Source organism: Amycolatopsis acidiphila, from assembly GCF_021391495.1.
GTDB lineage: Bacteria > Actinomycetota > Actinomycetes > Mycobacteriales > Pseudonocardiaceae > Amycolatopsis_E > Amycolatopsis_E acidiphila.
On record NZ_CP090063.1, the window covers coordinates 6,932,194 to 6,988,636 of the forward strand.

The 56,443-nt window shown below is 67.5% G+C and carries 53 protein-coding genes, 2 tRNA genes and 4 pseudogenes (1 of these 59 cut by a window edge); 28 read left to right on the forward strand and 31 right to left on the reverse strand.

The features are described 5' to 3' along the window. Positions 1-193: 193 nt before the first annotated feature. A complete protein-coding gene (locus LWP59_RS33865; protein WP_144640745.1) occupies positions 194-1,852 on the reverse strand; it encodes a hypothetical protein in 1,659 nt (552 codons plus the stop codon). Between the two features lie 242 nt (positions 1,853-2,094). Between LWP59_RS33865 and LWP59_RS33870 the strand changes: the two genes are divergently transcribed. Continuing rightward, entirely contained in the window at positions 2,095-2,502 is a 408-nt protein-coding gene (locus LWP59_RS33870) for a hypothetical protein (protein WP_144640748.1), read from the forward strand. A gap of 522 nt (positions 2,503-3,024) precedes the next feature. On the opposite strand, the gene LWP59_RS33875 is transcribed toward LWP59_RS33870, so the two are convergent. Both LWP59_RS33875 and LWP59_RS33880 read right to left on the reverse strand, forming a co-directional pair. After that, positions 3,025-3,294, reverse strand: a complete 270-nt coding sequence (locus LWP59_RS33875) for a hypothetical protein (protein ID WP_144640750.1) — start codon at positions 3,292-3,294, stop codon at positions 3,025-3,027. A 32-nt stretch (positions 3,295-3,326) separates the two neighbouring features. After that, positions 3,327-4,889, reverse strand: a complete 1,563-nt coding sequence (locus tag LWP59_RS33880; protein WP_144640753.1) for a hypothetical protein — start codon at positions 4,887-4,889, stop codon at positions 3,327-3,329. Positions 4,890-5,100: 211 nt separating this feature from the next. Between LWP59_RS33880 and LWP59_RS33885 the strand changes: the two genes are divergently transcribed. Then, a complete protein-coding gene (locus LWP59_RS33885; protein WP_144640756.1) occupies positions 5,101-5,922 on the forward strand; it encodes an alpha/beta hydrolase in 822 nt (273 codons plus the stop codon). A 6-nt stretch (positions 5,923-5,928) separates the two neighbouring features. On the opposite strand, the gene LWP59_RS33890 is transcribed toward LWP59_RS33885, so the two are convergent. Then, positions 5,929-7,320: a helix-turn-helix domain-containing protein gene (locus LWP59_RS33890; protein ID WP_144640864.1), complete on the reverse strand. Its 1,392-nt coding sequence runs from the start codon at positions 7,318-7,320 to the stop codon at positions 5,929-5,931. A gap of 277 nt (positions 7,321-7,597) precedes the next feature. On the opposite strand from LWP59_RS33890, the gene LWP59_RS33895 reads away from it, so the two are divergent. From LWP59_RS33895 to LWP59_RS33915, 5 genes are all read left to right on the forward strand, one after another. After that, the gene (locus LWP59_RS33895) at positions 7,598-7,891 is read left to right on the forward strand and encodes a hypothetical protein (protein ID WP_144640758.1); all 294 of its coding nucleotides are present in this window, start codon (positions 7,598-7,600) and stop codon (positions 7,889-7,891) included. Between the two features lie 262 nt (positions 7,892-8,153). Further along, positions 8,154-8,453, forward strand: a complete 300-nt coding sequence (locus LWP59_RS33900; protein WP_144640761.1) for a winged helix-turn-helix domain-containing protein — start codon at positions 8,154-8,156, stop codon at positions 8,451-8,453. Then, entirely contained in the window at positions 8,450-8,782 is a 333-nt protein-coding gene (locus LWP59_RS33905) for a hypothetical protein (RefSeq protein ID WP_144640763.1), read from the forward strand. The genes LWP59_RS33900 and LWP59_RS33905 overlap by 4 nt, the downstream gene beginning before the upstream one ends. 437 nt (positions 8,783-9,219) lie before the next feature. Then, a complete protein-coding gene (locus LWP59_RS33910; RefSeq protein WP_144640766.1) occupies positions 9,220-9,570 on the forward strand; it encodes a hypothetical protein in 351 nt (116 codons plus the stop codon). 9 nt (positions 9,571-9,579) lie between these two features. Beyond that, positions 9,580-10,239: a pentapeptide repeat-containing protein gene (locus LWP59_RS33915; RefSeq protein ID WP_144640769.1), complete on the forward strand. Its 660-nt coding sequence runs from the start codon at positions 9,580-9,582 to the stop codon at positions 10,237-10,239. Here LWP59_RS33915 and amcA read toward each other — a convergent pair. The 3 genes from amcA to LWP59_RS33925 form a co-directional block, all read right to left on the reverse strand. Then, a complete protein-coding gene (gene amcA / locus LWP59_RS41265) occupies positions 10,236-10,436 on the reverse strand; it encodes a multiple cyclophane-containing RiPP AmcA (protein ID WP_144640772.1) in 201 nt (66 codons plus the stop codon). The genes LWP59_RS33915 and amcA overlap by 4 nt on opposite strands. After that, positions 10,390-11,499, reverse strand: a complete 1,110-nt coding sequence (amcB, locus tag LWP59_RS33920; protein WP_144640775.1) for a cyclophane-forming radical SAM peptide maturase AmcB — start codon at positions 11,497-11,499, stop codon at positions 10,390-10,392. The genes amcA and amcB overlap by 47 nt, the downstream gene beginning before the upstream one ends. Positions 11,500-11,655: 156 nt before the next feature. Beyond that, on the reverse strand, positions 11,656-14,643 hold the full coding sequence (locus LWP59_RS33925) for a hypothetical protein (RefSeq protein ID WP_144640778.1): 2,988 nt from the start codon (positions 14,641-14,643) through the stop codon (positions 11,656-11,658). Positions 14,644-14,761: 118 nt separating this feature from the next. Between LWP59_RS33925 and LWP59_RS33930 the strand changes: the two genes are divergently transcribed. The 5 genes and pseudogenes from LWP59_RS33930 to LWP59_RS33950 form a co-directional block, all read left to right on the forward strand. Further along, complete coding sequence (locus LWP59_RS33930; RefSeq protein ID WP_144640781.1) at positions 14,762-15,136, forward strand: hypothetical protein; 375 nt, start codon at positions 14,762-14,764, stop codon at positions 15,134-15,136. Positions 15,137-15,672: 536 nt separating this feature from the next. Then, the gene (locus LWP59_RS33935; protein WP_191334827.1) at positions 15,673-15,975 is read left to right on the forward strand and encodes a hypothetical protein; all 303 of its coding nucleotides are present in this window, start codon (positions 15,673-15,675) and stop codon (positions 15,973-15,975) included. Further along, positions 15,972-16,484, forward strand: a complete 513-nt coding sequence (locus LWP59_RS33940) for a DNA methyltransferase (RefSeq protein WP_144640787.1) — start codon at positions 15,972-15,974, stop codon at positions 16,482-16,484. The genes LWP59_RS33935 and LWP59_RS33940 overlap by 4 nt, the downstream gene beginning before the upstream one ends. Positions 16,485-16,614: 130 nt before the next feature. Further along, positions 16,615-16,935, forward strand: a complete 321-nt coding sequence (locus LWP59_RS33945; protein ID WP_144640789.1) for a hypothetical protein — start codon at positions 16,615-16,617, stop codon at positions 16,933-16,935. 151 nt (positions 16,936-17,086) lie between these two features. Then, a pseudogene (locus LWP59_RS33950) lies at positions 17,087-18,244 on the forward strand (recombinase family protein); the annotation flags it as partial. A gap of 9 nt (positions 18,245-18,253) precedes the next feature. Here LWP59_RS33950 and LWP59_RS33955 read toward each other — a convergent pair. From LWP59_RS33955 to LWP59_RS33970, 4 genes are all read right to left on the reverse strand, one after another. Next, on the reverse strand, positions 18,254-18,577 hold the full coding sequence (locus tag LWP59_RS33955; RefSeq protein WP_229857680.1) for a hypothetical protein: 324 nt from the start codon (positions 18,575-18,577) through the stop codon (positions 18,254-18,256). Between the two features lie 343 nt (positions 18,578-18,920). Beyond that, a tRNA-Leu gene (locus LWP59_RS33960) sits at positions 18,921-18,997 on the reverse strand. 68 nt (positions 18,998-19,065) lie between these two features. Beyond that, the gene (locus LWP59_RS33965; RefSeq protein WP_144640792.1) at positions 19,066-20,391 is read right to left on the reverse strand and encodes an NAD(P)/FAD-dependent oxidoreductase; all 1,326 of its coding nucleotides are present in this window, start codon (positions 20,389-20,391) and stop codon (positions 19,066-19,068) included. Positions 20,392-20,465: 74 nt separating this feature from the next. Further along, on the reverse strand, positions 20,466-21,164 hold the full coding sequence (locus LWP59_RS33970; RefSeq protein ID WP_308431731.1) for a uracil-DNA glycosylase: 699 nt from the start codon (positions 21,162-21,164) through the stop codon (positions 20,466-20,468). A 22-nt stretch (positions 21,165-21,186) separates the two neighbouring features. Between LWP59_RS33970 and LWP59_RS33975 the strand changes: the two genes are divergently transcribed. Continuing rightward, positions 21,187-22,659 carry a S10 family peptidase gene (locus tag LWP59_RS33975; RefSeq protein WP_144640795.1) on the forward strand — a complete coding sequence of 491 codons (1,473 nt, stop codon included), beginning with the start codon at positions 21,187-21,189 and terminating at the stop codon, positions 22,657-22,659. Here LWP59_RS33975 and LWP59_RS33980 read toward each other — a convergent pair. From LWP59_RS33980 to LWP59_RS34015, 8 genes are all read right to left on the reverse strand, one after another. Beyond that, on the reverse strand, positions 22,656-23,108 hold the full coding sequence (locus tag LWP59_RS33980) for a hypothetical protein (RefSeq protein WP_144640798.1): 453 nt from the start codon (positions 23,106-23,108) through the stop codon (positions 22,656-22,658). The genes LWP59_RS33975 and LWP59_RS33980 overlap by 4 nt on opposite strands. 37 nt (positions 23,109-23,145) lie before the next feature. Continuing rightward, positions 23,146-24,864, reverse strand: coding sequence for a S8 family peptidase (locus tag LWP59_RS33985; RefSeq protein ID WP_144640801.1), 1,719 nt, complete (start codon positions 24,862-24,864; stop codon positions 23,146-23,148). Between the two features lie 77 nt (positions 24,865-24,941). Beyond that, the gene (locus LWP59_RS33990; RefSeq protein ID WP_144640804.1) at positions 24,942-25,904 is read right to left on the reverse strand and encodes a Ppx/GppA phosphatase family protein; all 963 of its coding nucleotides are present in this window, start codon (positions 25,902-25,904) and stop codon (positions 24,942-24,944) included. Positions 25,905-25,914: 10 nt separating this feature from the next. Then, positions 25,915-27,039, reverse strand: a complete 1,125-nt coding sequence (locus tag LWP59_RS33995) for a lytic transglycosylase domain-containing protein (protein WP_144640874.1) — start codon at positions 27,037-27,039, stop codon at positions 25,915-25,917. A gap of 107 nt (positions 27,040-27,146) precedes the next feature. Continuing rightward, positions 27,147-27,647: a DUF501 domain-containing protein gene (locus LWP59_RS34000; protein ID WP_144640807.1), complete on the reverse strand. Its 501-nt coding sequence runs from the start codon at positions 27,645-27,647 to the stop codon at positions 27,147-27,149. Positions 27,648-27,670: 23 nt separating this feature from the next. Further along, positions 27,671-28,231: an FtsB family cell division protein gene (locus tag LWP59_RS34005; protein WP_144640810.1), complete on the reverse strand. Its 561-nt coding sequence runs from the start codon at positions 28,229-28,231 to the stop codon at positions 27,671-27,673. Positions 28,232-28,243: 12 nt separating this feature from the next. Next, positions 28,244-29,530 (reverse strand): phosphopyruvate hydratase, encoded by a 1,287-nt coding sequence (gene eno / locus LWP59_RS34010; protein ID WP_144640813.1) that lies wholly within the window; start codon positions 29,528-29,530, stop codon positions 28,244-28,246. A 37-nt stretch (positions 29,531-29,567) separates the two neighbouring features. Continuing rightward, positions 29,568-30,053 carry a VOC family protein gene (locus LWP59_RS34015; protein ID WP_144640816.1) on the reverse strand — a complete coding sequence of 162 codons (486 nt, stop codon included), beginning with the start codon at positions 30,051-30,053 and terminating at the stop codon, positions 29,568-29,570. A gap of 86 nt (positions 30,054-30,139) precedes the next feature. Here LWP59_RS34015 and LWP59_RS34020 point away from each other — a divergent pair, with 86 nt between their 5' ends. Then, positions 30,140-30,544 (forward strand): tetratricopeptide repeat protein, encoded by a 405-nt coding sequence (locus LWP59_RS34020; protein WP_144640819.1) that lies wholly within the window; start codon positions 30,140-30,142, stop codon positions 30,542-30,544. Here the strand turns inward: LWP59_RS34020 and LWP59_RS34025 are convergent. Further along, positions 30,541-30,972, reverse strand: a complete 432-nt coding sequence (locus LWP59_RS34025; protein ID WP_222425587.1) for a MarR family winged helix-turn-helix transcriptional regulator — start codon at positions 30,970-30,972, stop codon at positions 30,541-30,543. The two genes, LWP59_RS34020 and LWP59_RS34025, sit on opposite strands and share 4 nt — an antisense overlap. Before the next feature lie 50 nt (positions 30,973-31,022). On the opposite strand from LWP59_RS34025, the gene LWP59_RS34030 reads away from it, so the two are divergent. After that, complete coding sequence (locus LWP59_RS34030) at positions 31,023-31,355, forward strand: antibiotic biosynthesis monooxygenase family protein (RefSeq protein WP_144640825.1); 333 nt, start codon at positions 31,023-31,025, stop codon at positions 31,353-31,355. Between the two features lie 4 nt (positions 31,356-31,359). Here LWP59_RS34030 and LWP59_RS34035 read toward each other — a convergent pair whose 3' ends face one another. After that, positions 31,360-32,019: a lysozyme family protein gene (locus LWP59_RS34035; protein ID WP_229857682.1), complete on the reverse strand. Its 660-nt coding sequence runs from the start codon at positions 32,017-32,019 to the stop codon at positions 31,360-31,362. Between the two features lie 214 nt (positions 32,020-32,233). On the opposite strand from LWP59_RS34035, the gene efeU reads away from it, so the two are divergent. From efeU to efeB, 3 genes are read left to right on the forward strand one after another with little or no spacing between them, the layout of a single operon-like run. Next, on the forward strand, positions 32,234-33,067 hold the full coding sequence (gene efeU / locus LWP59_RS34040; RefSeq protein WP_144640834.1) for an iron uptake transporter permease EfeU: 834 nt from the start codon (positions 32,234-32,236) through the stop codon (positions 33,065-33,067). Further along, positions 33,064-34,200 (forward strand): iron uptake system protein EfeO, encoded by a 1,137-nt coding sequence (efeO, locus tag LWP59_RS34045; protein ID WP_144640837.1) that lies wholly within the window; start codon positions 33,064-33,066, stop codon positions 34,198-34,200. The genes efeU and efeO overlap by 4 nt, the downstream gene beginning before the upstream one ends. After that, positions 34,197-35,444, forward strand: coding sequence for an iron uptake transporter deferrochelatase/peroxidase subunit (efeB, locus tag LWP59_RS34050; RefSeq protein WP_144640841.1), 1,248 nt, complete (start codon positions 34,197-34,199; stop codon positions 35,442-35,444). The genes efeO and efeB overlap by 4 nt, the downstream gene beginning before the upstream one ends. 79 nt (positions 35,445-35,523) lie before the next feature. On the opposite strand, the pseudogene LWP59_RS34055 reads toward efeB, so the two are convergent. The 5 genes and pseudogenes from LWP59_RS34055 to LWP59_RS34075 all read right to left on the reverse strand — a co-directional run. Further along, positions 35,524-36,123 (reverse strand): annotated as a pseudogene (locus LWP59_RS34055) (class I SAM-dependent methyltransferase); the annotation flags it as partial. 321 nt (positions 36,124-36,444) lie between these two features. Continuing rightward, on the reverse strand, positions 36,445-37,392 hold the full coding sequence (locus tag LWP59_RS34060; protein ID WP_144640844.1) for a MazG family protein: 948 nt from the start codon (positions 37,390-37,392) through the stop codon (positions 36,445-36,447). Beyond that, positions 37,389-38,369, reverse strand: a complete 981-nt coding sequence (locus LWP59_RS34065) for a SurA N-terminal domain-containing protein (RefSeq protein WP_308431732.1) — start codon at positions 38,367-38,369, stop codon at positions 37,389-37,391. Before LWP59_RS34065 ends, LWP59_RS34060 begins: the two co-directional genes overlap by 4 nt. Positions 38,370-38,447: 78 nt before the next feature. Then, entirely contained in the window at positions 38,448-41,996 is a 3,549-nt protein-coding gene (gene mfd / locus LWP59_RS34070; RefSeq protein WP_144640877.1) for a transcription-repair coupling factor, read from the reverse strand. Positions 41,997-42,065: 69 nt separating this feature from the next. Then, a complete protein-coding gene (locus tag LWP59_RS34075; RefSeq protein WP_144640850.1) occupies positions 42,066-42,980 on the reverse strand; it encodes an LLM class flavin-dependent oxidoreductase in 915 nt (304 codons plus the stop codon). Between the two features lie 73 nt (positions 42,981-43,053). Between LWP59_RS34075 and LWP59_RS34080 the strand changes: the two are divergent. Both LWP59_RS34080 and LWP59_RS34085 read left to right on the forward strand, forming a co-directional pair. Further along, positions 43,054-43,822, forward strand: a pseudogene (locus LWP59_RS34080) (MmyB family transcriptional regulator). Positions 43,823-43,826: 4 nt separating this feature from the next. Further along, positions 43,827-44,981 (forward strand): PQQ-dependent sugar dehydrogenase, encoded by a 1,155-nt coding sequence (locus tag LWP59_RS34085; protein ID WP_144640853.1) that lies wholly within the window; start codon positions 43,827-43,829, stop codon positions 44,979-44,981. A 310-nt stretch (positions 44,982-45,291) separates the two neighbouring features. On the opposite strand, the gene LWP59_RS41385 is transcribed toward LWP59_RS34085, so the two are convergent. Both LWP59_RS41385 and LWP59_RS41390 read right to left on the reverse strand, forming a co-directional pair. Continuing rightward, a complete protein-coding gene (locus LWP59_RS41385; RefSeq protein WP_444541908.1) occupies positions 45,292-45,489 on the reverse strand; it encodes a hypothetical protein in 198 nt (65 codons plus the stop codon). Positions 45,490-45,658: 169 nt separating this feature from the next. Next, positions 45,659-45,730: pseudogene (locus tag LWP59_RS41390) on the reverse strand (3-oxoacyl-ACP reductase); the annotation flags it as partial. Positions 45,731-45,782: 52 nt separating this feature from the next. Here LWP59_RS41390 and LWP59_RS34095 point away from each other — a divergent pair. Continuing rightward, on the forward strand, positions 45,783-46,331 hold the full coding sequence (locus LWP59_RS34095; protein ID WP_144646402.1) for a MarR family winged helix-turn-helix transcriptional regulator: 549 nt from the start codon (positions 45,783-45,785) through the stop codon (positions 46,329-46,331). 146 nt (positions 46,332-46,477) lie between these two features. Beyond that, entirely contained in the window at positions 46,478-47,737 is a 1,260-nt protein-coding gene (locus LWP59_RS34100; protein WP_233921949.1) for an IS701 family transposase, read from the forward strand. A 24-nt stretch (positions 47,738-47,761) separates the two neighbouring features. Here the strand turns inward: LWP59_RS34100 and LWP59_RS34105 are convergent, their stop codons facing one another. Beyond that, on the reverse strand, positions 47,762-48,355 hold the full coding sequence (locus tag LWP59_RS34105) for a TetR/AcrR family transcriptional regulator (protein WP_144643405.1): 594 nt from the start codon (positions 48,353-48,355) through the stop codon (positions 47,762-47,764). A gap of 131 nt (positions 48,356-48,486) precedes the next feature. Continuing rightward, the gene (locus LWP59_RS34110) at positions 48,487-49,431 is read right to left on the reverse strand and encodes an acyl-CoA desaturase (RefSeq protein WP_144643380.1); all 945 of its coding nucleotides are present in this window, start codon (positions 49,429-49,431) and stop codon (positions 48,487-48,489) included. A 164-nt stretch (positions 49,432-49,595) separates the two neighbouring features. On the opposite strand from LWP59_RS34110, the gene LWP59_RS34115 reads away from it, so the two are divergent. The 5 genes from LWP59_RS34115 to LWP59_RS34135 all read left to right on the forward strand — a co-directional run bounded on the left by LWP59_RS34115 (position 49,596) and on the right by LWP59_RS34135 (position 54,837). Next, a tRNA-Gln gene (locus LWP59_RS34115) sits at positions 49,596-49,667 on the forward strand. 82 nt (positions 49,668-49,749) lie between these two features. After that, positions 49,750-51,423 carry a GGDEF domain-containing protein gene (locus LWP59_RS34120; RefSeq protein WP_186383485.1) on the forward strand — a complete coding sequence of 558 codons (1,674 nt, stop codon included), beginning with the start codon at positions 49,750-49,752 and terminating at the stop codon, positions 51,421-51,423. Between the two features lie 67 nt (positions 51,424-51,490). Continuing rightward, the gene (gene glmU / locus LWP59_RS34125; protein ID WP_144643381.1) at positions 51,491-52,963 is read left to right on the forward strand and encodes a bifunctional UDP-N-acetylglucosamine diphosphorylase/glucosamine-1-phosphate N-acetyltransferase GlmU; all 1,473 of its coding nucleotides are present in this window, start codon (positions 51,491-51,493) and stop codon (positions 52,961-52,963) included. Next, entirely contained in the window at positions 52,960-53,940 is a 981-nt protein-coding gene (locus tag LWP59_RS34130) for a ribose-phosphate diphosphokinase (protein ID WP_144643382.1), read from the forward strand. Before glmU ends, LWP59_RS34130 begins: the two co-directional genes overlap by 4 nt. Positions 53,941-54,000: 60 nt before the next feature. Further along, on the forward strand, positions 54,001-54,837 hold the full coding sequence (locus tag LWP59_RS34135) for a TIGR03621 family F420-dependent LLM class oxidoreductase (RefSeq protein ID WP_144643383.1): 837 nt from the start codon (positions 54,001-54,003) through the stop codon (positions 54,835-54,837). On the opposite strand, the gene LWP59_RS34140 is transcribed toward LWP59_RS34135, so the two are convergent. Then, positions 54,803-55,831: a hypothetical protein gene (locus LWP59_RS34140; RefSeq protein WP_229858492.1), complete on the reverse strand. Its 1,029-nt coding sequence runs from the start codon at positions 55,829-55,831 to the stop codon at positions 54,803-54,805. The two genes, LWP59_RS34135 and LWP59_RS34140, sit on opposite strands and share 35 nt — an antisense overlap. A gap of 248 nt (positions 55,832-56,079) precedes the next feature. Between LWP59_RS34140 and LWP59_RS34145 the strand changes: the two genes are divergently transcribed. Further along, on the forward strand, positions 56,080-56,443 hold the 5' portion of the coding sequence (locus LWP59_RS34145; protein WP_144643384.1) for a 50S ribosomal protein L25/general stress protein Ctc. The gene runs 248 nt beyond the window's last position; the window shows 364 of its 612 coding nt (coding positions 1-364); it begins with the start codon at positions 56,080-56,082; its stop codon lies beyond the right edge, outside the window.

A 56,443-nucleotide genomic window follows, 5' to 3' on the forward strand; every position in this document is an offset into this window, starting at 1 on the left:
CGCAACCACAAGACCAGCGAAAATCTAGGCTCCTTGACGTGATGTTGTTAGCAAAACACTAGCTTCGATAGAAATCGGTCAAGAACAGACGCTTGTCTCAGTAGTCGGTAGGATTCGATCAAGTATGAGGCGGGAGTACCTGCTTGCGGACGGCGTGGAGTTACGACCGCGAGGGCGAGCCAGGCTACCTAACTTAGTCGACTGCCGTGAGCACGAACGACTCATCGCGCCAGTGCAACGCTGTCCTGTATGCCTTCTCGACTACCCGGACGATCTCGGGTATCGGAGCTTCCTCATCTTCACGGCAGCGATCGATCTTCTGCTTGAGCACTGGCCATAGCTGCTCTGCCAAGTTCACCTTGCTCGGCTCGTAGTTCCAGTCCCACCACACGTTCTTGATATCGACGTTGTGGTGTCCACTCCGCGCCCGCTTGCGCAACGCCGCCAGAGCACCGATGAGATCGTCACGGCTAAGACCGTTCACGGTCTTGTGGATCGCCATGAGAGCGTCCGCCAGCTCGTCGTCCGTGAAGTGCGCAAACTCGTAGCACGACGCTGACCAGCGGTGGATATCGACAAGCAGGCTCAGCTCTTCTTCGGTGGTCTTGGCACCTTGGGCACGCAGTACCTGTCGAATCTCGTCGAGGATGCCTTCGCGAGTCCGCTCCCACTTGTCCGCGGCGAACTTGCCCTCTGGGTCTACGGCAACCATCAAGCAAGTCGGCGGCTTGAGTAGTTCCCAGTGGTCATCGGTCTTGCGCCCAGCGATCAACGGTGCCACTGCCAGAGCGGCGACCTTCTGGAGATCCTTGGTCGTCCCGCCGAGATGGAGCACGCGGACCAACTCCGGCGCGTCCCGGTAGCCCAGCTCGGCCGCGATTTTCGGGACGTGGAGCTGTTCGCTTTCGCCTTCGACGGCCAGCACGACGCGAGGATGGGGCGACAAACCAAGACTCATTAGGTCCTGGTCCAAGCGGCTGTCTCGGCGGCTCAACCGCTCGCGCATCGGGTGCGTTGACATCGACGAAGGCTCTGCGAGGGGCTCGGCCAAGCCCCGGCCGGCCAAGTCTTCGTAGAAGAGCAGCAGAATCTCAGCCGTCTGTCGCATGTCCATCGCCGCGAGCGCAGGTCCCTTGAGCTGCTCCCATGCCTTCCTCGGCGCCCGGCGGGCGAGCCTTCCCCACGCGCGCCCCAGAGGATCAATCTGGGCAGCCCACGTGAGCAACGACTCGGCGTCTTCGGCAGCCTGCTCTGCGGAGTAGCCCAGAGCGTCACCTACGGCCAGGGGGTCGAATGAGGCTCGGTACGCCGACCACTGCTCGAATGTCGTGTTCGACAGGTGCACAAAGTCTGGGTCGAGCTTCGTCCCGTACCGCGCGTCAAGCGCAGTCGCTGCGATGGCAATACGCCGAAAGCCAGCTGCTTCGTCAACCAGGTACGGACCTGGAGCAGGCAAGGCCACCCGCCACTTGCCGTCGCGCCGAGTCTCCCGGCGGCCATCCAGCACCCACGCGATCGCCGACAAGACGTGCAATTGGTGCCAAGAGTAGATCAAACCGTCCCACCATCGACGAGTGAACCGAGCCTGCCGGGCGAACGGGAGTTGCGGCCGAAACGGCATGGCCGCAAGGTCGCGCAGCTTTCCCGCCTCGCGCGCTAGGCGTAGCTCGATAAGCAAGGTGCCATTCGGATGAGGCTCATCGCTGTTAGACGCCGCCAGACAACGATCTGGCTCGTTCTGCACCCAGACGAAGGGAATCAGCAGGCGATGCCGGTACAGCTTGCGCATGGTTTGTGGGTTGAGATCAAAACCGCGACGCTTGGCCTCCGAGATGAACTTTTCCGGACTCAACGGCGGTCGCTGAGTGAAGGCCCATGACATAGACGCGACAGCGAGTGATGAGGGGCAACCTCCCACGGCCGCGCTGCCGCTAGAAGAAACTTGCACCATAGAATGGCTCTATTCTATTCAATGAGGTGATCTCAGCAAGATCGAGTCTGTGCGCGTGCGGAGCGTCGGATCGGTTGGTGGGACATGAGGATCTGGCTGACGAGGGGCGTGGAGTCCCTGGTACAAGAAGCTCTCGCCAAAAGATGCTCGTCACCGAGGGACTCCACGTGATTGCCTATCGTGCCATGCTCGACGTTCCACTCGAACTGGCCCAGTACCTCAGCCGACTGCTGCGGGAGGAGCGCAGTCGGCGGGGAACTCGCCGCGCTAGCCGGGCGCTGACGTGTTTCCGGCAGGCCGTGTTCGGGCTTCGCTGGTTCCGCGAACATCGGGACATCGGTGCGCTCGCGCGTGATCACGGCATCTCGCGGGCGACCGGTTACCGCTACCTCGACGAGGTCATCGACGTACTCGCCGCGCAGGCGCCGGAGTTGCACGATGCGCTTCAACAGGCAAAAGCCGACGGCGCAACACATGTGGTGTTGGACGGCAAGGTGTTCGCCTCCGACCGGCTCGGCGAGAAGACCCTCAACCGCGCGGGGACCAGTTAAGGTTAGCGAGGTAAGGAACCTCATAAAGAAGCGTGTGTACGAGAAAGACCAGCCGGAAAACGGCGCGCTCCTGATAACAACGAGGATGCCCGACTATACCGGGAACGTCTGCCCTTTGGACTTCTGGCTAACAGATGCGCCTCTGGCAGCACGGCCTGGGCGGACGACCAGAGCCTGAGTACTTAGACGTCGTCCGACTTCACCATTGGGGCACTCTTTCGGTTGCCGAGCTATACAGGCGACCGAGAAGTGATGTTGCCTTGGCCGAGGCCGCCTGTGACAGTAAGGCACGATGAATTGGCTTCAGCGTAGGCGGAGCCAAGTAATCGACCGAGATCAACGCCAGCAATTCTCCTGTTGAAACGACTGATTCTTGTATAGTCGATGCCAGCAACGAAGTCGGCGGGCAACCTGGCGAACATCACTTATCATTTCCGATCACGAGCTTTATCGAAAGTGATAGTAAAACCAGCCATCTGAATAATGGCTGGATACGGATCACGAAAACCATGAGGCCTTCGTCTATTTGTACTTCTTCAGCGCTTCGTCAACGTCAATCTTCTCGAGCCTCTTATCAAGCTCCACTGCCGCTAAGGCACGTTCACCGAACGAGCGTTCCGACTCTTCCGACATTATACCTCCGGGTATACGTTCGACACTTTCTGGCGATAGCATGACCAACGTCCCGCCAATAGTAGGATTAGCGAAAAGGCTATCACGCATTCCAGCGTCCATTTCACGCTGCTCATCATCCGACAAGTACTTTCGATAGAACTCCTCTACCGTTCCCACGTTCCTCATTGATTGCGACACAAGTAAGCCCTTCATCGTCCATACTTATTGTTTACAATACGCTGACAGCGTCTGTAGTCAAGATGAATAAGAATTCGCGTAACAAGGGCTATCAGAGCTGCGAGGCTCAATGCTATCGCGACACATAGAAGAAACGGCCTGGAACAAAGGTCTTCTATCCATCTAGGACAGTCGCCCTTTGAGCAGATACCGCGTCGCACAAGAACATGAAATAGGGAGTATGAAGCACCAAGGCCGACAGCTCCTAACGCTACTCGGGCAGGAATTGGGACTCTAGATCGATCAGAGTACTGAAACGCTCTCGAAAACCACACCGCCCCTAATCCTGGCAGCGCAATGAAGATCGCACCGATATCAATACCTTGTGTTTCACTACGTACCATCTGCCCCCAAAGCACGTAAAATAACCAAACGGCTGCGGCTGCAAAAACGCCCAATACTGCAGCAACGGAGGTCGTCCCCGGAGGCCGCTCTTTTAGTTGAATACTCGCGTAGACTTGATTGTGAGGAACCGCGGGTAGCTTGTGAACGTACAGGTGAGATAGGGAGCCGCCGACCTCGTCGGAGCCTTCTGTTGACCCGCCGTCTCTTCTGGCTAACGCAGCGAACGCATCCGCCTGTTCTTGCAGGTTCTTCCCTTGTTTTATATCTTCCTCAAGGACAAAGCTCTGCCAACTTATGTAAACATCTTCCGCTGTTGTCAATTCGAAATGATAACTATCGGTCAAGGCGTGCCGCGACACCGGAACTCGAATCAGAAAAGGTGATTGCCCAATGAGACGGCTCAACTTTGCAATTAGTTTCTTAAAGAAGCGATGCCTAAGTTCTCCAGGAACTCCATATTCGGCAGCAAAACGAGTCGAGAAAGTGACGACTATTCCGGTATGAGCGCCGGGATAGGTAGTAATGCGCGCCCAGAAGAAATACCGCCGTGCAAAATAGCGCCCTGTCAACGTTAGACGACGCAAGGCAGCCCGGGCTTGCGTCGGCACATTCTGTCCGTTTACGGACAGAATGTGCTCGATTTGTGGCACGATTGCAGCAAGGCGTCCATCCGCTTCTTTTGAGTTGACTACAGCAATAGACCGGTAGATTGCGGCTAGGCGCTCAACTTCTTGCCCATCTACGCCTTGTAAGCGATGTCTTACGCTTCGATCCCCTGCGAACTCGATCCAAGCATAGGACAGCAGTAGCTGCGTATGTCGCCTAGCCTCACTTCGCCCGCAGATATGGATAACACTTCCGTCAGAGTTCTGTAGCTTCAACCCATTGAGTAACTGACCTTTGCGTATCAGAATAACGGGAACGAGGATTTCTGAAACGGCTGATTCGACAGTCGAAAGGATGTTGGGCTGCAGTACCCGGGCGGTGCCGCCGCCGAGCACTTCGACGAAGGACGGTAGATCCCACTCAATGTGGATCTCCCGCTGACAGCGGCTATGGTCAACTTCCACGCGCTCGACGACACGAGAAAAGGGTGCACTCTCAAACTTGATGATATCTTGAGCTAACTGAATCGAGTAAGCTGCGGACAGATCAGCAATGAGCGCAGGCGAGGGTTCTTGACCCGTCATCAGTCGGCAACCTCCTCGACAAGAACCAAGTATTCAGAATATCGATCGTGATTGCTTAGTTTGTTACAACATTACGGAAAACACCCGTTCAGACGAGCAGATTCAATATTGATGATCGTCAGTGGAGCCACCGCGTGGCAGTTCCAGGTGTTGCTGGCGACTTCGCTACTATCGACCGCAACCCAGCACACTAGGTACAATCGGAGCTCGCGTGGCTGTGACCAGCATTGACACCACCGTCCGTACTCCAGACGGCCTGCGCCTCGCGGGCACGCTGGTTCAGCCGGACGTGCCTCAAGCGTTGGGTGTAGTGCTCGTGCACGGTGGTGGTGTCACGCGTCACGAGACGGGATTCTTCACTCGTTTGGCGGCAGGGCTGGCTGATGCGGGTGTCTCTTCGTTGCGTTTCGACCTCCCGGGCCACGGCGAAAGCGAGGGGCGGCAGGAGGACTTGTCGCTCGCGTCGGTGCTCAACGCCATACGCGCCGGCCTCGACCACCTGCGGGCTACGACGACCGTCGAAGTCACGTCACTGCTTGCCGCCAGCTTCTCCGGCGGCTTGGCCGCCTACTACGCCGCGAACCGGCCGGACGAGGTACACCGCTTGGTGCTGTTTAACCCGCTGCTCGACTACAAGCAGCGGTTCGTTGACCAGAAGGACTTCTGGCAGAACGACTACCTAACGGAGGCGGCGGCCGACGACCTGACCACGAACGGCTTTCTGCCGCACTCGCCGAGCTTCAAGCTCAGTCGAGCGCTGCTCAACGAGGTGTTCTGGATTGCGCCCCGTCCGTTGCTGCACACCATCGCCGCGCCGACCCTCCTCGTGCATGGCACGGGGGACACCTTCATTCCGGTGGACTCGTCCCGCGACGCCGCCGCCCGGCTGACCTGCGAACATCGGCTCATCGAGTTGGACGGCGCCCAGCACGGCTTCGCCGTCCACGACGACCCGACGTACGCCGACCCGCAGAGCCAGGCCTGGCAAGCCGAGGTCATCACCGCTACCGCCGAGTGGCTAACAGCGGGTTAAGCCCGATCAGGCAGCGACAGCCTGCCGCAGCTCCTGGACGGCCGGGCGATGCTGCCAGGGCTTGAGGTAGCCCACGACACGGACCAGCTGCTGCTTCGTGCGGTCTGAGCCGGTGGCAGACGCGCGACGGACCGACTGGAGCCCTGTCGCGGCGGCCTGGTCCGGTTCGCCCGCGAGTGCCAGCGACCCGGCCAGGAACGACTGGAAGAAGCCGAAGTCCCGCTTGGAGAATGTCTGCTCGTTCAAGGTCTGGGTGTAGAGCTCTACGGACCGGCGGGGCGCTCCAGCCTCGGTGTAGCAGATGGCTGTTTGCATGGTCAGAAGCCGGTGGTTGTAGTGCGCGCCCAGCGTCGAGCCGTCGTCAGTCTGCTGGTCGAGGAGGTCGCGAGCCTGTTCCAGCTGGGGGCGGACCGCCTCGGCCGTCGCTCCGAGCATGACCTCGGCGCGAGCCTGCTGCTGGACGGCTTCAGCCTGCACCCGCTTCGGCAGAGACCAGTCCTTACGTTGGGCGGCCTCAGACAGGGTGAGCATTCGCAGCGGCTCCCGCTGGTCAAAGGCTAGCTGCGCCTTCTTCAGCAGGACGTAGCCCTGCATGGCGCTGTCGTCGGCTTCTTGCGCCCATTCGCTTGCCCGGTCGTACCAGTACAGGGTGCGGCCGAAGTCGCGCAGGTCCCGGTGAAGCCAAGCGGCGAACTCCGCGCCCTCAGCTCCGGCCGCCAGCAGCTCCCGGCGCAGACCCGGCTTGACCTCGCTGGCGTGCTCCTCGATGGCTCCGAGCAGACCAAGCACGAGCGGCAGCGTCCGGCGGGGTCCGCGGCGGCCGTCGTCGGCCTTGCAGTCGGCCAGCTGCCGGCGGAAGTAGTCGAGCACCGAGTGGTCAAAGTAGCGGCGGGCGTCGGCCAGAGCGGCCGCGATCTGGTGCAGCTCGTCCAGGCCCAGGGCGGGCAACGCGGCGGCCGCCAGCCCGTGCTTGAGGAGGGAGCGGCGATCCAGAGGGCTCATACCGTCCGATTGTGCCGCTGTCCCGGCTCCGTTTGTAGCTGCGGCTCCGATGACGTCCGGATCAATCGTGCTCGCCGCGATGGTTTGCGCATCGAGCGACAGCAGCACGGTGCGGCCCTCGATCACCACCGGCAACAGCATCTGGCTAGGTCCGGCTTGGGGCGAGAATCCTGCTACCGACGCGGACGATTCAGGCTGGAGAAGCAGCTCCAGGTCCCGTACGGTCAGGCGGAGCAGACGGGCTAGCTTGGCGCGGCGATGCGGCAGCGGTTCGAGGTCGCCGGACTCCCAGCGGGCCACGGTGCTCGTGTCCACTTCCAGGGCCTGGGCGAGGCGTTCCTGGGTATGTCCAGCCGCTTTGCGCGCCCGAGCCAGGCCGGTCCGTTTCTTCGCCATCGTCACCCCTCGTTCCACCTGGCGAGACGGTCACATTAGCGCAGGTCAGACGCCCGGACGCAAGGTTTCCGCATAGATTGCGCGGAAATTGCGCTCTGGAGCGGCCGGACGCGGGCTCGCAAGATCAATCCCAGGTCCCGGTGTCGGGTCGATTCCCGCGCCCCCAGGGCCACGCCACGGGTTTCCCGCGTCCCATGCCACCCGTGCGTGGCCTGGTGAGTCCCCGACGCCGGGGCCGTTCCAACGGTCCAGACCAGCGACGAGGAGACGAAAAGCTATGACGGTCCGGCTGCGAGAGTACGACGGCGCGGGCGCGCCTGAGCCTGCAACTGAGACGGACGCGCTGGTGAGCGCCCTGGTCCAAAACGCTACCAACTTGCCTATTGCGGCCTTGCAGCTACGCGAAGGCGAGCTTTCGCCCGAACGGCAGCATGAACTCGGCTCACTCCTGATCCAACTGGGTGAACTGATGCACCAGCACGCCGATCTTGGCAGCAAGTCAGCGGCTGTTACCCAGCAGCGAGCATTGTGGACGCCGGAGCGAGGCAGAACCAGCCATGACCAGTTATGAGCCGGGTGGCGCTGCTCGCTTGCGTCTACTTCGGACTGATCATTCTGGCCTATCTGCTCTTCCTCCTGCGCCGCTGGAGGCGACAGCGCCGCGTTCGCCGGAAGCGGGTGCCGGTGGCGCAGTTGATCGCTCGCATCGAGCGGGAGCGGGCGGACCAGGACACGGACCCCTTGTGCCCCCGGACGCCGCCCCTCCCGCCCGGCTGGTGCTGGCCCAGCCGCGACCCCGACCAGTCCCCGCATTCCGAGCCAGTGAGAGCGCCATGATCGACTTTGAACCGAACGAAGCAGTGGGCTATGTCTACGAGCAGATGTATCGGCATCTGGCCGCCCGTATCGAGTCGGGCGAACTCAAGCCAGGCACGCCGCTCCCATCCGAGCGCCGGCTGGCCTCCGAGTACGGCGTCTCTCTCGGTACCGCCCGCCACGCCACCCGGCTCCTGAAGTACCGCGGCCTGGTCGTGACCGTCCGCGCCAAAGGCACGTACGTCGTGGAGCGCCAGCCACCCGGGGAACACCCGGGACCCGCCAGCACCCCGCCCGCAGGCGGGCCCCGGCCATGACCGATCTATCTGAACGGCTCCGTCGCCTCGACCGGGCCGTCGACACGGAAACCGCCGCCCTCCTCGACCGCAAGGCCGAGGACGTGGAGGCCATATCCCAGCTGGCCAGGATCGGGCGTCACCTGCTCGAGCTGGGCGCGTGTCTGTTGGCCGAGGTACCAGACATCGACCTGGACGACCTCGATACCGCCCTCATAGGCATCGTCGCGGCCACCCTCGACCAGCCGGGCGGGCCTCACCGCCGCAGGCGGGAACTGCGCCTCGGCGGCCTCACCATTCGCGTCACCGCGGAGCGCACCTGCGGTACCGGGACCTGGCGGCGAAAGTGATGAAGCCGCCCCGACGCAGCGCCCAGCCCGCCCTCCGCGAGCTGGGACGACGAGCCCGGCAGCGCCGCCACGAGCTGGACTTGAACCGCCGCCAGCTCGCCCGCCGCTCCGGCTTGCGCTGCCCGCAGGTGTAGCTACTGGAGCACGGCCTCATCGCGGCGCATCTTCCGACCCTGGTGCATCTAGCAGTCGCGCTGGACACGGACACCCGTGACCTCGTCCGGGGCTTGCGCCTGCGGCGGCGGGGCCCGCCCGGCTGGCCGCGTTGTGGAGCGTCCCGCGGACCACCAGCGTTTGAGCGGGCGCCAGGCTCACACCGGTCCAGCACACACCAGTACGACCACACCCAAGCTGGTCCCGGCTTCCGGTCGGGCGCGTCACCGCGCTCGACCGGAAGTTCTTGCACACTCACCATCGCGTGTCGGAGGGAGCCCACCGTGACCGTCCGCCTCGGCCCGTTCGCGCTCTGCCCGGCCTGCCAAGCCCGCAACGGCGGGTTGACTCACGCCCGCCACCGACAACGCCATGTCGCCGCTCGCGACCAGGCCGCCTGTGTCGACGCCGGACTAGCCAGCCTGCTACCCGAGCTGTGGGCGATCTGCCGCACCGTCAGCTCGTGCCGGGGCGACGATGGCTGGGCCTACGTCACCCCCACGCCCGACACGCGCGAGGCTGCCGCCGCGTGGTTCACCGCCCGCAGGCTGCGGCATTACTGGGGCGAGCGCGGACGGCTGTACTTCGAGCTACGGGCCGCCCAACAGACCCTCGATCCGCTTCTCTCCTCATAGGATGCGCGCATGGAATTCCGGGACTTCGGCGACCGCCGCCTGCAATTGCCCTCGGTCGAGCGGGACGACCTGACGGACGAGCGGCCGACGCTGCGCGGCGAGATCGACCTCGCTGAGGCGCACGTCCAGTACGGCGAGCACGCCGCACACACCGGCGAGGGCAGCATCACCAAGTCGGTGCTGTCCGGGCTTAACTTGTCGGAGACGGTGTACGCCCCGCTAGAACTGTCCGATGTGGTCATCGAGGACGCCGAGCTGTCCAACGCGGTGTGGCGTAAGACCACGGCTCGGCGGGTGCGCTTCGCCCGGTGCCGGGCCATCGGCTGGCAGCTCCAGCTAGATAAGGCCACCGACGTCCTGGTTGAATACTGCCGCCTGGATTACGGCAGCCTGCGGCTGGACCGGGTCGCCAATGTGATGGTGTTCTACCGCTGCACGTTCCGCGAGACGGCCATCACCGGCGACCTGTCCCGCGTCGTCTTCGCCGACTGCGACCTTGCTGGCGCGGAGTTCGACGCCGCTCAAGCGACCGGCTGCGATCTGCGCGGCTCCCAGCTGGCCGGAGCGCAGGGCCTACTCACTCTGAGCGGGGCGACGATCAGCACGGAGCAAGCTGTCTCGGTCGCGGTGCAGCTGGCGACCGAGTGCGGCCTGCGGGTCGAGGACTAACGCCGCCGGTTATCCCAGTTGTCCCAACCGGGCCGGTTGTCGAACTTCGGACTGTTGTCCCAGGCCGGCCGGTTATCAAACTTGGCTCCGTGAATCTCCGGCTGTGGCTCGGGCGAGCGGAGCAACGCGAGTAGCGGCGCCAGCTCGGTTTCAGACGCGCGGATGCGACGGGTCAGCGTCGCGGCAGGTGTCGGCATGGTGGAGCACTCCTTCCACGAGGGCAATCTTGGAATTTCGGCAATAGTTCGTCTCGGTCGTGTCGAAGCGGCCGTGCTCGAAGTAGCGGTTCGCCGGGTGCGCCCCACCGCAGAACGCGAAGTACGGACAGGAGGCCTGGCAGGCGGTCACGCCGTCCAAGAACTCACGTACCCACACCGAGCTGAGGCCGGTCTGGATGAGCTCATCCAGCGACGTATCGAGCACGTTGCCGCACGACAGCCGCCCGTGCTTGGGCGAGTCGAAACCCGCCAGCTCCGGTGAGATGAGTGTGACCGACCCGTCGTAGGCCATGGTGGGGAGCGGATCGAGCCGCGGCGCCGGCGGACGCTCCGGCCATTGCAGCACCGAGCCCGCGAATCCGAGCGCCCGCTCCAGCTCCCGCACCTGCACCACCGGGTTGGCCTGCCATGCCTCGGCCAGGGCGGTCCAAAAGGCGGTTACCGTCGTGAAGTCGTGGGCGTTCGAGGCTTGGTTGACGCCTTCCGTCTCCTCGATGTTGACGCCCAGCGCCACGCAACCGACCTCGACGGCGAAGTCGTACAGCCGCCGCGCCCGCTCCGGCGTCGGGTCCGACACCACGGCGATGATCGACAGCGGGTGCCCGCGCTCTCGCAGCCACGCAATACCTCGCATGATGCGTGCGTACGCCGGACGACCTTGGAGGTCCACCCGGGCTGCCGTGTCGGCGGCGAACCCGTCCACACTGACCCCGACCGACACGCCGTACGCCTCGAACAGGTCGCACCACGCGTCCGTGATCAGCGTGGCATTCGTCTGCACGACATGACGCACGTCGAGCCCGGCGAAACAGTCCAGCAGCAGCCCGAACCGTTTCGGCCCCAGCGTCAGCGGCTCACCACCGTGCCAGCACACCTCCACCGGCCCGCTCCCCGTCCATGGCCGGACCGACGCGGCCACGGCCTGCGCCACCGGGGCCGACATGGTCAGGTGCTCGCGACGAAACGGAAGATAGCAGTAAGTACAGTTTAAGTTACAGGCTGTAGCTAGCTGCAGGATCACCGAGCGCGGTGCGGCAAACATTCCAGCGGCCCCTTTCGCCTCAGAGCTCAGCGCTGTGAGCTGAGCGGCTACCGCTGATCGTCTACCGCCGCGCCTCACTGCTCCAGGGCGCAAACCCGGCGGGAAGTAGGCAAGAACCAGGCGTTCAAGCTCCTGACCTGGACTTATTCGTTGTCTCTAGCCCCCTTCCGCCACTCGGCCTTGGTAAAGTTGCTCATATTTGACCGCGATATCCCCTTTCTTGCATCTTCTTAATTCAATGCAAGCCTGATTCCATGCAAACGCCAAACGACGAGTCATTCCTACCGTATTTTTCTCTTTCGGAATGCATTTGTTATAGCCATCTAAGGCGTCCACAAGAAGTTTGACACGCTCGTCTGGGCTGTTTGTCAAGAGTGCTCGCAAGTGGTGCGCGAACGAGGTGTTCAGTGCACTATCGTTCTCCTTCAGCGCTTCCTCTGCGGCGCGACGGATGTTCTCAAGTCGAGTAGGTAAGTCGTCAACTTTGGAGAGCCGCTTGGTTTTCGCCTCCAATATCGTCATGGTCAACAACGGCTCGACCGCCCATTTCTCTGCCATAGCGACTTCGATCAAGCCCTTGAAAGCTTCATCGATGCGCCGATCACGTTCCTCTTTTGGAAGTTCCCGAAACATACATATGATTTGCTCGACATAGAATGTAGTTAGAGCCGTATCCGGCACCTCGAGTGACATGGAGTAGTGCCATGAATCTTCGACCAGCTCCAATGACTTATCTGGAAGATGGACAAAAAGATGCGACGTGTAGGATTCTAGGAAATTTGATCGCTGGTGAGGCGAGACATTGGCTCCTTCACTGAGCGAACGCAACCTGTGGTATGACTTCGACAGCCATGTATAAACGCTCTCAAGGTCGCGTGAATCGTCCACCGAGACGACGTCCAAGGGCAGCATCTTGAGCATCTTCAAGCTGTCCCGAAATATTTCTCCGTAGTAAGGCCGTTCACACCACTGATCGCCAAACGCCTTGGTCATCTTCCCGAGCAGATCGACTGCTGTCCTAAACTCAAGTTGCTCGAATACCTCCTTTTCGCGCCACTCGATCTTGAGAATCTCGAACCCAATTTGGTCCTGCCCTGGGCAATTAGGTGCTGCCGCCGCTGTCTCCAAAAGATGTCGCGCAACCGCCAGCCAACGTGCATTATCATCCGCTTGCGCCCTGAGCTTGTCTGAAAGTAAGGCAATAAAACTCTCAGCGAAGCGGCACAGGTGGTCGTAGTTGTCACCGGCCACACCAGTTAGAGTGCTTTCCAGTCTATTCATCGGACGGAGCGCGCTTCGTATGCCCTCGATAGTCCATTTGCGTACTCTATTGGTTGCGTCCTCATTACCCACCGACTCCAGACCGCGCAGTGGCTTGACCATATACATAAGGCCGCTGACAATTTCGTTAAGCCGGAACCGGTCGGCATAATCGCTGGGGAGTTGATCAAGGACCACGTGCGGTTGGCTTTCTAACAGGACTTGAGCGATTACCTGGTGACGAGCCTTATGTTCGCGAGCGTGATAGACCCACGGATCGCGATTCGCGCGGTCGATCAGGTTCACGCCGGGCGCGAGAGCCGCGAGCATCGGACTGGTCAACTTGACGCCGGTGACGGTCGCTAAGCAAACGTGGCAGTACGCTTGCTTGTCTTCAGCAGTGAGTCGATCAAGCTCCGACCAAACTTTCTGAACCATATCTTGGCCATACACTGCCTTAATAAGCTTTACCAGCAAAGGCGAATCTCGGGCTTGCAGACAACTTGCTTGAGCATGCAATCGGAGGTCGATGAAGTCAGCAAGATTAGGATACTGAGTGGATACATCTTCTTCGCTGAGGCCTTCCTCGATCAAATTATCCCGTGCTCTGGTAATGAGCTTTGCCCAAGAGGTAGCCTCGGTCGCATTTAACGGCAGTAGATTCACTGACCGTACCCGCAGGTCCGCACGGACCCCGTCATAATCTGACCAGCGTCCATCAAGCACAACAACGGATCGGTCATTACCACTGAGGGCGCGCGCGTGCAGCCCAGCACGCAAATGTGAGTCGAGATTCTGTCCGATATACCTGTCAATCGAATAGACAACGATAGGCGTCCAGGTAGTTGGCTCAATAAGTTCGTCAACCTCTCCCTGAAATTGAGCTAAGCACCCATGATCGTAGGGTTCATAGTAGTTGGACCACCGCAAGAACACATGAGTGGTTTTCGCCGCAGCGATTAGACTGTTAACGTAGGTACTTTTCCCGTCGCCAGCGTCGCCAGTGACAAAGAACGTCTTGCCGAACCGGCTGTCAAGATGCTCCAGCAGTTGCAGCGTCGTATACTCGCGACCGTCAAGCTCCACCCGACGGGTAATAATAGCGTCATGTCTAGCATAGGCTGGCGACAACTGGCCGCCGTCGAGCACTACATTCCAGTCAATAGGGGTCTTGTCCGTAGTATCAAGATTTGCGTACTCAAGCCGCCATTCGGGGTGAGCCGCTAAGACCGTGCGTACCGCTACCGGAAGTGGTAGAGCCGGTCGAACTTTGGCTGGCGAATCAATCGTCGATGCATCTCCGATAGTTTGCTCAACCTCTTCCGGCTCCCCCAAAAGCGGAATGTACCCAAATTTTTTAGCCTCACTGCGGGCTTCCTGCCAATGGTCTTGCAAGTAATTTGTAAGCAAGTTCGCAACAAGGGGGGCGCATTGATCCCGTCGGTAAGTCCTTGCGGATTCAACAGATACCAGCGGGGTACCCTTGGCCAATACGGCGATGAAGAGGCGGAACGTTACCGAGTCACGCCTCTTGCGTTCGTCTTCCTCGCCCAGCCACGATGGCGCCGACGCAGCTAGTGCGGCGTCGATAGCCTCTTCCGGCATGACGGGGAAACCAAGCAGCTCGGCAGCCGCCACGCGAATAGGGTCGTCGCGGTCGCTCGCTTCGTTCACGACACTTTTGAACAATTGATTCTTCATGAAAATCGTTTTACGTTCCGCGGAGACGCCCTCGCTACTTATATGCAGGTGCGTTTCGAGCGCTGCCTGCAGCCCTGTAGCACGCTCCATGTTTACTTCTAGCGACTTGTGCGGACCTGGGTAGCCACCCATGACTTTGGCAATGTGTTCCGAAAGGCTCTCAGACGTCGGCCAACTTGTCATAGCAGCCTCCTTACCGCGACCTCATAGTCTAGCACTACGTCCATACATCGCTCACAATTTGCTATTGCAAATAGTGTTACCGTTGTGTTATAAGTAAAGGCGGGGATCGGCTCTGCAATTGCTGGAGGCCGATATGTCGTCAATCATAGAGCGCGCCGCAGATCATTTCTATATGTTCACCGACTACCGTCGAAGAGGCCACCTCAAACCCCTGTTCACTACCGTTGAAGAGCATATTGCGAACTGGGTTCAGAAAGGTGAGGCTTGGAAAGACTGCGCCGGTGATGTGCGCATCTACTTCGCCACGGTGGCATTCATCTTTGCTCAGTGGCATGACGACCGCGAGGCAGAAGATCATGCCCACGCCGAACTGGCGGGCTGGGAGAGCCCGCTGGATTGGTGCATAAACAAAGCCCTCAAGAATGAACGCACCATTGGGGGTACTGAGATTTTTGACCCCTTTTTCTTCCAGGCTTCTCGTCCCTGCGACTAGCTGAACTAGACGTTCGACACCTAAAACCGCCCGATCCCCGCTCGAGCCTGCCCCTTCCGGGGTGGGCTTTTTTCTGTTGCCGGATAGGTGCCAGGGAGCAATCGGAAGTTCCGAACTCCTTCCGAACGGCTTCCGAATTTCCGAACTCGTAAACGGTGCGCAGCTTGTTTTAGCGTTTTCTCGTCCCCATCACTCGAGGAACGGAGAACGCCATGTCTCGTAACCGCTACACCCCAGCCGTGCGACGCTTGGAGCGCGCCCGCATTGCCCGTCAGGAAGCCGCACTGCGCCACCTCGACCGAGAGCTGCGCGGCGGCCCCGTGTCTCCACACATTTGGCCGGGTGGTAATCCCGTGAAAGAACAGCGCGCTGCTCGGTTGGAGTCCAAGCAGCTGCACCGTTTGCGGATAGCGGAGAGGAGATCGGTCTCGTAGTCGCAGCCGGACGCGTCGGGGGTCGCTCGACGCGTCCGGCTTTCGTTTGTTATGCCCCGCCGGGTAGGTGCGCGGGGATTTCGTTAAGTGAAGGAGGTATCGATGAATGATCTTATTCATAATGATCGCGAGCTTGTGCCGTCTGCCGCGATGACCCGTCGGGCGCTCCGTGCCGCCCGGCCGGGGGTTGAGGAGGCGATGGCCAACGGGCTCGTCGCGAGTGCGCAAATAACAGCGACGTCCTACGTGGCCGCCGAAGCGGTTCGCCGTACGACTCACCTGGCGAACCTCATGCAGCAGACCGCCGTCGAGCACCCCGAGCTGACGAATATCTACGCCGCCTACCTGGGCGACTTTACGCTGCTCGCTCGGCAGAGCATCGCCGGAACGGCGGTGTGGGAATGACCTGGCTCTACATCGCGGCCGGCCTGGGGGTCGTCTTCGTGCTCCTGCTGCTGTTGGCCGGAGCAGCGTATGGCGACTACTGCGTTGACACCCTCAAGACAGCCGGGCAAGCGAGCCATCCCCTTGGCAAAAACCCCGGTGACGCCTGGTATCTATCCACCGGCAGTTACCGAGGCGCGCATTTCGCCAGCTTTCCGCTCAGCTTGGTTCGCCGCCCGCTCTTGGCCACGTGCCCCGCGCAGGTCTGTACCACCTGCGGCACTCCATGGCGACGCGCCCGACAGGTCATCAACGGACGGCCGCTTGCCGTCGGTCCCCTGCGCCCGGCCTGCCCTCATGACCAGTGGCGACCGGGCAGGGTGCTCGACCCGTTCCTTGGCGCGGGCACCGTCGCTCTGGCGGCCGAAATGCACGGCCGCGGCTGGATAGGGATTGAGATCAACTCGACCTACGCCGCACTCGCCGAACAGCGCTTGGCTGCGTGGCGCATGACGGAGCGGGCGCAATGAACCACCACTGCACCCGACCTCCGCCCGTCAACTGTGCCCCTTCTCGGTGCCGCGTGGCCGCCAAATACCACCTGTCTTCGCGCCGCGAACGACAGGGGCGGCCACGCCAACGCCGAGAAAGGCTCATCTCATGTCCGAACCACGCAATGCCGGGGTGAAAACCTTGGGTATTAAGCTGCCCGACGCGCTGCACGCGCAGTTCACCCTCGTCGCGCAGCTCGACGCCATCTCGTTGGCCGACGCTGCCCTCCGCGCCGTCGAGCTGTACGTGTCCACCAAGCGGCAAGAACCGGACTTCGCGGCGCGGGCTCAGGCCGCCCTCGAAGAAATCGAGCGCGAAGCCGCCGCCCGCCGCGGGGCCATTCAAGGTCTGTTCGGTACCAGCGAACCCGCCCCGGAAAGCGCAACCACCCGCAACACCAAGGGCCGTCGCACGGGCGCTGAAGGCTAATCGCTTTCGGCATGTCCGCTGAGGTGACGAGCAACGCACTCCGCGCTGCTCGTCACCCTCTATATCAAAAATTGACAAAACCAAGGATAGGAAATCCTTTCTTGGCACTTGCAAGAAAGGCTGAGAAAATGGATAGAGATAGGAGGGGATGATGGCAGAAAAAGATTTCGATCCCGGAACATCTAGCTCAACCGAAGGCTCACAAAACAAGCAGCTCGCCCTTGAGGCTGTTCGCAGTCTTCCAGGTGGCAAGACCGTTAGTCCCAGCTCTAGGTCCGAACGCGAAGGCGCTATCGGCTTCGCCTATCTGCGGGTTAGCACGCGAGAACAAGCCCGGACCGGCGGTGGCGCGGAGGGGTACTCCATTCCCGCCCAGCGCGAGGCGTGCCTGGTCAAGGCGCAGCAGATGAGAGTCACTATCCAGGCTGAGTACATTGATGCCGGAGAATCAGCCCGCTCCACTGACCGGGACGATCTGCAGCGAATGTTGCGCGACATCAAGAAAGTCCGCCCAGACTACGTGTTCGTTCATAAGATCGACCGCCTTGCCCGCAACCGTGAAGACGACATAGCCATCAACCTGCTGTTACGTAAGCACGGTGTCAAGCTAATCTCCTGCACCGAGAACATTGATGACACACCGAGCGGAAAACTGTTGTACGGCCTCATGGCCGAGATCGCCCAGTTCTACTCCGCCAACCTGGCTCAAGAAGTGCTCAAGGGCCTACGCCGGAAGGCTGAGGAGGGCGGGACGCCATTCCGCGCGCCACTCGGCTACACCAATCGGCGCGAGAAGCGTGGCGGCGTTGAGTTCTCCTGGGTTGAACTGGACCCGGAGCGGGCCAAAATCATCAAGTGGTGTTTCGAGCAGTACGCCACGGGCGAGTGGAGCGTGGCCGACCTCGTGCTTGCCGCCCGCAAGAAAGGGCTAACAACCCGCGCGACAGGCACCAAACCCGAATCCGAAGTGGGTTTGACCACTATGTACAGCGTGTTACGTAATCCATACTACATGGGTTTGGTGCCCTATCAAGGAATTCACTACGAAGGTAAACACCCAACATTAATCGAACCCGACGCCTGGCTGGCCGTTCAGCACATCCTTGAGTCCCACAACCACACTGGCGAGAAAGACCGCATCCATACCCACTACCTGCGAAGCACGATCTACTGCTCGTCCTGCAGCGGACGGCTCGTTTTCTCCGCCAATACTGGCAACGGCGGCACCTACGTCTACTTCATGTGCGTGAAGAAGAAAACCAAGACCAATAACTGCCGCCGCCCAGCAGTGCGCGTCGAGAGGATTGAGCAGGGCATCTCAAACTTCTACGGCCGATTCAAGATCAGATCGGAGCACAGCGAGCAGATTTGCACAGCCGTCCGCGAGGAGCTTGCAAACCAGCAGGCCGAAGCAAGTCGCGGACTGGACCGCGCTACCCGGCGTAAAGCACGAGCTCTGGACGAGCGCCAGAAGCTGCTCCAGGCTCACTACGCCGGAGCCGTCCCGCAGGACCTTCTCGCCAGCGAGATGCAACGCCTCACCCGCGCTTTGGTCGAAATTGAAGCCGAGATCAAGGCAGCCAAGACCACCGCCACAGATGTCGAAGCCACGCTCAGGCAAGCCCTGGCTGCGGCCCGCCACTGCGAACAGGCTTACCTCACGGCTCCAGACCAAATAAAGAGACAAATCAACCAGGGATTTTTCGAGAAGTTGTTCATCGGCGAGGACGGCACTGTCGTACGTGCCGAACTCACAGAGCCGTTTGCCGCTCTCCTGGAAGAGATGCCGATCGCGCGGCCGTCCGGGTCGTCGGCAGATAACCCGCCATCAGCGCCTCAGACCGATCCTGGCGGGTCCCAGATGGCCGTTGGCCCACTCGGCCGTCCCGTCTTCCACAACCCCGCCAGGGCGGTTACAGAAAGCGGGAATGACAACACGTTCCGTAGTGTCGTTTCCTTTGCTAGCGGTTTGAATGATGAGTGCTTGGTGCCCCCGACGGGACTCGAACCCGCACTGAATCGATTTTAAGTCGACTGCCTCTGCCGGTTGGGCTACGGGGGCACCGCTCAGCATAATGCGGCGCCCCGTCCTCGCCGGGGACAACCCGGCAACCTGGCCGGGCAGCCCGATCAGGACTTCGAGGCCCGGGCGAACTCTTCCTTCGGGTTGTTGATCTGCCCCAGCGAGACGACCTCGCGGCGGAACAGGCCACCGAGCATCCAGTCCAGCAGGATGCGCGTCTTCCGGTTGAAGGTGGGCATCGCCTTGAGGTGGTAGGCCCGGTGGAACAGCCACGCCGGAAAGCCCTTGATCTTGAGGTTCAGCGCATCCGCCACACCCTTGTGCAGGCCCAGCCCGGCCACGGCACCCAGGTTCTTGTGGAAGTAGTCCTTCGGCTGCCCACCGCGCAGCACGCGGATGATGTTCGCCGACAGGACGCGGGCCTGGCGGACCGCGTGCTGGGCGTTCGGCGGCGTGGTGGCCGTCGGGTCCTGCTCGGTGCGCGACAGGTCCGGCACGGCCGCGTTGTCACCGGCGGTCCACACGTCCGGGTGGCCGACGACCTGCAGCGAAGCCATCGCCTCGAGGCGGCCGCGCTTGTCGATCGGCAGGTCGGAGTTGGCGAGCACCGGGTTGGCCTTCACGCCGGCGGTCCAGATGATCGTGTCGCTGTCGAACTCGGTGCCGTCGGACAGCACGACGTGCCCGTTCTCGAACGACTTCGCCGCGGTGGACAGGAACACCTCGATGCCCCGCCGCTCGAGCTGCTCGACCGTCCACACCCCCAGCGTCTCGCGCACCTCGGGCAGGATCCGGCCGGCCGCCTCGACCAGCACCCAGCGAATGTCGGACGGGTGGATGTTCTCGTAGTACCGGGTGGCGAAGCGCGACATGTCCTCGAGCTCGGCCAGCGCCTCGATCCCCGCGAACCCGCCGCCGACGACGGTGAACGTGAGCAGGCGCTTGCGCAGCTCCGGGTCCAGCGTGCTGGACGCCTGGTCGAGCTTGGTCAGCACGTGGTTGCGCAGGTAGATGGCCTCGCCGATGGTCTTGATGCCGATGCCCTGCTCGGCCAGGCCGGGGATCGGCAGCAGCCGCGCGACGGCACCGAGCGCGACCACGAGCACGTCGTAGTTCAGCTGCTCGATGTGCCCGTCGGCGGCCTCGACGGTGACGGACTTGCGCTCGTGCTCGATCTTGTTGACCCGCGCGGTGAGCACGTGGCACCGCTTGAGCACCCGCCGCAGCGGCACGACCACGTGCCGCGGCTCGATGGCGCCGGCCGCCGCTTCCGGCAGGAAGGGCTGGTACGTCATGTGGGGCTGGGGGTCCACGATCGTCACGGACGCTTCATTGGCGCGAAGCTTCTTCTGCAGCCCCAACGCGGTGTAGAGCCCGACGTAACCACCGCCCAGGATCAAGATCCGGGTCGGTTCCGACTTCACTGCGGCCATACCAGTATCTTCCCACCTCGCCGCCCCCGGCGCTCGTGCACCCCAACCAGCTGTGACGGGGGTCGCGAAACGATTCAGATCAATCCCGCGTGGGCCGCGCCGCGGGCCAGCACGTCCCGCAGCATCGCCGGGGTCAGCCTGCCGGTGAAGGTGTTCTGCTGCGACACGTGGTAGCACCCCAGCAGGTGGAGATCGTCGAGCACCACTTCGACGCCGTGGCCGAACTTCGGCAGCGGCTTGGGCAGCGTCCAGCCGCGCGCGAGTACCGGCAGCAGCGCCTGCCAGCCGAACGCGCCGAGCACGACGACCGCCCGCAACCGGGGTTTGAGCAGCTCCAGCTCCCGTTCCAGCCACGGCCGGCACGCGTCGCGCTCGGCCGGGGTGGGCTTGTTCGCCGGCGGCGCGCAGTGCACCGGCGCGGTGATCCGCGTCCCGTACAGCTCCAGGCCGTCACCGCGATGGGTCGAGGTGGGCTGCGACGCCAGCCCGACGTCGTAGAGCGCCTGGAACAGCACGTCCCCGGAGCGGTCACCGGTGAACATCCGGCCCGTGCGGTTGCCGCCGTGCGCCGCGGGCGCCAGGCCGACGATGGCCAGCGACGCGTCCGCCGGCCCGATGCCGGGCACCGGGCGCCCCCAGTACGTCTCGTTCGCGTATGCCGCGCGCTTCGTCCGGGCGACTTCCTCCCGCCACTCGACCAGGCGCGGGCAGCGACGGCAGTCCGAGACCGCGTCGTCGAGCTCCGAGATCCCGGCGGGCCTGATCTTCTTCACTCCACCAGGATAAGTTCATCCCATGTCCGACACCCCTGCCGAGGAGACCTCCGAGAAGAAGGCTCCCGAGCCGAGCGACGACCTCGTCACCACCCAGCACACGCTCACCGTCAAGCGCCGCAAGCTCGCCTACACCGCCCGCACCGGCCGCATCGTCCTGCGCAAGGAAGTGCTGACGGACGGCAAGTTCGAGGGCCACCAGGCCAAGGCCGAGGTGTTCCTCACCTCCTACACCCTCGACGACGCCGAGCCCGGCTCCCGCCCGGTGACGTTCGCGTTCAACGGCGGCCCCGGCTCCGCGAGCGTGTGGCTGCACATGGGACTGCTCGGGCCGCGGCGCGCGGTGTCGGGTGACGTGGACTCCCCCGAGCCGCCGCCGTACCGCCTCGTCGACAACCCGGACACCCTGCTCGTGCACAGCGACCTGGTGTTCATCGACCCGGTCTCCACCGGTTACTCGCGCGCGGTGAACGGCGAGAAACCCAAGGAGTACCTGGGTTTCACCCCGGACCTCGAGTCGGTCGGCGAGATCATCCGGCTCTGGACCTCACGCAACGGCCGCTGGCTCTCGCCGAAGTTCCTCGCCGGCGAGTCCTACGGCACGCTCCGGGCCGCGGCGCTGGCCGCGCACCTGCAGGAGCGGCACGGCATGTACCTCAACGGCCTGATGCTCATCTCCTCCGTGCTCGACATGGGCACGATCCGCTTCACCGAGGGCAACGACAAGCCGTTCCCGCTGTACGTCCCGACGTACGCGGCGATCGCGCACTACCACGGCCGGCACGGCGACCGCCCGCTCGACGACGTCCTGGCCGACGCCGAGGAGTTCGCCGCGCGCGAGCTGCCGTACGCGCTGGAGCGCGGCGCCCGGCTGGCGGCCGAGGAGCGCACCGCGGCCGTGCAGACGCTCGCTTCGCTCACCGGGCTGGAAGAGTCCTATGTGGACAGGGTGAACCTGCGCATCGAGCACGTCCGGTTCTTCACCGAGCTCCTGCGCGACCGCGGGCTGACCACCGGGCGGATGGACGGCCGGTTCACCACCTGGGAACCGGACGGCGGCCGCGAGCACATGAGCGACGACGCCTCGATCTCCCGCATCATCGGCGCCTACTCGGCCGCGTTCAACCACTACGTGCGCGGTGAGCTGGAGTACCGGAACGACCTGCCGTACGAGATCCTCTCGATGGACGTCGTGCGCGACTGGTCGTACTCGGAGTTCGAGGGCCGCGCGGTCTCGGCGGTGGACGCGCTGAGCGCGGCGATGCGGGCGAACCCGCACCTGAAGGTGCACGTGGCGCTGGGCTACTACGACGGCGCGACGCCGTACTACGCGGCCGAGCACGTGCTGGCGCGGCTGCAGATCCCGGACGAGCTGCGGGAGAACATCGAGTCGGCGTACTACCCGGCAGGCCACATGATGTACGTGCACGAGCCTTCCCGCGTGCAGCAGTCGAAGGACCTGGGCGGGTTCGTCGCGGCGAGCGCCAACCGTTAGCGCACGCCCTGGGCGTCCACCACGAGGTTCGCCTGCGGGCCGCCGGCGCCGCAGTCAGGACCGTTGGGATACAACAGTTTCGGCGTGACGTCGACCGTCTCGCCGGAGAAGGTGACCCGCACGGCAGCGGCGGGAAGACCGGGCACGTTCGCGAACCCGGTCTTCCCGCCGGTCTCCCGCATCCGCGCCGTGCACGTGTCGTCCGGGGCGGTGCCGGTGCAGGTCGAGCCGGTGGCCGTCGTCTCCGGCGACAAGGCGACCGGGTACGTGTGGCAGGCGCCGTTCCAGCACGCCTCGAGGCTCGTCGTGCCGGTGAACCGCGCGGCGACGGACGGCGCGATCCGCACCCCGATGCCCACCGGGGTGCCGATCTCGGTGCAGGCCCGGTCCGGGGCGCCGGCCTGAGTCCCGCAGGCCGTCAGCACGACCAGCAACACGAGTATCCGCATGACCCAAGGACGGCCGGCGCTCCCGGAACGGTTGCACTCAGCCCCGGACGTACGGCGAACCGTGCGTCACGGCGGCGTAGGCGTCCACCGCGCCGTTGCCGTAGAAGCCGTTGAACTCCGGCGTGCCGGCGCAGGTCGCCGTGTAGGTGGCGTCACGCCCCTCGTCGAGGTAGTCGACCGTGCGGGGAACCGGGCACGCGATCGGCGCGGCCGTCCCCTCGATCACGCGCTGCACCGAGTCCGGGCTCAGCCCGAACCCGCCCTTGCCGGGCTTGCCGTACTGCGAAACGATCAGCGCGGCGACACCCGTCGCGTGCGGGGTGGCCATCGACGTGCCCTGCAGGAACTGGTAGTAGCCAACGCGGCCGTCCGGCGCGACCGCCTTCTGCACGCCGAGCTCGGCCCCGGCCGGGGTGATGTTGTCGTTCGCGTCGATGTTCCCTTCCGCCACGCCGACGTTCTTCGGGTAGGCCGAGAGGATCAGGTTCTCGTTGGTGCCGTACCAGTCCGTGCCGAAGCCGTCGCGGTAGTAGCCGCCGGGCGCCGAGACGGAGATCTGCTCGGTGCCGTAGTTGGAGTAGTCCGCCTTGGCGCCCGACGGGCCGAACGCGCCGACACCGATGGTGTGCGGTCCCTCGGTCGGCATCGAGAGGCAGGTCGCGTTGTCGATCGTGCGTGGGTGCGTCGCGTTCGCCGGGTAGTCCGGGCTCGTGGCGTCCGGCTGCGGCGAGCCGAGGTCGGTGTGCTCGTTGCCCAGCGCGACCACCGACGTGACGCCGTTGCGGTAGGCGTAGTTCAGCGCCCGGCTGACGGCCTCGACGATCGTGCGCTGCTCGAGCCTTTGCGCGGTCGAGTCGGCCGGGTTGTTCACACAGTTGTAGAGCCACGGGTCGACGTAGAACGACATGTTGACCACGTCGATGCCCTCGTCACCGGCGTAGGTCAGCGCGTCCACGGTCGGCTGCAGGAAGAAGTAGCCGGAGTCCTGGCCCGCGCGGAGGTTGACCAGCGTGACGCCCGGCGCGACGCCGGAGACGCCGAAACCGTTGGCGGCAGCGGCGATCGTGCCCGCGACGTGGGTGCCGTGGCCGTTGTCGTCGTGGTCGGCGGGGTCGACGCAGCCGCGGTACTCGCACGGGCCGTCGACGACGGCGCCGGTCTCGTCGGTGGGGATGTCACGGGTGAAGTTGCGGGAGTCGGCCGCGTCGAAGTTCGGCGCGATGTCGGGGTGCGAACCGTCGATGCCGGTGTCGATGACGCCGACCTTGACGCGCTTGTCCCCGGGCTGCACGGTGCGCGCGATGTCCGAGCGCGTGGACTTCAGGCCCCACAGCTGGTCGTCGAGCGGGTCGGTGCCGACCGGCTTCTTGGCGCTCGGCTTCTTCTTCGCCGCGCCGCGTTCCTTCTCGACGGCGTCGGGCTTCTTGGTCGCCTTGTCCTCGGGCGCCTTGCCGATCGACGTCGCCTTCGCGGCGCCGTAGATCGCGCGGTCTGCCGAGACGCGTTCGGCGAACCCGTCGGCCGGGGCGCTGGCGGTGACCAGCCCGACCGCGCTGTTGCTGTGCAGCACGGTGCCGCCCGCCTGGCGGATGGCCTGCTCGGCGGCGGGGACACTCTGCCCGGCGGCGGCCAGCACGGTGAACTCCGTTGTCGCACCGGAAAGCCGCGGTTGTGCCGCGGCGGCCGGCCCGGCGACCACGACTCCGCCGATCAGCGGTACCGCGAGCGCGGCGATGAGCAACCTGGATCTTCTCAAGGAAAACTCCTCCTCACCAAGGGGTGAGAGGAACCTACCTAAGGTTTTGGTAAACCGGAACAAAAAGCCGACTAAAGTCAGGCGTCCCCGCTGAGCGAGAGGGCGATCCCGTCGAGGATGTCGTGCTCGCTGACCACCAGCTCCGCCGGCCCGCCGCGCTGCGCGAGCTGCTCGGCGAGCAGCCGCACGATCAGCGCGCCGCCGCCGATGACGTCGACGCGGCCGGGATGGATCACCGGGTTCGCGGCCCTGGTGGCGTGGTCCGCGGCGAGCAGGTCGTCCGCGACCTCGAAGACCTGCGCCTGCGACAGCCGGGACAGGTGGGTGCGCTCGGAGTCGTACTCCGGCAGCTTCTGCGCCACGGCGGACAACGTCGTCACCGTCCCGGCGACCCCGATCCACGTCCGCGCCTTGGACACGTCGACCGCGTCGAAGGCCTGCGCCAGCACCCCGGCGGCGAACTCGCGCGCGGCGGCGACCTCGTCCGCGGTGGGCGGGTCGGACTTCAGGGCCCGCTCGGTGATCCGCACGCAACCGATGTCGACGGACTTGGCCGCGGTGACCGACGCGCGCCGACCGTCCCAGTCGCCGAGCACCAGTTCGGTCGAGCCACCGCCGACGTCGACCACGAGGAACGGCCCGTCGTCCGGGTCCTGCTCGCCGACCGCGCCGGTGAACGACAGGCGCGCCTCTTCGTCGCCGCTGATGACCTCCGCCTCGACACCGAGGACTTCCCGTGTCATGGCGAAGAACTCGTCGCGGTTGCTCGCGTCGCGGGTGGCCGAGGTGGCGACCATGCGCACGCGCTCGACGCCCTTGCGGCGGGCCGCGATCGTGTAGTCGGCGAGCGCCGCGCGGGTGCGCTCCAGCGCCTCCGGCGCGAGCCTGCCGGTGGCGTCCACCCCCTGCCCGAGCCGCACCACGCGCATCTCGCGGTGCAGGTCGCGCAGGTCGACGGTGCCGTCGTGGCGGTGCGTCAGCTCGGCGACGAGCAGGCGGATGGAGTTCGTTCCACAGTCGATCGCGGCAACTCGGGGCATGCCGACCACATTACGAGGTCGCACTCGCCGTCGTGGTGGTGGTGGACTCGGGCGGCGGCGCGCACGGGTCCGGCGTTCCCGTCGGGGTGACCGTCGTCGTCGTGGTCGTCGTGGTCGTCGTGGTCGTCGATGTCGGCGTCGGCGAGGTGCTCGTCGGGCACGTCGGTGTCGTCGGCGGCGGCGGCGTGGTCGTGGTCGTGCCGGGTGGGGCCGAGGACGAGGGCGGCCGGCTCGGCGTGGGCGCCTGCGAACCGGTCGTCGGCGGCGGCATGATCGTGGTGACCGGCGGCGGCGCGGGGACGGCGGGCGTGGCCGGCGCCGCGATCGGCACCAGGCTGTCGGGCAGCTGCAGCACGCCCTTGCGGTACGCCTCCGCCCACAGGATCACGGTGTCGACGTAGACGTCGGAGTTGTTGTAGCGGTAGATCGCCGACCGGAGCTGGTCGGGGTTCGCCAGGTCCAGCCCGCCCGAGCACAGGAAGCGGCCGGTGGCCAGGGTCGCGTCGTAGATGTTGTTCGGGTCCGCGACGCCGTCGCCGTTGCCGTCGGCGCCGTAGGTCAGCCAGGTGGACGGGATGAACTGCGTCGGCCCGACGGCCCGGTCCCACACCGTGTCGTGGTCCCAGCGGCCGTGGTCGGTGTCCGGGACCGCGGCGACCGCGCCGACGCCGTCGAGCACGGGGCCGAGGATCGGTTCGAGCGTGTAGCCGTTCTTGTCGACGTAACCGCCGCGGGCGTGGTTGGACTCGATCCGCCCGATGCTCGCGATCAGCGCCCAGTCGATGTGGCAGTTCGGCTGTACACCGGCCATGACGTCGGCCGCGTTGTGGTACGCCTTGAGCGCGGTGCCGGGAATGCCCAGCGGGCCGCTCGGCAGCTCGTACGGCGGCAGCGGCAGGGTGACGGCCGTGCGGCGCGGCAGCGAACCGTCCACGCTGAGCTGCACGAGTTTCGGGTCGAACCCCTCGACGAGCGGCGCGTCCCCGGTGTGCTCCGCGCTCGGGGTGCTGGACCAGTCGGAGGTGCCGCCGCTCGCGATCCCGGCCGGCACGATGGCGAGGACCCCGCCGATGGCCGCGACCAGCGTCCTGTGCCGCAGGCCGATTCTGCGTGCCTTGCGCCGGGCGATGCGCATCCGCGTCAGTCGCACACCCGCGCTCCTCCCAGGTTCAGACCCATCGTCACCCAGGGCCTGTTAAGCCCACGTGACCGATGGGGCTATCCCCGAACGGAGGAGCAGTGTTACGCGGCGCAGTCGCCGGAGGGCCAGTCGGGCCGCAGGAGTTCGAGCGTCTCGTCGCCGAACGGGTTCACGCCGGGTCCACAGGCGAGGGTGTGCGCGAGGTGGACGTGCAGGCATTTGACCCGCCCGGGCATCCCGCCCGCGGTCACCCGGTGGCCGAGCGGCTCGATCGCGTCACGCTGGGCCAGGTACGACTCGTGGGCGCGCTGGTAGGCGGCGGCGAGCTCCTCGTCGACCGAGAGGCGCTCGGTCATCTCCTTCATCAGGCCGGAGGCCTCGAGCCGCCCGACGAGCGAGGTAAGCCGCGGGCAGGTCAGGTAGTACAGGGTGGGGAACGGCGTGCCGTTCTCGAGCCGGGGGTTGGTCTGCACCACGGACGGGTGACCGCTGGGGCAACGCGCTGCGATCGCGCGCAGCGCCCGCGGCGGCCGGCCGAGCTGCTGCGCGATGATCTCGCGGTCGGCTTCGGTCACCGGCTCGAACGAATGCGTCTTCTCCACACCCTCATTGTCGCAAGCGGCGCTCAGCCGCCGAGCGTGGACCAGAGCTGGTCGTACCAGGCCACGCCACCGGGGTGCGGCGGCTGCTGGGCCTGCTGCTGTTTGCCCTGCGGGGTGTCCTCGGGCAGCTGGACGAGGTACGGCGTCTCGCCGGGCATCACGTACCGCAGCCGGCGCCGCGCCTCGGCCTCGACCTGCGCGGGGTCGTTGAGCGCCGCCTGCCGGGCCTGCAGCTCGGTGACGTCGTTGCGCAGCTCGGCCTGCCGCTGCTCCTGCTCGGCGATCTCCGAGCGCTGGCTCAGGTACGTGCGCAGGGGGACGGCGAGGGTGAACGCCAGCGCGCACACCACGATCGCGAGCACCGCGGCCCGCCGGGTGGTGGACATGCCGAGCACCCGGGTCGCCCCGGCCGCCTGCTTGGCGCCGAAGCCCCGGCGCAGCCGGGACTTGGCCGGCTCACGCCGCACGCGGCGCGGCCGGCCCTCGACCCGGGGGGAAGCCGCGGCGCGGCGCACCGACTGGCCGTCCGCACGGCGATCCGTGCGGCGGCCTCGCCGGGTGCGCTCCCTGCCCCGCTGGTTCATCCGCGCGGACCGTCAGCTCTCCGGCGTGAACCGCGGGAAGGCCAGGTCGCCGGCGTAGCGGGCCGCGTCGCCGAGGGTCTCCTCGATGCGCAGCAGCTGGTTGTACTTCGCGACGCGCTCGCTGCGGGCGGGCGCGCCGGTCTTGATCTGGCCGACGCCGGTCGCGACCGCGAGGTCGGCGATCGTGGTGTCCTCGGTCTCGCCCGAGCGGTGGCTCATCATGCTCTTGTACCCGTAGGAGGTCGCGAGCGTGATCGCGTCGAGGGTCTCCGACAGCGTGCCGATCTGGTTGACCTTGACCAGCAGCGCGTTCGCGGCGCCGCGCTCGATACCCTGCTCGAGCCGGTCGGGGTTGGTGACGAACAGGTCGTCGCCGACCAGCTGGACGCGGTCGCCGATCCGCTCGGTCAGCGCCACCCAGCCGTCCCAGTCGTCCTCCGACAGCGGGTCCTCGATGGACACCAGCGGGTACGCGTCGAGCAGTTCGGCGTAGTAGGCGCCCAGCTGCTCGGCGGTGCGCTTGCTGCCCTCGAAGCTGTACGCGCCGTCGGCGAAGAACTCGGTCGCGGCGACGTCGAGCGCCAGCGCGACGTCGCGGCCCGGGCGGTAGCCCGCCTTCTCGATCGCCGTCGTGATCAGGTCCAGCGCCTCGCGGTTGCTCGACAGGCTCGGCGCGAAGCCGCCCTCGTCACCGAGGCCGGTGGCCAGGCCGCGGCCCTTGAGCACCGACTTGAGCGAGTGGTAGACCTCGACGCCCCAGCGCAGTGCCTCGCGGAAGGACTCCGCGCCGATCGGCGCGATCATGAACTCCTGGATGTCCACGTCGGTGTCGGCGTGCGCGCCACCGTTGAGGATGTTGAGCATCGGCACGGGCAGCACGTGCGCGTTGGGGCCGCCCAGGTACCGGAACAGCTCCAGCTCGGCGGACTCCGCGGCGGCCTTGGCGACCGCGAGGGAGACGCCCAGCAGCGCGTTCGCGCCGAGGCGGGACTTGTCGGGGGTGCCGTCGAGGTCGACCAGCTTCTGGTCCACGACCCGCTGCTCCACGGCCTCGGAGCCGGCCAGCTCGGGGCCGATCTCGTCGAGCACCGCGGCGACCGCGCGCTCGACGCCCTTGCCGTTGTAGCGCTGGGCGTCGCCGTCGCGGAGCTCGACGGCCTCGTGTTCGCCGGTCGACGCCCCCGACGGGACGGCGGCTCGCGCCAGCGTGCCGTCGTCGAGTGCCACCTCCACCTCGACAGTCGGGTTGCCACGCGAATCCAGGATCTCGCGCGCGCCTACCTGCTCGATGACCGCCACTCGTCGCTCCTCATCGGTTGTGCCGGCGATGACGGGTTCAGCCTAACGGCAGGTCATCGTCACTCGTTGGAGGCTCGGCCTTGATTTCCTGCCAGCCCGGCGGCAGGTCCGCGGTGTCGGAGATCTGCTGCCAGAACGTCCAGCTGTTGCCGCCGATGTCCGCGACGGTGAACACCCGGGCGCCGTAGGGCTGGTCCTGCGGTGGCGTCACGTCACAGCCCTCGCCCAGGGCGGTGCAGACCCGGTCGTACTGGGCGTCGGCGTCGTCGACGTAGACGACGTTGAGCTGGCCGACCGGCCGGTCGACCCCCTTGCCCTCCCAGTAGTCCGCGCCGACGCCGGCGAGCACGATCTCGGCGTCGCCCGCCGCGACGGTGGCCTGGAACACCTGGCCCGCGCCGTCGACGTAGCGGATGTGCTCGGTGAAGCCGAACACGCGGACCAGCCATTCGAGGGCCTCGGTCGCGTCGGTGTAGTACAGATAAGGCGAGAGACCGAGGTACCTGGGTTCGTCGTCGCTCATAGCCGTGTAGTGCACCACGTCGCCGTCTCACCCGGTGATCGCACCCCTGCCGAAAGTGGCTCTTCCGGGGTAACGTCGATCGGACTATGGATGACGAGAACCTGACTCTGGACCATCTCGGCGACAACCGGTTCGAGGCGTTCCGTCAGGCCGAGGCGTTGATCGAGAACCGACGCCCGCTGGACGCGCTCAAGGCACTGGAACCGGTGCTCGAGGCAGATCCGGACAAGCCGAGCGTGCAGCTGCTGGCCGGTCGCGCCTACTTCCACTCCGCGCAGCTCAACCATGCCGAGCAGGCCTTCACCCGCGTGCTGGAGCTTGATCCGTCCGACCACTACGCACGGTTCGTTCTGGGCCGCACACTGCAGCGCCTCGGCCGGTTGGTCGAGGCGCTCGGTCAATTACGGATGGCCTGGGCGATGAACCCGGTGCCGGAGTACCAGGACGCGGTCTCGGAGGTCAACGCCCGGGTACGGCTGCAAGGAACCTAGGGGGCGAGCCGTTCCGCGCACGCGCGAAGCCAGGCCATGATCACGTCTTGGCGCGGGCCGGCTTCGTCCGCGAGGATGCCGTCGAGCTCCTGCACGCGCACGGCGGCCTCGGCCAGCCGCGCGCGCCCTTTCGCGGTCAGCGTCGTCCGGCGCGAGCGCTGATCCGGCGTGCGGTCGGCGCGCACGATGAGGCCCGCTTCGCTCAGTGTGGTGAGGAACCTGAGCATCGTCGGCGGGGCGACGAAGGATCGGCGCGCCAGTTCGGCGTTGGAGATCCCGGGATGCTCGGCCAGCAGGCCGAGCACCGCGTAGTGCGGGCTCGTCAGCCCGAGATCGGCCAGCGCCGCGTCCATCCGCGCCCGCAACGCCTGCTGCAGTCGCTTCAACGCGAACCCCGGTGACCGGTCCGGATCCACGTGCGTGCTCACCAAGTCCATATTAGAAGCCTAATCCAGGTTAGCATGCTAATCTGAATGCCATGACCACCACGATCACCACCGGCGCCGACCTCGTCACGCTGGTCAACGTGTTCACCGTCGACCCGGCCCGCCAGACGGAGCTCGTCGACTCGCTGGAGGCCGCGACCCGGGAGATCTTCGTGACCATGCCCGGTTTCCGGTCGGCGAACCTGCACACGAGCCTCGACGGGACGCGGGTCGTGAACTACGCCCAGTGGGCGAGCGAGGACGAGTACCGGGACGCCCTCCGACGGCCCGAGGTGCGGGAGCACCTGACCAAGGCGATGGCCATCGCCGAGAAGGTGGAGCCGGCGCTGTATCGCGTCCATTCGGTCCACCACATCGGCGCGTGACCGATCAGGGCAGCTTGGCCGCCGCGAAGGTGTCGGCGGCGGCGAGCGTGTCCTGGGTGTCCGGAAGGGACCGCGTGTAGCCCAGGATCGTCTGCCACCAGCCGGTCGCGGTGGCGAGGTCGGCGCCGGTCGAGCAGAGGTAGCGCGCCAGCGTGTACGCCGCGTCGGCGGGGTTGCGCAGGTCGGCCGGCTTCGCGTCGTTGACCGCGCGCGAGGACCAGCGGTCCCAGATCTGCTGCGGCACCGGCAGCGGCCCGCTGCCCACCGCCTGGACCTGTCCCAGTCCGGCGAGCGTCGCCCAGGACAGGTGGCAGTTGGGCGCCTCGCCGTGCATCCGCATCTCCGCCCGCCCGTACGCGGACAGCACACCCGGTGCGAGCTTGGTCGGCACGGCGAGCTTCCGCGCCCAGGCGTCCAGTTCGGCCTCGTCGGACAACTTCGGCCGGTCGACCGGCGGGGCGACGGCGAGCCGCGGCGCGGCGGCCGCCGGCGGTGGGGAGGGCGGCGGAGCGGTGGACGGAGCGGGCGGCGCGGAGGTGTCCGGCCTGGTCGTGCCGATGGTGAACATCAGGACGAGCCCGGTCGCCACCACCCCGAGGGCGAGCCATAGCGACGACGACGAGCGACGCGGCGCGATGTCCCCTGAAGGGGTGGGCTCAACCACCGGAACAGGTTAGCGGCATCACCCGATGGTGCTGGTGACGCCGGGATCACACAATTCGTTATCAAGCTTCCGCAGGACCCGCTGACCAGCGCAAACGCGTGCGCGATGTCCGTTTTATCCGGCATGGCGGACGAGCCGGGGCACTTCGGCACTGGACATACAGGCAAGGCTTACCTAAAAACATCACGTCGGATCGCTTCGAGGAGGCTCCAAGGTGCTGTTCTCCAGCCTGCTCATCGGTCTTCGCGAGGGGCTCGAAGCGGCCCTCGTGGTCAGCATCCTCGTCGCCTTCCTCGTCAAGACCGACCGGCGCGAGGCGCTGCGCTGGGTGTGGCCGGGTATCGCGGCCGCCGTGCTGCTGTCGATCGCGTTCGGTGCCGTGCTGACCTACACGACGGCGCAGCTGTCCTTCGAGCAGCAGGAGCTGCTGGGCGGCAGCCTCTCGATCGTCGCCGTCGGCTTCGTCACCGCGATGATCTTCTGGATGCGCAAGGCGTCGCGGACGATCGCCGCCGAGCTGCGCGGGAAGATGGACGAGGCGCTCGCGGTCGGCCCGCTCGCCGTGCTGCTGCTGTCCTTCCTCGCCGTCGGCCGCGAAGGCCTGGAAACCGCCGTCTTCTTCTACGCAACCGTGCAGAGCGCGCAGGGCGGCACGGCGCAGCCACTGATCGGGTTCGCCATCGGCATCGCCGTCGCGGTCGCCATCGCGTACCTGCTCTACCGCGGCGCCGTGCGCTTCGACCTCGGCAAGTTCTTCAAGATCACCGGCGTGCTGCTGGTCTTCGTCGCCGCCGGCGTGCTCGGCTACGGCCTGCACGACCTGCAGGAGGCCGCGTTCCTGCCCGGGCTGCACACGCTCGCCTTCGACGCGTCGAACGCGATCCCCGAGACCTCGTGGTACGGCGCGCTGCTGAAGGGGATCTTCAACTACTCGCAGCAGACGACCGTGCTGCAGGCCGTCGCGTGGGTGGCCTACGTCGTCATCGTGCTGCCGCTGTTCCTGCGGCGCACGAGCCCGAAACCAGCCCTCGCGGGCGCGAAGGAGTGACCTTGCCGAAGAGACTGTTCGCGCTGGCCGGTTCGGCCGCGTTGCTGACACTGGCCGCGTGTGCCGGCGGGCAGGACTCCGGCGCCCCCGGCGCCGCGGGCCCGGTCACCGTCGCGGCTACGGACACCACCTGCGAGGTCTCCACCGCCACCGCGAACGCGGGCAACGTGACCTTCGAGGTGACCAACAAGGGCACCAAGGTCACCGAGTTCTACCTCTACGCCGAGGGCGACCGGATCATGGGCGAGGTCGAGAACATCGCACCGGGGCTGACCCGCAAGCTCACCGTCGAGGTCGCCGAGGCGGGCACCTACCAGACGGCGTGCAAGCCCGGCATGGCCGGCGACGGCATCCGGGGCGCGTTCACCGTCACCGGTGGCGCGACCAAGCAGGCCGACGCGAACACCGAACTGGCCGCCGCCACGAGCGGCTACGCGTCCTATGTCGCCACCCAGACCGCCGCGCTGCAGACCGAGACGCAGAAGTTCGCCGACGCGGTGAAGTCCGGCAACGTGGCGGACGCGAAGGCGCGTTACGCGACCACACGCGTCTACTACGAGCGGATCGAGCCGGTCGCGGAGAAGTTCGGCGACCTGGACCCGGCCATCGACGTGCGCGAGGCGGATCTCGAGGAGGGCCAGCAGTTCACCGGCTTCCACCGGCTGGAGAAGGACCTGTGGGCGAACGGGCTGCAGGCCGACAGCGCGCAGGTCGCGGACAAGCTCGTCGCGGACGTCAACGACCTGGTCGGCAAGACCAAGACGATCGAGCTGAGCCCGCTCGACCTGGCCAACGGTGCCAAGGAACTGCTCGACGAGGTCGCCACCGGCAAGATCACCGGCGAGGAGGAGACCTTCTCGCACACCGACCTGTGGGACTTCCAGGCCAATGTGGACGGTTCGAAGGGTGCGGTGCAGGCACTGCGGCCGGTGCTGCAGGCGCGGGACCCGCAGCTGGTGTCCACGATCGACGGCCAGTTCGCCAACGTGCAGAAGCTGCTCGACGCGACCCGCGCGGGCGACGGGTTCAAGTACTACACCGAGCTGAGCCAGGACCAGGTCAAGGAGTTCGCCTCGGCCGTCGACGCGCTGAGCGAGCCGCTGAGCAAGGTCGCGGAGGTCGTCGCGAAATGAGCGAGGTATCGCGGCGCCGGATGTTCGGCCTCGCGGGTGCCGGGGTCGCACTCGCCGGGGCGGGTGCCGCTGGTGCCGGGATCGACCGCGCGCTCGGCTCGCACCCCGCCGCCGCGACGACGGACATCGTGCCCTTCTCCGGCGAGCATCAGGCCGGGATCGTCACGCCCGCGCAGGAGCACCTGCACTTCGCGGCGCTGGACGTCACGACGAAGGACCGCGCGGAACTGGTGTCGCTGCTCAAGACCTGGACCGACGCCGCGCGGAAGATGACCAGGGGCCAGGACGTCGGGGCGACCGGGGCGATCGGCGGTTCGCCCGCGGCTCCCCCGGCCGACACCGGTGAGGCGCTCGAACTGCCGCCGTCCGCGCTGACCCTGACCATCGGCTTCGGCCCGTCGTTGTTCGACGACCGGTTCGGCCTCGCCGCCAGCCGCCCGGCGGCGCTGGCCGAGCTGCCCGCGTTCCCCAAGGACAAGCTCGAGCCGGCACGCAGCGGCGGCGACCTGTGCATCCAGGCGTGCGCGAACGACCCGCAGGTGGCGGTGCACGCGGTGCGCAACCTGGTGCGGCTCGGCTTCGGCACCACCGAGGTCCGCTGGTCGCAGCTGGGCTTCGGGCGCAGCTCGTCGACCTCGACGACGCAGAGCACGCCGCGGAACCTGTTCGGCTTCAAGGACGGCACCAACAACCTCAAGGCCGAGGACCCGGCCGCGCTGGACGAGCACGTGTGGGTCACCGAGGCCGACGGGCAGCCGTGGCTCGCGGGCGGGTCGTACCTGGTGGCGCGGCGGATCCGGATGCACATCGAGACCTGGGACCGGACCTCGCTCGACGAGCAGGAGAAGGTCGTCGGCCGGGCGAAGGGCACCGGGGCGGCGCTGGGGCAGACCGCCGAGTTCGACCCGGTCGACCTGCACATCGGCGGCGCGGGCGGCGAACCGCTCGTGCCGGTGGACGCCCACATCCGGCTGGCGTCCGCGGAGTCGATGGGCGGCGCGAAGATCCTGCGTCGCGGCTACAACTTCGTGGACGGGTCGGACGGGCTCGGGCACCTCGAAGCCGGGTTGTTCTTCATCTGCTTCAACCGGGACCCGCGCAAGCAGTTCATCCCGATGCAGAAAGCGCTTTCGGCGAAGGACTCGATGATGGAGTACATCCAGCACACCGGTTCGGCGTTGTTCGCCGTGCCGCCGGGGGTCTCCGAAACGGGCTACTGGGGCGACACGCTGTTCGAGGGCTGATTCCGGGCCAGTCCTTCACGGCCGCGACGAAGCGTTCGATCTCCGACACCACCAGCTCGCGCCCGAGCGGGCGCAGGTACCGCTCGGTGTACTGCGCCGCACCGACCTGCTCGCGCTCGGACCAGCCGTGCTCGCGCAGCAGTGGCTCCACTTCGGACGGATCGAGCGCGAAGTGCCAGACGCCGCCCGTCACGAACCTGCGGTGCAGCGGGCCGGCGCCGTAGAGGTTCGTGCCGTCGAAGAAGTCCTTGCGCACGTACGTGAAGACCAGTCTGCTGCCGGACGCGGCCGCCGACAGGAACCGCAACGTGCGGCGGATGTCGGCCTCGGCGAGGTACTGGGTGACCGCCTCCCACACGAACATCGTGGGCAGCTCGGGCCGGAACCCCGCTCCCGTCAGTGCTTCGCCGAGGTCGTCGGACTCGAACCGCACCGGGACGAGGTGCACGTCGCCGGGCAGGCCGGCCAGCCGATCCCGCTTGGCCGCCACGTTCTCCGGCATGTCCACCTCGAACGCGGGCACCCGGCCGAGCACGCGAGCGGGTCCAGGCCCGCTCCGAGCACCACGAGCTGCCCGATCCCGCCGGCGAGCGCTTCCCGCACCTGATCGCGCGTAGCGCTTGCGACACAACATCCCGCCCCACACTCCGCACGCGCTGCGGTCCGAGGCGCGCTCCATCCAGTGGCGCACACCGGCCCATCTCCCCGGAATCGCGGCGAGCCGCAAGGATCCCGCCAGCACGCGGCCGGCGAGCGGCTCGTCGACGATGCGCCGCGACGCGGGTTCGTATTGTTCGAGCGCGGTGACGTAGATCGGGCCGAACGCCGTCTGGGCGGCCGGTGGTCGCCGGGCTTGCACCGCCGCGGGTTCTGGGGGGGGCTTCCTCGCGAGGACAGCGCCGACGTGGTGACCGGGCGGTCATGAGGAGGCGATCCCACAGCGAGGGGCCGCCTCAGGTTCCGCTCCGCACCGGCCCGCAAGCCACTTCTGAAACAGTCCCTAGCCGCCCGAGGGCCAGAACCGCCGCCAGCCGTCGGCCTCCAGGGTCGAGGGATCGACACCGGCCGCGCGGGCGTTGGCCTCCGCCTGCCGGACCGAGGTGGCGAAGGCCTTCGCCACCGCACGCAGCTCGCCCTCCGGGTCCACGCCCGCACGCCGGGCCGTGGCGGCGAGCACGAACAGCCGGGTGGGCGCGTCCTGACCGGACGGGAACAGGTCCAGCGGGATGCCCGCACGGCCACTGCGCTGCCCGAGCTTCCCGGCGAGCGCGGTCGCGGGCTGGCCGAGCGCGACGCCGTCGACAAGAGACTCGCGCTGCTTCTCGGCCTGCTTGAGCTCCTCCCACTTCACTTCCTGGTGCTCGGGCGTCTGGATGCGGTCCGCGTCGGCGAACACATGGGGGTGCCTGCCGACCAGCTTCGCCACCAGCTCGCCGGCGACGGCGTCGATGTCGAACGGGTCCGCGGCGTCCTCCGCGGCCAGCCGGGCATGGAAGAGGACCTGCAGCAGCACGTCGCCGAGCTCCTCGCGCAGCGCCACGCGGTCGTTGTCCTCGATCGCCTCCAGCAGCTCGTAGGTCTCCTCCACGAGGTACTGGCGCAACGACTCGTGCGTCTGCGCCGCGTCCCACGGGCAGCCGCCCGGCGACCGGAGCCGGTCCATCACCTGCGCGGCCTCGACCAGGCCGGCGCCCGGCGGCTGCCTGATCACGGTGGCACCGGGTAACGCCAGCACCGCGGGGTCCTGCGCGGACACCGCGAACAACACCAGCGGGCCCTCCTCCGCCGCCAGCGCCGCCGCGTCGGGCGCCGGTTTCGCACCCAGCAGGTCGGTCAGCTCCGGGCCCAGTCCGCTCGCGTAGACGGCACGCGCGCTCCGCAGGTGCGGGAACGCGGCGGGCGGCACGCCCGCGTCGGGATGGGGCAGGAGGACGACCGCGGCGGTCAAGGCTGGACGGATCCCTTCACGGAGACGACGGCGCCGGTGGTCTCGGCGGCGCTGGCCGCGACGTCCATCGCGACCGGGTCCCACACACCGTAGCGCGGATTGACCTTCAGCCCCGCGTCGCCGACGTAGGGCTGCAGCAGCCGCTGCCCGACCGCGACCAGCTGGCTCGCGGTCGGCTCGGTCGCCTGGTCCACCGACTGCGGCGTGGTCAGGTCCCGCTGCCGGATCACCGCGACGATCCACGCCGCCTGCTCGGTGCTGGGCTGGAAGGCGATGACGGTGCCCGGCTGCACGCCGAACACCACGGTGGCGGCGAGGTCGGGCGCCTGCACGGCGGGCACCCGCTCGCCGACGCTGGTCTGCTGGCCCGCGGCGTTGTCGGCCTGGATGACCTGCGCGGCCGCCCCCGGGTTCGCGGCCATCTGCTCGGCCTTGGCGAAGGCCTTCTCGCGCATGCTCGCCGGCTGCGCGCCGCCGTCGTCGGACACCACGGAGGTGTAGTCGAAGGTGACCGACATCTTGTCGAAGTACTTCTGCGCCAGCGCCCGCATCAGGACCTGGTCGGTGATCGCCTCGCGGTGGTCACGCACGCGGTAGGCGATCTGGCCGGGCAGCTGCGAAGGGTCGACGCCGGTGGTCGAGACGGGCGTGGCGAGCGGATCCTGCGCCAGCGTCTGCGAGACCAGCGTGTCGTCCACGGTCAGTCCCTCGCGCTGCGCCGCGCGGGTGACCAGCTCGTGCACGACGAGCTGGGACACGATCGCCCGGCCGAGCTGGTCGAGCTTGTGCTGCTGCGCCAGCTGCTGGGCGGCGGGCTGTTCGCGCACCGCCTTGTCGATCAGCTGTTGCACCTGGTCCTGGGTGACCTCGCGGTCGCCCATCAGGAACGCGGCCCGCACCTGGCTCGGCCCGGACCCGCAGCCGGCGAGCAGCAGGCAGGCGGCGAGGACGGCGACCAGCACCCGAGGACGACCCATGATCCGCATCACACGCGTACCCTCTCACAGCCGCCCGGCTTTCGGGACCCCGACTGCGAAGTGGCGCACCGGGACCCGTCAGCCGACCGCCGCGGGTTCCTTCGTCAGGTTGGTCAGCAGTTTCGAGCACCACTCCAGCAACGCCTCGTCCCGCAGCGGCGGGGCGCCGATGCGGCCACCGGCCGGGCCCTCCGTCGGTTTCGGCACCGACACGGTGTTCGTCACGGCCTTGAACATCGCCTTCGGGTACAACCGCTTGAGCCGGACCAGTTTCGAGTCCGGCAGCGGCAGCGGCGAGAACCGGACGGTGTTGCCCTGCAACGTCACCTCGGTCACCCCCGCCGCGCGGCAGGCGTGCCGGAACCGCGCCACCGCGAGCAGCCGGTGCACCGGTGCGGGCGGCCGGCCGTAGCGGTCGACGAGCTCCTCCTCGACCGCCGCCAGCCCGGTCTCGTCGGGCGCCGCCGCGATCTTGCGGTACGCCTCCAGCCGCAGCCGCTCCCCCGGCACGTAGTCGTGCGGGATGTGCGCGTCGATGGGCAGGTCGACCCGGACCTCGCCGAGCTCCTCGTCCTCGGCGGGCTCGGCCCCGGCGCTGCGGCGGAACACGTCCACTGCCTCGCCGACCAACCGGACGTACAGGTCGAAGCCGACACCGGCGATGTGCCCGGACTGCTCGGCGCCGAGGATGTTGCCTGCGCCGCGGATCTCCAGGTCCTTCATCGCGACCGCCATGCCCGCGCCCAGTTCGGTGTTCTGCGCGATCGTCGCGAGCCGGTCGTGCGCGGTCTCGGTCAGCGGCGACTCACCGGGGTAGAGGAAGTACGCGTACCCGCGCTCGCGCCCACGCCCGACACGGCCGCGCAGCTGGTGCAGCTGTGCCAGGCCGAGCAGGTCACCGCGCTCGACGATGAGCGTGTTGGCGTTGGAGATGTCCAGCCCGGTCTCCACGATCGTCGTCGAGACGAGCACGTCGTACTCGCGCTCCCAGAAGCCCTGGATGACCTTCTCGAGCTTCTCCTCGTTCATCTGGCCGTGTGCGGTCACGATCCGTGCCTCCGGGACCAGCTCGCGCAACCGCCGCGCGGACTTCTCGATCGAGGAAACCCTGTTGTGCACGTAGAAGACCTGGCCGTCGCGCAGCAGCTCGCGGCGGATCGCGGCGCTCACCTGCTTGTCGTCGTAGGCGCCGACGTAGGTCAGGATGGGGTGCCGGTCCTCGGGCGGGGTCAGGATCGTCGACATCTCGCGGATGCCCGCGAGCGACATCTCCAGCGTCCGGGGAATCGGGGTCGCCGACATCGTCAGCACGTCGACGTGCGTGCGCAGCGCCTTGATGTGCTCCTTGTGCTCGACGCCGAACCGCTGCTCCTCGTCCACGATCACCAGCCCGAGATCCTTGTAGCGGACCCCGGTCTGCAGCAGGCGGTGGGTGCCGATGACGATGTCCACGTCGCCGTCGGCGAGCCCGGACAGCACACCGTCCACTTCGGACTTGTCGGTGAACCGGGACAGGCCCTTGATGGTCACCGGGAACGCCTGCATGCGCTCGGTGAACGTGTTGAGGTGCTGCTGGGCCAGCAGGGTCGTGGGCACCAGCACCGCGACCTGCTTGCCGTCCTGCACCGCCTTGAACGCCGCCCGCACCGCGATCTCGGTCTTGCCGTAGCCGACGTCGCCGCAGATCACGCGGTCCATCGGCACCCCGCGCTCCATGTCCGACTTGACCTCGTCGATGGCGGCGAGCTGGTCGTTGGTCTCGGTGAACGGGAAGGCGTCCTCCAGCTCGCGCTGCCACGGCGTGTCCTGGCCGAACGGGTGGCCGGGCGCGGCCTGGCGGGCGGCGTAGAGCTGCACCAGCTCCGCGGCGATCTCCTTGACCGCCTTGCGTGCCTTCGCCTTGGTGTTCTTCCAGTCCGAGCCGCCGAGCTTGTTCAGCGTGGGCAGCTCGCCGCCGACGTAGCGGGAGACCTCGTCGAGCTGGTCGGTCGGCACGTACAGCCGGTCGCCCGGGTGGCCGCGCTTGGACGACGCGTACTCGAGCACGAGGTACTCGCGGGTGGCGCCGGAGATCGTGCGCTGCACCATCTCGACGAACCGCCCGATGCCGTGCTGGTCGTGCACGACGTAGTCGCCCTTCTTGAGCGCGAGCGGGTCGACCGCGTTGCGCCGCCGGGACGGCATCTTCGTGTCGAGGTCCCTTGTGGACGATCCAGCCGTCGCGCCGCGGCCGGTGAGGTCGGACTCGGTGAGCACGACCAGCCGCAGCTCCGGCGCGATGAACCCGTCGGTCAGCCCGCCGCAGACGACGGTCACGACGCCGGGCGTGGGCTCCTTGACGAGCCCGTCCTCGGCCAGGGTCGTGGCCACCTCGGCGCTCGAGAGCTGCTCGACGGCGCGGGTGGCGGTGCCGTGCCCGGCCACGACCAGCACGCCGGTGCCGCTCGCCGCGAGGTGGGCGCGCAGGTCGGCGATGGCGCGCTCCAGGTCACCGCGGTACGCGGGCGCCGGCTCGATCGCGACCTGGTGCACGTCCTCGCTGGTCAGCTGGGACAACGTCCACCACGCCCGGTTGGTCTCGCCCGCGTGCTTCGCGACCTCCGCGAGGTCGCGGTACGCGGACGCGCCGAGGTCGATGGGCGCCTGGCCGCCACCGGCCGCGGCCATCCACGACGCCTCCAGGAACTCCTGCCCGGTGCGCACCAGGTCGTGCGCCCGCGCACGGATCTTCTCCGGGTCGGCGAGCACGACGTGGGTGCCCTCGGGCATCGCGTCGCTCAGCAGCTCCAGCTCGCCCTCGCAGAGCACCGGGATGAGCGCTTCCATGCCCTCCGACGGGATGCCGCCGGCGAGCTTGGTGAGCATCTCGGCGAGTTGCGCGTCGGCCGCGTACTGCTCGGCCAGCTCACCGGCACGCGCCTTGACCTCGGGGGTGAGCAGCAGCTCGCGGCACGGCGGCGCGTGCACGGCCTGGATCTCCCCGGGCAGCGACCGCTGGTCCGACACCGCGAACGCGCGGATCTCGCTGACCTCGTCGCCCCAGAACTCGACGCGGTACGGGTGGTCCGCGGTCGGCGGGAACACGTCGAGGATGCCGCCGCGCACGGCGAACTCGCCGCGCTTCTCGACCATGTCCACCCGCGTGTACGCGAGTACGACGAGCCTCTCCAGCACGCCTTCGAAGTCGTTCTCCTCGCCGACGACCAGGTCGATCGGCGCCAGCGCGCCGAGGCCGGGTGCCATCGGCTGGATCAGGCTGCGCACGGTCGAGACCACCACCCGCGGCGCGTCGGCGCCGCGCAGCCGGTGCAGCACGTCGAGCCGTCGGCCGACGGTGTCCGCGCGCGGGGACAGCCGCTCGTGCGGCAGCGTCTCCCACGACGGGAAATCGGCGACCGCGCCCGGGCCGAGCAGGCCGGCCAGCGCGGCGGTCAGCTCCTCGGACTCGCGGCCGGTCGCGGTGACGGCCAACACCGGACGGCCGGCGCCCTCGTCGGCCGCGAGCGCGGCGACGACGAGCTGGCGCACGGCCGTCGGGCCCTGCAGGTCGAGCAGCGGTGAACCGGCCCGCTCGATGACGCCACGCAGCGCGGGATCGGCGAGAACGGACGACAGCAGACCGGACAACACCCCGTCTGTCACGAAAAACTCCCCTGTGCAGACATGCGGACATACCGCTGCCCTGGACGAGAGGGATCAGCGGCTCTCACCATCCAGCGTACGGCAGCAGTTCCGCGAGCTTCGCCAGTTGCCCGCGAAGGTGTCAGGTTCGATCGCGGCGATCCGGACGAGGACATGCCCCGCACCCGCTCCGGCGAAACGACCCAACTGGGCGAGGACGCCGGGGCCGGTGAGCATGACCTGGATCTTGCCGATCACGTCGAGCGGGTGCCGGTAGGTGGCCCGGCAGTACGCGTCGAGCGCCTGCGTGCCGCGCTCCACGTCGTCGTCGAGGTAGACGGTCGCGAACAGGGCGGGCGTGACCGGTCGGCCGATCGTCGCCAGGGCGCTCGCGTATTCGGCCGGGTCCGGCGGGTACGGCAACCAGCCGTCGTAGAGCTCCGCGGTGCGCCGCAGCGCGGACGGGGTGATGCCGCCGAGCCAGATCGGCGGGCCGCCGGGCTGCGCGGGCCGGGGCACCTCGGGCAGCCAGCCGTAGTGCAGGACCTTGCCGTCGAACCGGTCCGGGCTCCCCGTCCACAGCTGCCGCCACAACTCGACCGTGTCGTCGAGCTGCGAGAACCGGGTCTTGAACCGCACCCCGGCCAGGTCGAACTCCTGCTCGCTGAAGCCGGGGAACCCGACGCCGACGCCGAGCACGAGCCGCCCGCCGGACAGCAGATCGAGCGAGGTGATGGTGAGGGCGGCGTGGACGGGATGGCGGTAGGCCGGGATCAGGACCGCGGTGCCGAGCGTGATCCGCTCGGTCGCCTGCGCGATGGTGGCCAGCAAGGTCAACGGTTCGAGGCGGGCGCGCACCATCGAGTCGCCGGCCCACACCGAGTCGAAGCCGAGTGCTTCCGCTTGCACGGCCGTCTCCACGACGCCGCGCGCGGAGCCGCCTGCCTGCAGCTGAGCCTGCCCCGAGGGCAGGAGCAATCCGAATTTCATGCCATCACCGTCGTGCCGGGGCGCGGTATGCGCTCAATTCCCTGGCGGGAATCGCCCGCGGTGCCACGATGAGCTGGTGAACGACTTCGGGGGCGCGCTGCGCGAGTGGCGTGGCAGACGGCGGTTGTCCCAGCTCGAACTGGCCCTGCGCGCCGGGACGACGCAGCGGCACGTCAGCTTCATGGAGAGCGGGCGCTCGACGCCGGGGCGCGGCATGGTCGTGCGGGTGGCCGAGTCGCTGCAGCTGCCGTTGCGCGAGCGGAACACGCTGCTGCTCACGGCCGGGTACGCGCCGAGCTATCCGGAGACGAGGCTGGACGACCCCGCTCCGGCCGGTGCTGGACAGCCTGCGCGCCCTGCTCGACGGCCACCGGCCGTATCCGGCGATCGTCATGGACCGCTTCGGCGATCTGGTGGCGGCGAACGACGGGCTGGAGCTGCTCTCCGAAGGCGTCGCGCCCGAACTGCTCGAACCGCCGGTGAACGTGCTGCGGATGGCGCTGCACCCGCGTGGGATGGCGCCGCGGATCGTGAACTTCGACGACTGGGCGCAGCACGTGCTGGAGCGGCCCCGCCAGGAGCAGGCCCGGGCGCCACACCAGCGTCACGCGTCGCTGCTCGCCGAGCTGGAGGGGTATCTTTCGCGGCCACCCGTGCCGGCGTCGGACCACCTCGGGTTCGCCGTGCCGCTGCGGCTGCGCTCACGGCTCGGGGAGTTGCGGTTGATCACCGCGATCACCACTTTCGCGACAGCCGTCGACGTCACGGTGTCCGAACTGCGGCTGGAAACCTTCCTGCCCGCCGATCAAGCCACCGCGGAGGCGCTCTCCCGGCCACAATGACGACATGCGCCGGATCGGAATCATCCTGTTCGCCCTGCTTCTCGCCGCTTGCACGAGTTCGCCCGCGGCGGTGCAGGAGCCGCCGCGGCAGACGAACCTGCACGTCGACGTGGTCGCGCGGGGTCTCGAGCACGGCTGGGACATCGGTTTCCTGCCGGACGGCAAGCTGCGGGTGACGCAGCGCCCGGGGCGGTTGTCGCTGGTGGACTCCACCGGCGCGCACGACGTCAGCGCGGACCTGTCCGACGTGTACGCGCGCGGCGAGGGCGGCCTGATGGGGCTGGTGGTGCATCCGGACTTCGCCCGGTCGCGGCGGTTCACGATGTGTCAGACGCATCAGGAGGGCGGCCAGGCGGTCGACATCCGGCTGACCACGTGGGCGCTGTCGCCGGACGAGCGGAGCGCAGCGAAGGTGCGCGACCTGCTGACGGGGTTGCCGGTGAACCCGAGCGGGCGGCATTCGGGCTGCCGCCCGGCGCTCGCCGCCGACGGGGCGTTGCTGGTGGGGACAGGTGACACCGCGCAGCCGTCGATCGCGCAGGACCGGCACAGCCTGGGCGGGAAGGTGCTGCGGATCGACCTGCAGACGGGTGGGCCGCTGCCGGACAACCCGTTCATCTCCTCGGCGGATGCCAACGAGCAGCGGATTTACTCCTACGGGCACCGGAACGTGCAGGGCGTGACCGTGCGGCCGGGGACGGGGCAGGTGTTCACGGCCGAGCACGGGCCGACGTTCGACGACGAGATCAACCTGAACCGCGCGGGCGGCAACTACGGCTGGGACCCGTCGAAGGGCGGCACGGACACGTCGTACGACGAGAGCGTCCCGATGACCGACACCGACCGCTTCCCGGACGCTGTTCGTCCACTGTGGACGTCAGGGAAGATCACGGAAGCCATTTGCGGCGCGGCATTCCTGACGGGCGCGCAGTGGGGCCCGCTGGAGGGCCGGCTCGCGGTGGTGGCGCTGAAGGGGCAGAAGTTGCTGCTGTTCAGCGTGGACGCGCAGGGGAGCATCACGGACGTCACCCTGCCCGCCGAGTTCGACGACAAGTACGGCCGCCTGCGGGCGGCGAGGACGGCCCCGGATGGGGCGTTGTACGTGACGACGTCGGATGGAAGCGACGACAAGGTTTTGCGGGTTACGCCTGGGGTGTAGGGGGGCGCGCGGGGCGCGGGTGGCTGGGGAACGCCCGTCCCACCCCGCTCGCGGAGTGTTCAGCCGTCGGCCCACCGCGTCAAGGCGGGAAAGATGCCTTGACCCGGCGTGCCGACCGCTGAGGGGCGCGGGGATCGGGGTTAGGGAGCGGGCTGGGCGCGGGCATTCTTGGCTGCCGTTGCCGGGTCGCCGTGGGTGGGTGGTTGGGCGGTGTCGGGTCCGGCTTGGGCGGGGGCGGGGGGGCGGGTTCGGCGTTGGCGAGTGGCTGGGCGACGCCGGGTTCGGCTTCAGTGCTCCTCACCACCCACCCTCAACGGCCCAGGTGGGCGCCCCCGTTGAGGTGGATCGCTTGGCCTGTCAGGTGGCCCGTGCCGGGGCCGGCCAGGAAGCCCACCAAGTCCGCCGCATCGTCCACCGTGCCGGCGCGCTTCGTCCTCGTGTTCGCCACCAGCATGTCGCGCCGCCGCTCGGTCAACGTGCCGCGGAAGAACTCCGTGCTCTCGATCAACCCTGGCGCGACGACGTTCGCCGTGATGCCGCGCGGGCCCAAGTCGCGGGAAATGCCCGCGGTCCAGGGGTCCAGGACTCGACCGCCGCTTTCGCCGCGCCGTAGGAGCCCGCGCCCCCAGCAGCGCGGCCGCCTCGGTCAGCACTTTCTCGCGCCGCCCGGTGATCGTCACCCGCTCGCCCGCCTTCGCGAACCAGGCCGCGACCGCATAACCGATTCCGGTCCCGCCACCGGTTACCACGACATTTCTGGTCTGCGCAACGGAACATGTCCTTTATTGCTAAAGTACTAATATGGACGATCGTACCGGCGGCCCGGAAGAACCGCCGAGCGACATTGCCGAGGCCATTCAACAGGCCTGGGCGCGGGAACGGCCGCACACGCCGGTGGCCTCGATCGGGGTGATCACGCGCATCTGGCGGATCGGCAAGCTGCTCGACGAGGACAGGCGCGAGACGATGCTGCGGCTCGGCATGGACTCGGCCACGCTCGACCTGCTCTCGACGCTGCGGCGGGCGGGCCCGCCGTACCGGCTGCCGCCCGGCGAGCTCGCCCGTCGCTCGCTGGTGAGCGCCGGCGCGATCTCGCAACGCGTCGCCCGCTCCGAACGGGAGGGGCTGGTGCGCAGGCTGCGCTCGCCGGATGACGGCCGCGGCGTGCTCGTGGAACTCACCGAAGCCGGGCACGCCGAGATCGAGCGCACGGTCGACGACCTGCTGCGCCACGAGGAAGACCTGATTTCCGCGCTCAGCCAGGAGCAGCGCGACCAGCTCTCCGGGCTGCTCCGCATCCTGCTCGGGAGCCTTGCCGGTGACAGGGAGAGCCGCGCGAAGCCGGCCTAGTACTCCAGCCGGACTTCGTGATCGGTGCTGGTGAGGGGGTGTCGGAGATGGGTGCGGCCGCCAGTTGACCATGGTCGGTTGTGTGGACTTCCCAAGATCGGCTGGCGGCCGCGGGCCCCAGCATAAACCCTGCTCGCTGGCAGGCGATGTTCGATGAGCTGACCGCGCGGATCGCGGGCCGTTTCAGCCGGGTCGAGCCCCGTCGTCGGGCGGAGAAACTGTTGCTGGGTCTGGTGTCTGAGCTGCCGCGGAAGAACTGTTGGACCATCGCCGAGCATGTCGGAGACGCGACACCAGACGGCCTGCAGCACCTGCTCGCGCGGGCGGTGTGGGATGCCGACGCGGTGCGTGACGACCTGCGCGACTACGTCTGCGACCACCTCGGCAGCCAGAACGCAGTCCTGATCGTCGATGAGACCGGAGACTTGAAGAAGGGCACGCGCACCGTTGGGGTGCAACGTCAATACACCGGAACCGCCGGTCGGATCGAGAACTCGCAGGTCGCGGTGTATCTGACGTATGCCACGACGGCCGGGCACGCGTTTATCGACCGGGCCTTGTATCTGCCGAAGTCCTGGACGAGCGACCGCGAACGCTGCGCCGCGGCTGGGATCAGCGAGAACATGCAGTTCGCGACCAAACCCGCCCTGGCCACCACCATGATCACCCGAGCCCTCGATGCCGGAGTTGATGCGCCGTGGGTGACCGGCGACGAGGTCTACGGCGCCGACCCCACGCTGCGCGCGGAACTGGAGCGCCGTGGCATCGGCTATGTGCTGGCCATCGGATGCGACCGCCGCGTCACTACCGGAGCGGGGACGTTCCGCCCGGACGAGTTGGCCACCCGACTACCGAAACATGTGTGGCAACGCCTGTCGGCCGGTACCGGGGCGAAGGGACACCGCTTCTACGACTGGGCTTTGGTCGACATTGATCAGGATGCCGAGGTGGGCGGGCATCGATGGCTGCTGATCCGACGCAACCACCGCACCAGAGAGTTGGCGTTCTACCGCTGCTACGCGCCCACCCCCGTCGCGTTGCCCGTTCTGGTTCGCGTGACTGGAACCCGCTGGCGTGTCGAAGAATCCTTTCAAACCGGCAAAGGTCTGGCAGGCCTGGACCAGCACCAGGTCCGCCGCTGGCTCTCATGGCATCGCTGGACCGTTCTGGCGATGCTCGCGCACGCGTTCCTCACCGTCCTCGCCGCGACCGAACCCACCCAAACACCAACATCCACCCGCTGGATTTCCTTGACCTGCAACGAAGTCCAACACCTGTTCGCCACGATCACCACCACGCTGATCACAGGCACCACGCACCACCTACGCTTCTCAGCCTGGCGCCGACAGCATCAACACCGAGCCCGACAGGCCCACTACCAGCGGCAATCCACCCGAGAACCATGAACATCACGATCTACGGCTGGAGTACTAGTACAACCGCAGCTTCGGCTTGTGCTCCAGATGCGACAAGCCGTTCCACGCCAGGTTGACCAGGTGCGCCGCGACCTCGTCGCGCTTGGGCTTGCGCGCGTCGAGCCACCACTGGCCCGTCAGCGCGACCATCCCGACCAGCGCCTGCGCGTACAGCGCGGAGAGCTTCTCGTCGTAGCCGCGCGCGGCGAACTGCCTGCCGAGGATGTGCTCGACCTGGCTCGCGATGTCGTTCAACAACGTGGAGAACGTGCCGGTGGAGCTGGCGACGGGCGAGTCCCGCACGAGGATGCGGAACCCGTCGTGCGACTCCTCGACGTACCCGAGCAACGCGCTCGCCGCCTGCTCCAGCATCGCCCTCGGATGACCACCGTGCAAAGTGGACACCATCCGGTCCAGCAACAGCTGGGTCTCCCGATCCACGACGACGGCGTAGATGCCTTCCTTACCGCCGAAATGCTCGTACACGACGGGCTTGGAGACGTTCGCCCGATGAGCGATCTCCTCGATCGACGTGCCGTCGAAGCCCTTCTCCGCGAACAGCGCGCGAGCCACCTTCAGCAGCTGCTGCCGGCGTTCGGCGCCCGTCATGCGGACGCGTGCCACCGGAGCCGGGGGACGCGCCCCGGTGGCCACCTCTCGTTTCGCCCTGCGTCGCGCTGCCACCGTTGAGACAGTACTGCGACGCGCAGCGTCCCGGTTGGGGGTGGCGGTGGGCCGGCCTACTTGGCCTCCGCCGCGAGGCGGGCCAACCGGGTCGGCGTCGGCCAGCGGACGTTGTCCACCCAGCCGAACTTCTCGAACGCCCAGATCATCCTGGCCGAGATGTCGATCTGTCCCCGCTTGACGCCGTGCCGCGCCGAGGTCGGGTCCGCGTGGTGCAGGTTGTGCCACGACTCGCCGAAGGACAGGATCGCCAGCGGCCAGAAGTTCGCCGACTTGTCCCGCGCGGCGAACGGCCGCTCGCCGATCATGTGGCAGATCGAGTTCACCGACCAGGTCACGTGGTGCAGCACGCACACGCGCACCAGCCCGGCCCAGAAGAACGCGGTCACGCCGCCCCACAGCGACCAGGTGACGAGCCCGCCGATGATCCCGGGCACGACCAGCGTCAGCAGCGTCCACAGCCAGAAGTACTCGTCGACCTTCTTGATCGCCGGGTCCTTGAGCAGGTCCGGCGCGAACCGCTCGGCGTTGCTCTGGTCGCGCTCGAACAGCCAGCCCATGTGCGCGTGCCAGAAGCCCTTCGCGATGGCCAGCGGCGAGGTCCCGAACGCCCACGGCGAATGCGGGTCGCCGTCACGGTCGGAGAACGCGTGGTGCCTGCGGTGATCGGCCACCCAGGTGATCACCGGTCCTTGGACGGCAAGGCTGCCGGCGATCGCGAGCACGATCCGCAGCCAGCGCTTGGCCTTGAACGAGCCGTGGGTGAAGTACCGGTGGTACGAAACGGTGATACCGAGGCCGCTGATGCAGTAGAAGACCGCGAAAAGCGCGACGTCCACCCAGCTCAGCCCCCACCCCCAGGCGAAGGGCACCGCGACCGCGAGCGCCAGCAACGGCATGATCACGCCGAGGTAGACCGCGAACTGTATGCCGAACGGACGCTGTCCGTTGATGACCGGTTTCGGACCTTTGGTGGGAGTTGGCTCCAGGGTAGCCGTCATGCGCAACCACTTCTTCCTGCGGAAACGACCCTGCAAAGGGTCACCTAACCTACGTCTGCGTAAGTTACGGTACAGGAGGTTTACCCCCGTGGGGAGAGCCGAAAACCGGGCAGAACCCCAGGACCGCGACCTGTTTCCGACATCGCTATTCTGACCAGGCACGATCCGCCGTAGTGTAATTGGCAGCACTTCAGATTTTGGTTCTGACAGTTCAGGTTCGAATCCTGGCGGCGGAGCTGCCGTGCTCGACCCCGACGAGCGAGGGGGTGCCCGCTGCAAGGCGAAAGCGAGACCAGCAAGAGGCCGGCGCTGGCGGAGTTGTCCGACGCCTGGCTGGTGGGGCGCGCCCGGGAACTGATCGCCGCCGTGCAGCACAGCGATCGCGTCGAGCAGCTGGAGATTGTGCACACGGTCGACGAGCTGCTCGACGAGACCCAGCGCCGCGGCGAACCCGTGCTGATCGCGCAGTTGCTGCGCGCGGCCGCACTCGCCCGGCTCGTGACGCGCGGCCTGGCCGCCGAGTCCGAACCGCTTCTCGACGAGATGCTCGCGCACACCCGCCGGCACGGCCTGTCGCTCTACCGCGCCGACGCGCACGCGCTGCGCGGCCGGCGGCTGGTGCTGGCCGCGCAGGAGGACGCGGCGCTCACCGAGATCGCCCGCGCGCTGGCGATCCTCGACGACTCCGACCGCCCCGACATGCAGATGCCGCGCCGGGAGTGGGCGAAGATGCAGTCGAGCGCCTTCATCGACTGCTGGCTCGTGCTCAACCAGCTCGGCGTGTACGAGGCCGCCGAGGAGGTCATCGCCAGGGCGCACCAGGCGGTCCGCGAGACGGCGGGACCGCACGAGATCACCCTGCAGCTGATCAACCGGGTCAAGATGCTGCTCGGCTGGGCGCTGCGGCTGGAGCGGGTCAACAGGCACCGCGACGCGGCGGCGAAGTTCGAGACGGCCGCGTCGATGGCGGTCGCGGTCGAGGCGCCGTTCGCGGAGTCGCTCTTCCCGCGCCGGACCGGGATGCCCGCCGTCGATCAGGTCGGCGTGCTCGCCGCGGCGCTCGCGCTCGCCGGCCCCGACGTCTCGCACGTGGACCGGTTGCAGCGGCTGCTCGTCGAGCCCGGCTACCCGCACGAGCAGGTCATCGTGACCATCGCGCTGTCGCGTTGCCTGGACATCGCCGGCAGGCGGGACGAGGCGCTCAAGGCCCTGCACGCCACCAGGCTCACCCTCGAAGAGGACAACTCGCAGCCGTCCATGCGGCTCAACCTGGTCCGCGAGCTGGCCCGGCTCGACTTCGAGGAGAACCCGGAGAGCGAGCGGCTCCGCTCGTTCGTCGAGTACGCGACGGCGCTGGAGCTGGAGTTGTGGTCGCTGCGCGAGTCGCAGATCGCCACGCTGAACACCCGCCGCGAGCACGAGCGGCTGTCCGCGCAGCACGGCGCGATCAGCCAGCAGGCGCTGCAGGACCCGCTCACCGGCCTGCCGAACCGGCGTGCGCTCGACGAGCACCTGCGCACGCTGTCGCAGTCGACCACCGCGCAACCGCTTGCGGTCGCGCTGATCGACCTCGACGGGTTCAAGGGGGTCAACGACGAGCACTCGCACGCCGAGGGCGACGACGTGCTCCGCGTCGTGGCGAGCACGCTGCGCGACGCCCTGCGCGGGGACGACATCGTGGCCCGCTACGGCGGTGACGAGTTCGTGGCGCTGCTGCCGGGCGCACCGGTGTCCGCCGCGAAGCAGGCGCTGGGCCGCGCGGTGAACGCGGTGTCATCCCTGCCACACCACCTCTCGCACGGGGTGACGCTGTCCGTCGGGCTCGTTTCGCTGCGTCCGCAGGAGCGGGCGGACCAGGTCCTCTCGCGTGCCGACGCCGCCATGTACCAGGCAAAACGCGGCGGCGGCGACCAGGTCGCGACGGCGAACGCGATCCCGGGTGAGACGGTGGCGGGATGGGCGGAAGCCGACCCGGCACCGAGCCTCGAATAGCTTCCGTAGGATCGTTGCCCGGTAACTAACACCGCATGAACATCGCCGTCTGCAGTTTGGGAGTGCCGTGACCGGCCCGCTGAGCACGTTGGTCCTCGCCGCGGGCGAGGGCACCCGCATGCGTTCCACCACCCCGAAGGTGCTGCACCCCATCGCCGGCAGACCCCTGGTCGAGCACGCCGTGCGCGCCGCCGCGGGCCTGGACCCCGAGCACCTCGTGGTGGTCGTGGGGCACGGCCGCGAAGCGGTCTCCGCCCACCTCGAAGGGCTGGGCAAGGCCCTCGGCCGCCCGGTCGGCACCGCCGTGCAGGAGGTTCAGCAGGGCACCGGGCACGCCGTGTCGTGCGCGCTGGAGACCCTGCCGGCCGGGCTGGGCGGCACGGTCCTGGTCAGCTACGGCGACGTGCCGCTGCTGGACACCGGGACGCTGTCGGCCCTGCTGGCCGAGCACCGCGACAACGGCAACGCGGTCACGGTGCTGACCGCCGTCCTCGAGGACCCGACCGGCTACGGCCGCATCATCCGCGACGCGAACGGCGCCGTGCGCGGCATCGTCGAGCAGCGGGACGCGACCGAGGACCAGCTCGACATCGCCGAGATCAACTCCGGGGTCTACGCGTTCGACGCCGCCCTGCTCGCCGAGGGCCTGACGCGGCTGTCCACCGACAACTCCCAGGGCGAGCTGTACCTGACCGACGTGCTCACCAACGCCTGTGCCGACGGCCGGAAGGTCGGTGCGCTCGTGCTCGACGACCCGTGGCTGACCGAGGGCGTGAACGACCGCGTGCAGCTCTCGGCGCTCGGTGCCGAGCTCAACCGCCGGATCGTGCGCCGCTGGCAGCTGTCCGGCGTGACGGTGGTCGACCCGGCGAGCACCTGGCTCGACGCGGGCGTGACGCTCGCCCGGGACGTCCGGATCGAGCCGGGTGTGCAGCTGCACGGCGACACCACCGTCGGCGAGGGCGCGGTGATCGGCCCGGACAGCACGCTCACCGACGTCGAGATCGGCGCGGGCGCACGCGTCGTGCGCACGCACGGCTCGGAGTCACGCATCGGCGAGAACGCCAACGTCGGCCCGTTCGCGTACCTGCGCCCGGGCACGGTCCTGGGCGAGCAGGGCAAGATCGGCACGTTCGTCGAGACGAAGAAGGTGCACATCGGCAAGGGCTCCAAGGTGCCGCACCTGACCTACGTCGGCGACGCGACGATCGGCGAGAACAGCAACATCGGCGCGTCCAGCGTGTTCGTCAACTACGACGGCGTGCGCAAGCACCAGACCACGATCGGTTCCCACGTGCGGACCGGATCGGACAACACCTTCGTCGCGCCGGTCTCGGTCGGTGACGGCGGGTACACGGGCGCTGGCACTGTGATCAGGGAGGACGTCCCCCCGGGGGCGCTTGCCGTCTCGATGGGACCGCAGCGCAACATTGAAGGCTGGGTGGCCCGGCGCAGGCCGGGTACACCCGCGGCGGAGGCGGCAGCAGCCGCGCTCGCCGCTGAAGGGAACCAAGAAACCGAGCGGGAGTCGTCAGAATGAGTCCTAAGTCCGGCACGCCGAAGAAGAACCTGATGCTCTTCTCCGGACGCGCATACCGGGAGCTCGCGGACGAGGTGGCGCAGCACCTCAACGTGACGATCACCCCGCAGACCGCGCACACGTTCGCCAACGGCGAGCTGTTCGTGCGGTTCGAGGAGTCGGTGCGCGGTACGGACGCCTTCGTGATCCAGAGCCACACCACTCCGATCAACGAGTGGGTGATGGAGCAGCTGATCATGGTGGACGCGCTCAAGCGCGCGAGCGCCAAGCGGATCACCGTGGTCGTCCCGTTCTACCCGTACGCGCGGCAGGACAAGAAGCACAAGGGCCGCGAGCCGATCTCCGCGCGGCTGATCGCGGACCTGTTCAAGACCGCGGGCGCCGACCGGATCATGACCGTCGACCTGCACACCGCGCAGATCCAGGGCTTCTTCGACGGCCCGGTGGACCACCTGTTCGCGCAGAGCCTGCTCGCCGAGCACATCAAGAAGACCTACGGCGACGCCGACATCGCCGTGGTCTCGCCGGACTCGGGCCGGGTGCGGCTGGCGGAGAAGTGGGCGCAGCAGCTGGGCGACCGGCCGATCGCCTTCATCCACAAGACCCGCGACCCCGACAAGCCCAACCAGGCGGTCGCCAACCGCGTCGTCGGCCAGGTCGAGGGCAAGCTGTGCATCCTCGTCGACGACATGATCGACACCGGCGGCACGATCGTGAAGGCGTGTGACGCGCTGCTCGCCGAGGGCGCGGCGGACGTGGTCATCGCCACCACGCACGGCATCCTGTCCGATCCGGCGACCGAGCGGCTGTCGGAGTGCAAGGCCCGCGAGGTCATCGTGACGAACTCGCTGCCGATCCCGGAGGAGAAGCGGTTCCCGGGCCTGACGGTCCTCTCGATCGCCCCGCTGCTGGCCGAGGCCATCCAGCAGGTGTTCGAGGACGGCTCGGTCACCAGCCTGTTCGACGGGCACGCCTGATCGTTCAGCCCCGGGCGAAAGCGACTGCGGACGCCCGGGGCTGTCTCCTACCTTGCCGGTATGGACTACCGGTTCGGAGTGAGCCTGCGGGCGGTCGACGGCCAGTTCGCCGCCAAGTGCCGCCGGGCCGAGGAGCTCGGCTACGACGTCATCACCATCCCCGATCATCTCGGCGCGCCCGCGCCCTTTCCGGCGATCGTCGCCGCCGCGGCAGCGACCGGGCGGACGCACGTGGGTCCGCTGGTGCTGAACGCGCCCTTCTACAACCCGGCGCTGCTCGCCCGGGACGTCGAGTCCACGGTCCAGCTCACCGGTGGCCGGTTCGAGCTGGGCGTCGGCTCCGGCCACATGAAACGGGAGTTCGACGACGCCGGGCTGCCCTGGTGGCCCGCGAAACAACGCATCGCTTACCTGGAGAGCACCCTCACCGAGCTGCGGGAGCGCCTGCCGGAGCTGCCGCCGCTGCTGATCGCGGGCAACAGCGACGGCGTGCTGTCCCTCGCCGCGCGGCAGGCCGACATCATCGGGTTCGCGGGCCTCAAGCAGGCGCCCGGCGAGCCGCCCGGCACGTTCGACCTCGCCACGGCCGACGAACTGGCCGAGCGCGTGGCCTTCGTGCGCGGGCAGGCCGAGCGCGAGCTGGAGTTCAACATGCTGATCCAGAAGGTGGTCGCGCAGGAGGACCCCCGCGCGGAGCTCGACAGCTGGCTGCCCGGCTACGGCGCGGACGACCTCCTCGCCGCCCCGCAGATCTTCGCGGGCCCGGTCGAGCACATCGCCGAGCAGGTCCAGCGCCGCCGCGAACGCTTCGGCTTCACCTACTACACCGTCTTCGAGCCCGCGATGGAGGACTTCGCGCCGGTCATGGACCTAGTTCGGTCGCGGCCGACTGCTTGAGCTCTTCGGTGTCGACGGTCGCGACGGGCTCCGCGGTCACCACCGGCACCGCGGACACCTTCGCGGTCCCGGCCAGCTTCGGCAGCGTGTACCGCACCGAGCAGGCCATCGTCGTCGCGGCATTGAGCGGCGTGACGAGCTCCTGGCCGCAGTCCTGCCCGCCAAGCCTGCTCGAGGTCACCGAGGACTTCAGCACCAGCCGCGCGGATGCCCTCGGCGCGTCCCCGAGCAGCTTGTTCGAGACCTGCACGGTGTCCGTGCAGGACCCGGTCGCGGTGCAGCGCAGCGTGTTGTCCGAGACCGCGGTCGCGACCACCGGGCCGGCCACGAACGGCTGGCCCAGGCTGTCGACCGCCCCGTCGAACGCCGTCCGCAGCTCGCCGAGCTCATCGGGCTGGAGCGCGCGGACGCCGATGGTCGTGTCGCCGAGGGTCTGCGCCACCGCCGGACCGAGCAGCGCGGGCGGGAAGCTCACCACCCGATAGGGGGGTACGGCGGTGATCCGCAGGCCCGCGAGGTCGAAGACGTCCAGACCGTCCGCGAGCGTGATCCGCGACGGCCGGGCCGCGCCCGCCAGCCCCGCCCGCAGCGCCTGCGCGACGATCGGCGGGGCGAAGGACCAGCCGGGATCGAAGGCCAGCTGCGACCGGGCCCAGCGCGTGCCGTACTCCGCGGCGCGGGCGGCCGCCATCCCCTGGGCCCGCCAGTGCTCGGCGGGTGCGCGCAGGTAGAGGTCGCCGTCCGCGCGCAGCGCGCTGACCTGCTGCCCCCGCAACGAAAGGACGCCCTGCACGAGGCCCTTGCCGGTGACGTTCAGCACCGCGCCGCCGGCCAGGTCGTAGGCCACCGCGGTCTGCCCGGACAGCGCCGTCAGCGCCCCGTTCACGGCGACGCGGGAGTCCGGCCCGGTGGCACTGGGCGGGGTGGACTCACAGCCCGTCAACGCCAGTAGCGCGACGACGACGAGACAGCCCCGCACCATCCACCCCGGCATCCCAGCACCCCCTGACTCCCAAGCTTTTACTTGGCGGAGCGACCCACCGCAACCCCTGGACGACGGGTTGCCTACACTGAACAGGTTGTCTCGGCGAGGCGGGCTCAGGTACCTCCGGGGCCCGACGTGATCGACGCGGCGGCTTGAGTAGCCACGCGCTGTCCACGTTCGCAGAGCTCGCCGCCGCAGACACCGCCCGCCTGATCCCCGTGCAACCCAGATCCACCGTGTTGAAGGAGTGCAAGACCGTGTCCGAGGTACGTCTGTCCGTCGAGCCGCGCACCGAATTCGGCAAGGGCGCCGCGCGCCGCACCCGTCGCGCCGGAAAGATCCCCGCCGTGTTGTACGGCCACGGCACCGACCCCCGGCACCTGGCCCTGCCGGCGCTGGAGTTCGCCCGCGTCGTGCGTGAGAACGGCAGCAACGCCGTGCTCACCCTCGACGTGGAGAACAGCATCGAGCTTGCGCTCACCAAGACCATCACCGTCCACCCGCTCAAGAACTACATCGAGCACGTGGACCTGCTGGTCGTGAAGAGCGGCGAAAAGGTCACCGTCGACGTGCGCGTCGTGATCAACGGCGAGCCGGCACCGGGTGGCCTGGTCAACCAGG

Bases quoted from the DNA above. Each gene is read 5' to 3' on its own strand.
- LWP59_RS33975 (WP_144640795.1), top strand. From the start codon at position 21,187: ATGTCCGACACCCCTGCCGAGGAGACCTCCGAGAAGAAGGCTCCCGAG.
- LWP59_RS34065 (WP_308431732.1), bottom strand. From the start codon at position 38,369: ATGGGTCGTCCTCGGGTGCTGGTCGCCGTCCTCGCCGCCTGCCTGCTG.
- LWP59_RS33925 (WP_144640778.1), bottom strand. From the start codon at position 14,643: ATGACAAGTTGGCCGACGTCTGAGAGCCTTTCGGAACACATTGCCAAA.
- LWP59_RS34105 (WP_144643405.1), bottom strand. From the start codon at position 48,355: ATGACGGGCGCCGAACGCCGGCAGCAGCTGCTGAAGGTGGCTCGCGCG.
- LWP59_RS34020 (WP_144640819.1), top strand. From the start codon at position 30,140: ATGGATGACGAGAACCTGACTCTGGACCATCTCGGCGACAACCGGTTC.
- LWP59_RS33990 (WP_144640804.1), bottom strand. From the start codon at position 25,904: ATGCCCCGAGTTGCCGCGATCGACTGTGGAACGAACTCCATCCGCCTG.
- LWP59_RS34095 (WP_144646402.1), top strand. From the start codon at position 45,783: ATGGACGATCGTACCGGCGGCCCGGAAGAACCGCCGAGCGACATTGCC.
- LWP59_RS33980 (WP_144640798.1), bottom strand. From the start codon at position 23,108: ATGCGGATACTCGTGTTGCTGGTCGTGCTGACGGCCTGCGGGACTCAG.
- LWP59_RS34110 (WP_144643380.1), bottom strand. From the start codon at position 49,431: ATGACGGCTACCCTGGAGCCAACTCCCACCAAAGGTCCGAAACCGGTC.
- LWP59_RS34085 (WP_144640853.1), top strand. From the start codon at position 43,827: ATGCGCCGGATCGGAATCATCCTGTTCGCCCTGCTTCTCGCCGCTTGC.
- LWP59_RS34140 (WP_229858492.1), bottom strand. From the start codon at position 55,831: ATGCCGGGGTGGATGGTGCGGGGCTGTCTCGTCGTCGTCGCGCTACTG.
- LWP59_RS34100 (WP_233921949.1), top strand. From the start codon at position 46,478: ATGTTCGATGAGCTGACCGCGCGGATCGCGGGCCGTTTCAGCCGGGTC.
- amcA (WP_144640772.1), bottom strand. From the start codon at position 10,436: ATGCCGACACCTGCCGCGACGCTGACCCGTCGCATCCGCGCGTCTGAA.
- LWP59_RS33995 (WP_144640874.1), bottom strand. From the start codon at position 27,039: ATGCGCATCGCCCGGCGCAAGGCACGCAGAATCGGCCTGCGGCACAGG.
- LWP59_RS34075 (WP_144640850.1), bottom strand. From the start codon at position 42,980: ATGAAATTCGGATTGCTCCTGCCCTCGGGGCAGGCTCAGCTGCAGGCA.
- efeB (WP_144640841.1), top strand. From the start codon at position 34,197: ATGAGCGAGGTATCGCGGCGCCGGATGTTCGGCCTCGCGGGTGCCGGG.
- amcB (WP_144640775.1), bottom strand. From the start codon at position 11,499: ATGTTTGCCGCACCGCGCTCGGTGATCCTGCAGCTAGCTACAGCCTGT.
- LWP59_RS33935 (WP_191334827.1), top strand. From the start codon at position 15,673: ATGAATGATCTTATTCATAATGATCGCGAGCTTGTGCCGTCTGCCGCG.
- LWP59_RS33900 (WP_144640761.1), top strand. From the start codon at position 8,154: ATGATCGACTTTGAACCGAACGAAGCAGTGGGCTATGTCTACGAGCAG.
- LWP59_RS34135 (WP_144643383.1), top strand. From the start codon at position 54,001: ATGGACTACCGGTTCGGAGTGAGCCTGCGGGCGGTCGACGGCCAGTTC.
- LWP59_RS34005 (WP_144640810.1), bottom strand. From the start codon at position 28,231: ATGAACCAGCGGGGCAGGGAGCGCACCCGGCGAGGCCGCCGCACGGAT.
- LWP59_RS33940 (WP_144640787.1), top strand. From the start codon at position 15,972: ATGACCTGGCTCTACATCGCGGCCGGCCTGGGGGTCGTCTTCGTGCTC.
- LWP59_RS34130 (WP_144643382.1), top strand. From the start codon at position 52,960: ATGAGTCCTAAGTCCGGCACGCCGAAGAAGAACCTGATGCTCTTCTCC.
- LWP59_RS33915 (WP_144640769.1), top strand. From the start codon at position 9,580: ATGGAATTCCGGGACTTCGGCGACCGCCGCCTGCAATTGCCCTCGGTC.
- LWP59_RS33870 (WP_144640748.1), top strand. From the start codon at position 2,095: ATGCTCGTCACCGAGGGACTCCACGTGATTGCCTATCGTGCCATGCTC.
- LWP59_RS33895 (WP_144640758.1), top strand. From the start codon at position 7,598: ATGACGGTCCGGCTGCGAGAGTACGACGGCGCGGGCGCGCCTGAGCCT.
- LWP59_RS33945 (WP_144640789.1), top strand. From the start codon at position 16,615: ATGTCCGAACCACGCAATGCCGGGGTGAAAACCTTGGGTATTAAGCTG.
- LWP59_RS33965 (WP_144640792.1), bottom strand. From the start codon at position 20,391: ATGGCCGCAGTGAAGTCGGAACCGACCCGGATCTTGATCCTGGGCGGT.
- LWP59_RS34030 (WP_144640825.1), top strand. From the start codon at position 31,023: ATGACCACCACGATCACCACCGGCGCCGACCTCGTCACGCTGGTCAAC.
- LWP59_RS33880 (WP_144640753.1), bottom strand. From the start codon at position 4,889: ATGACGGGTCAAGAACCCTCGCCTGCGCTCATTGCTGATCTGTCCGCA.
- LWP59_RS33905 (WP_144640763.1), top strand. From the start codon at position 8,450: ATGACCGATCTATCTGAACGGCTCCGTCGCCTCGACCGGGCCGTCGAC.
- LWP59_RS33890 (WP_144640864.1), bottom strand. From the start codon at position 7,320: ATGGCGAAGAAACGGACCGGCCTGGCTCGGGCGCGCAAAGCGGCTGGA.
- LWP59_RS34015 (WP_144640816.1), bottom strand. From the start codon at position 30,053: ATGAGCGACGACGAACCCAGGTACCTCGGTCTCTCGCCTTATCTGTAC.